The 57,671-nt window shown below is 38.2% G+C and carries 56 protein-coding genes, 1 tRNA gene and 5 pseudogenes (2 of these 62 only partly in view); 30 read left to right on the top strand and 32 right to left on the bottom strand.

Translation table 11 applies throughout. From position 1 onward, the window contains the following. The 8 genes from thrS to N4G44_RS09255 form a co-directional block, all read left to right on the top strand. Positions 1-978, top strand: partial view of a threonine--tRNA ligase gene (thrS, locus tag N4G44_RS09290; RefSeq protein ID WP_474926201.1) — the 3' portion only. 942 nt of this gene lie to the left of the window's left edge; the window shows 978 of its 1,920 coding nt (coding positions 943-1,920); its start codon lies off the left edge, out of view; the stop codon is at positions 976-978. Positions 979-1,168: 190 nt separating this feature from the next. Further along, complete coding sequence (gene infC, locus N4G44_RS09285; protein ID WP_172617123.1) at positions 1,169-1,669, top strand: translation initiation factor IF-3; 501 nt, start codon at positions 1,169-1,171, stop codon at positions 1,667-1,669. Between the two features lie 547 nt (positions 1,670-2,216). After that, the gene (locus N4G44_RS09280) at positions 2,217-2,786 is read left to right on the top strand and encodes a hypothetical protein (RefSeq protein ID WP_474926200.1); all 570 of its coding nucleotides are present in this window, start codon (positions 2,217-2,219) and stop codon (positions 2,784-2,786) included. A gap of 181 nt (positions 2,787-2,967) precedes the next feature. Beyond that, positions 2,968-3,165, top strand: a complete 198-nt coding sequence (gene rpmI, locus N4G44_RS09275) for a 50S ribosomal protein L35 (RefSeq protein ID WP_040995266.1) — start codon at positions 2,968-2,970, stop codon at positions 3,163-3,165. Positions 3,166-3,296: 131 nt separating this feature from the next. After that, positions 3,297-3,641 carry a 50S ribosomal protein L20 gene (gene rplT, locus N4G44_RS09270; RefSeq protein ID WP_040995267.1) on the top strand — a complete coding sequence of 115 codons (345 nt, stop codon included), beginning with the start codon at positions 3,297-3,299 and terminating at the stop codon, positions 3,639-3,641. Positions 3,642-3,871: 230 nt separating this feature from the next. Then, positions 3,872-5,047, top strand: coding sequence for a M28 family peptidase (locus N4G44_RS09265; protein ID WP_474926197.1), 1,176 nt, complete (start codon positions 3,872-3,874; stop codon positions 5,045-5,047). A gap of 26 nt (positions 5,048-5,073) precedes the next feature. Then, positions 5,074-6,258, top strand: a complete 1,185-nt coding sequence (locus N4G44_RS09260) for a M28 family peptidase (protein WP_474926195.1) — start codon at positions 5,074-5,076, stop codon at positions 6,256-6,258. 66 nt (positions 6,259-6,324) lie between these two features. Next, a complete protein-coding gene (locus N4G44_RS09255; protein ID WP_474926193.1) occupies positions 6,325-7,512 on the top strand; it encodes a M28 family peptidase in 1,188 nt (395 codons plus the stop codon). 78 nt (positions 7,513-7,590) lie between these two features. On the opposite strand, the gene hisIE is transcribed toward N4G44_RS09255, so the two are convergent. The 13 genes and pseudogenes from hisIE to N4G44_RS09190 all read right to left on the bottom strand — a co-directional run bounded on the left by hisIE (position 7,591) and on the right by N4G44_RS09190 (position 17,314). Beyond that, a complete protein-coding gene (gene hisIE, locus N4G44_RS09250) occupies positions 7,591-8,178 on the bottom strand; it encodes a bifunctional phosphoribosyl-AMP cyclohydrolase/phosphoribosyl-ATP diphosphatase HisIE (protein ID WP_474926190.1) in 588 nt (195 codons plus the stop codon). After that, the gene (hisF, locus tag N4G44_RS09245; protein ID WP_474928317.1) at positions 8,175-8,912 is read right to left on the bottom strand and encodes an imidazole glycerol phosphate synthase subunit HisF; all 738 of its coding nucleotides are present in this window, start codon (positions 8,910-8,912) and stop codon (positions 8,175-8,177) included. Before hisF ends, hisIE begins: the two co-directional genes overlap by 4 nt. Before the next feature lie 6 nt (positions 8,913-8,918). Continuing rightward, on the bottom strand, positions 8,919-9,641 hold the full coding sequence (gene hisA, locus N4G44_RS09240; protein ID WP_474926188.1) for a 1-(5-phosphoribosyl)-5-[(5-phosphoribosylamino)methylideneamino]imidazole-4-carboxamide isomerase: 723 nt from the start codon (positions 9,639-9,641) through the stop codon (positions 8,919-8,921). A 3-nt stretch (positions 9,642-9,644) separates the two neighbouring features. Further along, a complete protein-coding gene (gene hisH, locus N4G44_RS09235; protein WP_474926186.1) occupies positions 9,645-10,223 on the bottom strand; it encodes an imidazole glycerol phosphate synthase subunit HisH in 579 nt (192 codons plus the stop codon). A 1-nt stretch (position 10,224) separates the two neighbouring features. After that, a pseudogene (gene hisB, locus N4G44_RS09230) lies at positions 10,225-11,318 on the bottom strand (bifunctional histidinol-phosphatase/imidazoleglycerol-phosphate dehydratase HisB). Then, entirely contained in the window at positions 11,315-11,524 is a 210-nt protein-coding gene (locus N4G44_RS09225) for a hypothetical protein (RefSeq protein WP_474926185.1), read from the bottom strand. Before N4G44_RS09225 ends, hisB begins: the two are co-directional and overlap by 4 nt. Next, a complete protein-coding gene (locus N4G44_RS09220; protein ID WP_474926183.1) occupies positions 11,476-12,345 on the bottom strand; it encodes an aminotransferase class I/II-fold pyridoxal phosphate-dependent enzyme in 870 nt (289 codons plus the stop codon). The genes N4G44_RS09225 and N4G44_RS09220 overlap by 49 nt, the downstream gene beginning before the upstream one ends. A 4-nt stretch (positions 12,346-12,349) precedes the next feature. After that, a complete protein-coding gene (gene hisD / locus N4G44_RS09215; RefSeq protein WP_474926181.1) occupies positions 12,350-13,624 on the bottom strand; it encodes a histidinol dehydrogenase in 1,275 nt (424 codons plus the stop codon). A gap of 2 nt (positions 13,625-13,626) precedes the next feature. Then, positions 13,627-14,484: an ATP phosphoribosyltransferase gene (gene hisG / locus N4G44_RS09210; protein WP_474926180.1), complete on the bottom strand. Its 858-nt coding sequence runs from the start codon at positions 14,482-14,484 to the stop codon at positions 13,627-13,629. Positions 14,485-14,736: 252 nt separating this feature from the next. Then, a complete protein-coding gene (locus N4G44_RS09205) occupies positions 14,737-15,834 on the bottom strand; it encodes a glycosyltransferase family 4 protein (protein ID WP_474926179.1) in 1,098 nt (365 codons plus the stop codon). A 120-nt stretch (positions 15,835-15,954) separates the two neighbouring features. Then, complete coding sequence (locus N4G44_RS09200) at positions 15,955-16,767, bottom strand: 2,3,4,5-tetrahydropyridine-2,6-dicarboxylate N-succinyltransferase (RefSeq protein WP_040995292.1); 813 nt, start codon at positions 16,765-16,767, stop codon at positions 15,955-15,957. Between the two features lie 182 nt (positions 16,768-16,949). After that, positions 16,950-17,069, bottom strand: coding sequence for an NlpC/P60 family protein (locus N4G44_RS09195; RefSeq protein ID WP_474928316.1), 120 nt, complete (start codon positions 17,067-17,069; stop codon positions 16,950-16,952). A 14-nt stretch (positions 17,070-17,083) separates the two neighbouring features. Beyond that, positions 17,084-17,314, bottom strand: a complete 231-nt coding sequence (locus N4G44_RS09190) for a C40 family peptidase (RefSeq protein ID WP_474928315.1) — start codon at positions 17,312-17,314, stop codon at positions 17,084-17,086. 359 nt (positions 17,315-17,673) lie between these two features. On the opposite strand from N4G44_RS09190, the gene N4G44_RS09185 reads away from it, so the two are divergent. Then, positions 17,674-18,321, top strand: coding sequence for a hypothetical protein (locus N4G44_RS09185; RefSeq protein ID WP_474926176.1), 648 nt, complete (start codon positions 17,674-17,676; stop codon positions 18,319-18,321). On the opposite strand, the gene N4G44_RS09180 is transcribed toward N4G44_RS09185, so the two are convergent. Next, positions 18,318-18,728, bottom strand: a complete 411-nt coding sequence (locus tag N4G44_RS09180; protein WP_474926175.1) for a hypothetical protein — start codon at positions 18,726-18,728, stop codon at positions 18,318-18,320. The genes N4G44_RS09185 and N4G44_RS09180 overlap by 4 nt on opposite strands. 426 nt (positions 18,729-19,154) lie before the next feature. On the opposite strand from N4G44_RS09180, the gene N4G44_RS09175 reads away from it, so the two are divergent. Then, complete coding sequence (locus N4G44_RS09175) at positions 19,155-19,838, top strand: hypothetical protein (protein ID WP_474926174.1); 684 nt, start codon at positions 19,155-19,157, stop codon at positions 19,836-19,838. Between the two features lie 55 nt (positions 19,839-19,893). Here the strand turns inward: N4G44_RS09175 and N4G44_RS09170 are convergent, their stop codons facing one another. After that, entirely contained in the window at positions 19,894-20,694 is an 801-nt protein-coding gene (locus tag N4G44_RS09170) for an AraC family transcriptional regulator (RefSeq protein ID WP_474926171.1), read from the bottom strand. Between the two features lie 440 nt (positions 20,695-21,134). Here N4G44_RS09170 and N4G44_RS09165 point away from each other — a divergent pair, with 440 nt between their 5' ends. The 7 genes from N4G44_RS09165 to N4G44_RS09135 all read left to right on the top strand — a co-directional run bounded on the left by N4G44_RS09165 (position 21,135) and on the right by N4G44_RS09135 (position 27,442). Continuing rightward, positions 21,135-22,616 (top strand): TonB-dependent receptor, encoded by a 1,482-nt coding sequence (locus N4G44_RS09165; RefSeq protein ID WP_474926169.1) that lies wholly within the window; start codon positions 21,135-21,137, stop codon positions 22,614-22,616. A 10-nt stretch (positions 22,617-22,626) separates the two neighbouring features. Beyond that, a complete protein-coding gene (locus N4G44_RS09160; protein WP_474928314.1) occupies positions 22,627-23,061 on the top strand; it encodes a TonB-dependent receptor domain-containing protein in 435 nt (144 codons plus the stop codon). Between the two features lie 167 nt (positions 23,062-23,228). Then, positions 23,229-23,495 (top strand): hypothetical protein, encoded by a 267-nt coding sequence (locus tag N4G44_RS09155; protein WP_474926166.1) that lies wholly within the window; start codon positions 23,229-23,231, stop codon positions 23,493-23,495. A gap of 125 nt (positions 23,496-23,620) precedes the next feature. Continuing rightward, the gene (locus N4G44_RS09150) at positions 23,621-23,860 is read left to right on the top strand and encodes a hypothetical protein (RefSeq protein ID WP_474926164.1); all 240 of its coding nucleotides are present in this window, start codon (positions 23,621-23,623) and stop codon (positions 23,858-23,860) included. A gap of 66 nt (positions 23,861-23,926) precedes the next feature. Next, positions 23,927-25,243, top strand: coding sequence for a radical SAM protein (locus N4G44_RS09145; RefSeq protein ID WP_474926162.1), 1,317 nt, complete (start codon positions 23,927-23,929; stop codon positions 25,241-25,243). Beyond that, a complete protein-coding gene (locus tag N4G44_RS09140) occupies positions 25,230-25,352 on the top strand; it encodes a cysteine peptidase family C39 domain-containing protein (RefSeq protein ID WP_474926161.1) in 123 nt (40 codons plus the stop codon). The genes N4G44_RS09145 and N4G44_RS09140 overlap by 14 nt, the downstream gene beginning before the upstream one ends. Then, positions 25,295-27,442, top strand: a complete 2,148-nt coding sequence (locus N4G44_RS09135; RefSeq protein ID WP_474928313.1) for a peptidase domain-containing ABC transporter — start codon at positions 25,295-25,297, stop codon at positions 27,440-27,442. The genes N4G44_RS09140 and N4G44_RS09135 overlap by 58 nt, the downstream gene beginning before the upstream one ends. 66 nt (positions 27,443-27,508) lie before the next feature. On the opposite strand, the gene N4G44_RS09130 is transcribed toward N4G44_RS09135, so the two are convergent. The 11 genes and pseudogenes from N4G44_RS09130 to amaB form a co-directional block, all read right to left on the bottom strand. Further along, a tRNA-Ala gene (locus N4G44_RS09130) sits at positions 27,509-27,582 on the bottom strand. A gap of 168 nt (positions 27,583-27,750) precedes the next feature. Beyond that, complete coding sequence (locus tag N4G44_RS09125; protein ID WP_474926160.1) at positions 27,751-28,230, bottom strand: MarR family winged helix-turn-helix transcriptional regulator; 480 nt, start codon at positions 28,228-28,230, stop codon at positions 27,751-27,753. Further along, entirely contained in the window at positions 28,227-28,724 is a 498-nt protein-coding gene (locus tag N4G44_RS09120; protein WP_474926158.1) for a GNAT family N-acetyltransferase, read from the bottom strand. The genes N4G44_RS09125 and N4G44_RS09120 overlap by 4 nt, the downstream gene beginning before the upstream one ends. A 146-nt stretch (positions 28,725-28,870) precedes the next feature. Next, a complete protein-coding gene (locus N4G44_RS09115; protein WP_474926155.1) occupies positions 28,871-30,286 on the bottom strand; it encodes a TolC family protein in 1,416 nt (471 codons plus the stop codon). A gap of 96 nt (positions 30,287-30,382) precedes the next feature. After that, positions 30,383-33,528, bottom strand: a pseudogene (locus N4G44_RS09110) (efflux RND transporter permease subunit). A 1-nt stretch (position 33,529) separates the two neighbouring features. After that, a complete protein-coding gene (locus N4G44_RS09105; protein ID WP_474926153.1) occupies positions 33,530-34,714 on the bottom strand; it encodes an efflux RND transporter periplasmic adaptor subunit in 1,185 nt (394 codons plus the stop codon). A 66-nt stretch (positions 34,715-34,780) separates the two neighbouring features. Beyond that, on the bottom strand, positions 34,781-35,170 hold the full coding sequence (locus N4G44_RS09100; protein ID WP_474926152.1) for a transcriptional regulator: 390 nt from the start codon (positions 35,168-35,170) through the stop codon (positions 34,781-34,783). 116 nt (positions 35,171-35,286) lie between these two features. Next, positions 35,287-35,799 carry an N-acetyltransferase family protein gene (locus N4G44_RS09095; protein ID WP_474926150.1) on the bottom strand — a complete coding sequence of 171 codons (513 nt, stop codon included), beginning with the start codon at positions 35,797-35,799 and terminating at the stop codon, positions 35,287-35,289. A gap of 330 nt (positions 35,800-36,129) precedes the next feature. Continuing rightward, on the bottom strand, positions 36,130-36,360 hold the full coding sequence (locus tag N4G44_RS09090; RefSeq protein WP_040995314.1) for a DUF2007 domain-containing protein: 231 nt from the start codon (positions 36,358-36,360) through the stop codon (positions 36,130-36,132). A 62-nt stretch (positions 36,361-36,422) separates the two neighbouring features. Continuing rightward, complete coding sequence (lat, locus tag N4G44_RS09085; RefSeq protein ID WP_474926147.1) at positions 36,423-37,748, bottom strand: L-lysine 6-transaminase; 1,326 nt, start codon at positions 37,746-37,748, stop codon at positions 36,423-36,425. A gap of 103 nt (positions 37,749-37,851) precedes the next feature. Then, positions 37,852-39,402 carry an L-piperidine-6-carboxylate dehydrogenase gene (gene amaB, locus N4G44_RS09080; RefSeq protein ID WP_474926143.1) on the bottom strand — a complete coding sequence of 517 codons (1,551 nt, stop codon included), beginning with the start codon at positions 39,400-39,402 and terminating at the stop codon, positions 37,852-37,854. Positions 39,403-39,537: 135 nt separating this feature from the next. Here amaB and N4G44_RS09075 point away from each other — a divergent pair, with 135 nt between their 5' ends. Continuing rightward, the gene (locus N4G44_RS09075) at positions 39,538-39,690 is read left to right on the top strand and encodes a histidine kinase (RefSeq protein WP_040995320.1); all 153 of its coding nucleotides are present in this window, start codon (positions 39,538-39,540) and stop codon (positions 39,688-39,690) included. Between the two features lie 123 nt (positions 39,691-39,813). Here the strand turns inward: N4G44_RS09075 and N4G44_RS09070 are convergent, their stop codons facing one another. The 3 genes and pseudogenes from N4G44_RS09070 to N4G44_RS09060 all read right to left on the bottom strand — a co-directional run bounded on the left by N4G44_RS09070 (position 39,814) and on the right by N4G44_RS09060 (position 44,569). Further along, positions 39,814-40,011 carry a type II toxin-antitoxin system antitoxin gene (locus N4G44_RS09070; protein ID WP_474928312.1) on the bottom strand — a complete coding sequence of 66 codons (198 nt, stop codon included), beginning with the start codon at positions 40,009-40,011 and terminating at the stop codon, positions 39,814-39,816. Positions 40,012-40,108: 97 nt separating this feature from the next. After that, entirely contained in the window at positions 40,109-40,975 is an 867-nt protein-coding gene (locus tag N4G44_RS09065; RefSeq protein WP_474926141.1) for an SPFH domain-containing protein, read from the bottom strand. A 325-nt stretch (positions 40,976-41,300) separates the two neighbouring features. After that, positions 41,301-44,569, bottom strand: a pseudogene (locus N4G44_RS09060) (cytochrome c biogenesis protein). 534 nt (positions 44,570-45,103) lie between these two features. Between N4G44_RS09060 and N4G44_RS09055 the strand changes: the two are divergent. From N4G44_RS09055 to N4G44_RS09030, 6 genes are all read left to right on the top strand, one after another. Beyond that, complete coding sequence (locus tag N4G44_RS09055) at positions 45,104-47,653, top strand: FtsK/SpoIIIE family DNA translocase (protein ID WP_474926139.1); 2,550 nt, start codon at positions 45,104-45,106, stop codon at positions 47,651-47,653. A 65-nt stretch (positions 47,654-47,718) separates the two neighbouring features. Next, complete coding sequence (gene lolA1, locus N4G44_RS09050; RefSeq protein WP_474926137.1) at positions 47,719-48,366, top strand: outer membrane lipoprotein periplasmic chaperone LolA1; 648 nt, start codon at positions 47,719-47,721, stop codon at positions 48,364-48,366. A gap of 133 nt (positions 48,367-48,499) precedes the next feature. Beyond that, positions 48,500-49,954: an LptF/LptG family permease gene (locus tag N4G44_RS09045; protein ID WP_474926136.1), complete on the top strand. Its 1,455-nt coding sequence runs from the start codon at positions 48,500-48,502 to the stop codon at positions 49,952-49,954. 118 nt (positions 49,955-50,072) lie between these two features. Beyond that, positions 50,073-50,864 (top strand): hypothetical protein, encoded by a 792-nt coding sequence (locus N4G44_RS09040; RefSeq protein WP_474926133.1) that lies wholly within the window; start codon positions 50,073-50,075, stop codon positions 50,862-50,864. 68 nt (positions 50,865-50,932) lie between these two features. After that, positions 50,933-51,166, top strand: coding sequence for a hypothetical protein (locus tag N4G44_RS09035; protein WP_474926129.1), 234 nt, complete (start codon positions 50,933-50,935; stop codon positions 51,164-51,166). A gap of 16 nt (positions 51,167-51,182) precedes the next feature. Then, a complete protein-coding gene (locus tag N4G44_RS09030; protein ID WP_474926128.1) occupies positions 51,183-51,572 on the top strand; it encodes a hypothetical protein in 390 nt (129 codons plus the stop codon). Between the two features lie 49 nt (positions 51,573-51,621). Here N4G44_RS09030 and frr read toward each other — a convergent pair whose 3' ends face one another. Both frr and pyrH read right to left on the bottom strand, forming a co-directional pair. Beyond that, positions 51,622-52,176, bottom strand: a complete 555-nt coding sequence (frr, locus tag N4G44_RS09025) for a ribosome recycling factor (RefSeq protein ID WP_474926126.1) — start codon at positions 52,174-52,176, stop codon at positions 51,622-51,624. A gap of 127 nt (positions 52,177-52,303) precedes the next feature. Next, the gene (gene pyrH / locus N4G44_RS09020; protein WP_040999212.1) at positions 52,304-53,011 is read right to left on the bottom strand and encodes a UMP kinase; all 708 of its coding nucleotides are present in this window, start codon (positions 53,009-53,011) and stop codon (positions 52,304-52,306) included. Positions 53,012-53,177: 166 nt separating this feature from the next. Between pyrH and porQ the strand changes: the two genes are divergently transcribed. The 5 genes and pseudogenes from porQ (at position 53,178) to N4G44_RS08995 (ending at position 56,264) form a co-directional block, all read left to right on the top strand. Next, positions 53,178-54,170 (top strand): type IX secretion system protein PorQ, encoded by a 993-nt coding sequence (gene porQ / locus N4G44_RS09015; RefSeq protein WP_474926124.1) that lies wholly within the window; start codon positions 53,178-53,180, stop codon positions 54,168-54,170. Between the two features lie 84 nt (positions 54,171-54,254). Further along, positions 54,255-54,929, top strand: coding sequence for a (d)CMP kinase (gene cmk, locus N4G44_RS09010; protein ID WP_474926123.1), 675 nt, complete (start codon positions 54,255-54,257; stop codon positions 54,927-54,929). Between the two features lie 96 nt (positions 54,930-55,025). After that, positions 55,026-55,375: pseudogene (locus N4G44_RS09005) on the top strand (YtxH domain-containing protein). Between the two features lie 79 nt (positions 55,376-55,454). Beyond that, on the top strand, positions 55,455-55,763 hold the full coding sequence (locus N4G44_RS09000) for a phage holin family protein (protein ID WP_260544961.1): 309 nt from the start codon (positions 55,455-55,457) through the stop codon (positions 55,761-55,763). Positions 55,764-55,766: 3 nt separating this feature from the next. Continuing rightward, positions 55,767-56,264: a phosphoribosyl-ATP pyrophosphatase gene (locus N4G44_RS08995; protein WP_474926120.1), complete on the top strand. Its 498-nt coding sequence runs from the start codon at positions 55,767-55,769 to the stop codon at positions 56,262-56,264. 108 nt (positions 56,265-56,372) lie between these two features. Here the strand turns inward: N4G44_RS08995 and N4G44_RS08990 are convergent. Beyond that, positions 56,373-57,097, bottom strand: a pseudogene (locus N4G44_RS08990) (TrmH family RNA methyltransferase). On the opposite strand from N4G44_RS08990, the gene tamL reads away from it, so the two are divergent. Further along, positions 57,083-57,671 carry the beginning of a translocation and assembly module lipoprotein TamL gene (gene tamL, locus N4G44_RS08985; protein WP_474926118.1) on the top strand. It continues 2,015 nt past the right edge of the window, so 589 of the gene's 2,604 nt are visible here — the first part of the coding sequence; the start codon lies at positions 57,083-57,085; the stop codon falls past the right edge of the window. The pseudogene N4G44_RS08990 and the gene tamL sit on opposite strands and share 15 nt — an antisense overlap.

The following is a 57,671-nucleotide window of genomic DNA, read 5'->3' as shown; positions in this document are numbered from 1 at the left end:
AGCTTCCAGCCTATCAAAACTCCTAACGAAGGAGAAGAATTCATGCTGAAGCCTATGAACTGCCCTCACCACTGTGAAATCTACAAAACTTCACAATGGAGCTACAGGGACCTTCCGAAAAGATATGCAGAATTCGGAACAGTATACAGATATGAGCAAAGTGGAGAACTTCACGGACTGACAAGAGTACGTGGATTTACCCAGGATGATGCCCACCTTTTCTGTACTCCGGATCAGCTGATGGAAGAATTTAAAAAGACCATCGATTTGGTTCTGTATGTCTTTGGTTCACTTGGATTTGCAGATTTTACCGCTCAGATTTCTTTAAGAGACCCTGAAAATACTGAAAAATACATCGGTACCGACGAGAACTGGGAAAAAGCGGAAACTGCCATTGTTACTGCAGCTAAAGAAAAAGGTTTAAATACCATTACAGAATACGGAGAGGCTGCTTTTTATGGCCCGAAACTGGACTTCATGGTGAAAGATGCTTTAGGAAGAAAATGGCAGCTTGGAACAATCCAGGTAGACTATAATTTACCGGAAAGATTTGACCTTCACTACATCGGAAGCGATAATGAGAAGCACAGACCGGTAATGATCCACAGAGCACCATTTGGTTCTATGGAGCGTTTTATTGCGATCCTTTTAGAAAATACAGCAGGAGATTTCCCGCTATGGCTGAGCCCGGATCAGTTCATTATTTTACCGATCAGTGAAAAATATGTAGATTATTCAAAAAAAGTTTCACAATTTTTGGAAAATCACGATATTAGCGGTCTGATTGACGACAGGAATGAGAAGACAGGGAAAAAGATCCGTGATGCGGAATTGAAGAAAATCCCATTCATGCTGGTTGTAGGTGAAAATGAAGAGAAGGAAGGCACAATTTCTGTAAGAAGACGTGGTGAAGGAGACCTTGGTGTCATGAGCATGGAAGATTTTGTTGCTTATTTTAAAAAGGAGGCAGCGATATAAAATTTAATTAAAAGATTAAAAAATTTAATGATTAAAAGATTGATTTACCCTTAGTAATTTTTCAATATTTTAATTCTTTAATCTTTTAATTTAAAATAAATTAGTAATTAACCAATAAAATTATAATACAATAGCACAAAGATTTAACAACAGGGGCCCACAGAGACGTCCGGTACAGGAGGACTTACACTTGATCAACGATAAAATTCGTGTGAGAGAGCTTCGTTTGGTGGGCGATAACGTAGAGCCAGGAGTTTATCCTATTGACAAAGCAAGACAGCTTGCCACAGAGCAGGAGCTTGATCTGGTAGTAATCTCCGATAAGGCTGAGCCTTTCATTGCAAGAATATTAGACTATAAGAAGTTTTTATACGAGCAAAAGAAAAAGCAGAAGGAACTAAAAGCCAAGCAGGTAAAAGTGGTTGTAAAAGAGATCCGTTTCGGACCTCAGACTGATGACCACGATTATGAATTTAAGAAGAAGCATGCTGAAAAGTTTCTTGAAGAAGGTTCAAAATTGAAAACCTACGTATTTTTTAAAGGACGTTCAATTATCTTCAAAGACCAGGGAGAAATATTACTTCTGAAACTTGCCCAGGAACTGGAGCACGTTGGAAAAGTAGATCAGCTTCCAAAACTTGAAGGAAAAAGAATGATCATGATGATGAGTCCTAAAAAACCAGCTAAATAGTTTTAACAGACGCAACGTCTGTTTCCGATCATATAAACCTCAAAATATTTTGAGGTTTTTTTGTTTTTAATTATTAAGTAATTATAACAAATAGTGAAAGCAATCTGAAAGCAATCAATTATGATAGCCTGCTCCTCCGGATTTCATATTTTTCGCAGCCCTGAATAAATAAAAGAATACCCAATGCCAATGGTCTGAACCTTAAACAGATCAGCTTGCAGTTTTATGTTACCGGAAAATCAGTATCGCTATATTTAAAATTTCTGGTATCTCCTTCCCTTCTGCTTTTTCCGTACACCTTTTAAAGAGGCAATAACGATTAATCGATATCTTTCTGGATTTTTTCAGGCAGTAATTAATTTTCTTACCCTATCTCCGAATGACCATGCAAAAAACCATTGATTATTAATTATATAGTCACTTAAAAGTGTCTTAATGTTAATTGAAAGATACTATTAATAAAGGATTATTTACATTTATTTAATCTTCAAATAGTGAATTAATAGTATTAATTATTATATTTGCAGCGTTAAATATAAATATACCCATGAAATTTAAATTACTGACTTTATTAAGTCTTCCGATGCTTCTTGCATCTTGCGCTCAGGATGATACTCTTGATAATGTGAATACAAATGTGCCAAGCGAAAAGCACAGCATTGCAGGTAAAAAGAGTGAATCCCGTATTTTGGATCTTACACGTTATACCCTTTTAAAGGAAAGCGTCAACCATCCTCAGATATTAGAAGCCGGACAAGCGATCAATATGGAGTACGGTGGCAGCAATTACAAATTTATCATGCAGACTGACAATAATCTTGTTCTGTACAGAGAAAGACCGGGTCGAACTGATGTAATCTGGCATTCCAATACCTACAGAAGCTCGGGTACTCCAAAGCTTATTGTACAGAACGATGGAAACATGGTGATTTACAGAGATGGAAACGCTCTTTGGAGTTCCAATACTGCAGTTAACTATTATGTAGCCAATCCACACGTTAAACTTCAGCTTTATTCAAGAACAGGGGCTGCCATTCCTTCAGGATTCAGAATCAAAGTTATTTTAGGTGGAAATAACGAAGAAAGAAACGATATCATCGTGGAAGACTTCTTATAATAAAAAATACTTTTAGTCTTAGCCGTTTCATTCAGAGACGGCTTTTTGTATGTATATCCGACAAAATCACAGATAATGAAAGTTCGGATTGATTTTTTTGTATCTTTGCAAACTGTAATTCCTCTGTATTGCAGGAATCAAGGACAAGATATTGATAACAAAACAATAAAAAAGCAGAACAATGCCAAAATTAAAAACGAAATCAGGTGCTAAAAAGCGTTTTAAACTTACCGGAACTGGTAAGATTAAAAGAAAGAATGCTTTCAAAAGCCACATCTTAACTAAGAAAGAAACTAAGCAGAAGAGAAATCTTACGCAGACTTCTTACGTAGCTTCTGTGGATGAGAAAAGTGTTCTACGTCAATTAGCCATTAAGTAGTTTTTATAAATCTATATTCGGTTTATAAGAATTCAAACAAATTCAACAATTTAACCCTGAAACGGTGCCACTAAGTGAATTTTTCATATAAATTAGAAAATTCCGCCCTTTTCAAAAAAACAATTTAAATTATGCCAAGATCAGTAAATGCAGTAGCTTCAAGAGCTCGCAGAAAGAAAATTATGAAGCAAGCTAAAGGTTTTTTCGGTAGAAGAAAGAACGTTTGGACTGTAGCTAAAAACGCGGTAGAAAAAGCAATGCAATATGCTTACCGTGGAAGAAAAGAGAAAAAGAGAAATTTCAGATCACTTTGGATCACGCGTATCAACGCTGGTGCAAGAGAGCACGGAATGTCTTACTCTCAGTTTATGGGAGCTCTTAAAAAGAACAACGTAGAGCTTAACAGAAAAGTTTTAGCAGATTTAGCAATGAATCACCCTGAAGCTTTCAAAGCAGTTGTAGATCAAGTAAAATAATGTAGAATTTTTTGTTATCAATATAATCCCGGGCTTTGCCCGGGATTTTTGTTTTCCGGAATATATTTTTTTCATTAAAAATCACAAATGATAGATTTATTTTCTCACATTTAAGCTAATTAGAAAAAATGAAGCTTCGCTAAAGATTTTTTCCATTTTGCATAAAATAAAATTGATTTTTATTATCTACATTTGTTGGATTATTAAATCTATAAAAACTTTAGTTAAAAGTGAAAAAAATATCAACTATTTTACTCCTTTCTTTATCAGCTTACTACCTTCATGGTCAGAATTTTATACAGGCCTACCAAACCCGGGTGAATAAAATATCCCAGGCTAATATTACAGCCAATCTTCAGGACTTCGCGAATCTTGGTGTAAAAACTACCGGCACTATAGAAAATACCAACGCATTGGAATGGCTTAAGGCTAAATATCAATCTTATGGATATACTGCAGGCCAGATTACAGAAGATACTTTTACCTATGGAGGCAATACTTCCAAAAATTTAATCGTAACCAAAACAGGAACCGTATATCCAGATACCTATGTGATCATTTGCGGGCATTACGACACGATAGTAGGCCCCGGAGTCAGTGATAATGGCAGCGGAACCTCTATTTTGCTGGAGGCAGCCAGAATTTTAAAAGATGTTCCTACGGAATATTCCGTGAAGTTTATTCATTTTTCAGGAGAGGAACAAGGACTTGTGGGAAGCAACCATTATGTAAATAATGTTGTTTTCCAGAATAACGCACGCCAGTTGAATCTGAAAGTGGTTTTCAATATCGACCAGGTAGGAGGAAAACTGGGGAATGTAAACAATAATATCAAGTGCGAAAGCGATCAGAGCGGGCAAAGCGGGAACAACGCAGCTTCATTGGCGATGACCCAGCAGCTGGCTACCTGCACTACCCTATACTCTCCGCTTCAGACGACAATGTCCAATGCATTCAATTCGGATTATATGCCTTTTGAAAACAGAGGGGATATCATTACAGGATTTTACGAAACAGTCAGAAGCTATAATGAACATACGGTAAACGATACTTTTGCCAATGTAGATCCTGTATATGTATTTAATGTGGGAAAAGCTGCTTTAGGAGCCTTACAGCACTTTGCAGTAGCTTCAGCGGTTACTCTGGCCACGGATGATGTTCAGGTTGAAAATCTATTAGAAACGGTTAAAATTTACCCAAACCCAGCGCGTGATGTGCTTCACATTGAAATGCCGAAGGATCATAAAAACTTTAAGGTAGAAATCAGCGATATGAACGGCCGGCTGATTTTAAATGCAGATAACGAAAAGAAAATGAATACCTCAGGCCTGGCAAACGGAACGTATATGGTTACTGTAAAATCTGATACCGACAGCATCACCAGAAAAATCATTATTGAAAAATAGCCACACACCAAACCAAAATATTTAATATGAAAAAATTCACCACCTTTTTGTGCACTGCATTAGCGGTAGGAACCGTCAGTGCCCAGACCCTCGTTCAGGCTTATAAGAACAGGGCGGATCTGGTTTCACAAACCAACATTACCAACAATCTTCAGGAGTTTTCCAATTTAGGGGTAAAAACCACTGGATCCGTGAATAACGCCAATACTTTAACCTGGCTTAAAAACAAGTACACCTCTTACGGATATTCCGCAAGCCAGATCGTGGAAGATCCTTTCACTTTCGGAAGTACAAGTTCCAGGAACCTGGTGATTACAAAGACGGGAACTCTTTATCCTGATAAATATGTAATCATCTGCGGGCATTATGATACCATTACCGGTCCCGGAACCAATGATAATGGAAGCGGAACATCGGTTATCCTGGAAGTTGCCCGGATTTTAAAAGATGTTCCTACAGAGTATTCCATCAAGTTTATCCATTTTTCCGGAGAGGAACAAGGCCTGTACGGAAGCTCCCATTATGCAAATAATGTTGCCTACCAAAGCGGTGTAAAAAAACTGGACATCAAATTGGTTTTCAATCTTGATCAGGTTGGAGGCAAATCAGGTAATACTAATACCAAGATCATCTGTGAAAGAGATACCGGCGGACAGTCAGGAAATAATGCCTCATCCAATACCATTACCCAGCAGCTGGCAACATGTACTACATTGTACTCTCCTCTCCAGACCAGCATTTCCAATGCGTATTCTTCAGACTACATGCCTTTTGAACAGAAAGGATATGTGATCACGGGCTTTTATGAATATACCAGAAGCTACACTGAACATACGGTAAATGATACTTTTGCCAATGTAGATCCTGTTTATGTGTTTAAAGTAGGTAAAGCTGCCGTGGGAGCAATGCAGCATTTTGCCACAGCAGCCACCAATATTACAGCTATTTCTACCTCAAAAGAAGTGCCTGTAACAACTCTGGAGTCTGTAAAAGTCTACCCGAACCCTGCAAAAGACGTATTAACCGTTGAGCTGCCGGATCCGGCCATAAAGAACTTTACTGTTGAAATTACCAATTTAAAGGGACTTTCCGTATTGAAGGAAGAAAATCAGGCACGGATCAATGTGTCACAGCTTGAAAATGGAATTTATTTATGCACTGTAACAACAGAAAGCGCAAGTATTACCCGGAAAATAATTATTGAAAAATAATTTAAATCATTAATTATAAAGGTAAATATTACTCTTAAAACACACCACAATCATAAAATAATTAAAATGAAAAAAACAATCGTAATGCTGCCTGTCTGTTTTGCAGCACTCAGCGGTAAAGCCCAGACTTTTATCCAGGCTTACCAGGACAGAGCCAACCTGGTTTCCCAGACCAATATTACAACAAACTTACAGCAGTTTTCCAATCTGGGTATTAAAACGACCGGTTCCGTAAAGAATGCCGAGGCATTGGCATGGATCAAAAACAAGTATATTTCTTACGGATATTCTGCCAGCCAGATCGTAGAAGATCCTTTTACATTTGGAAGTACAAGCTCAAAAAATCTGGTGATTACCAAAACAGGAACAGTTTATCCTAATAAATATGTCATTATCTGCGGGCATTTTGACAGTATTTACGGTCCGGGAGTCAATGATAACGGAAGCGGGACTTCCATTATTTTAGAGGCCGCGAGAATTTTGAGAAATGTTCCTACGGAGTATTCCATTAAGTTTATCCATTTCTCCGGCGAGGAGCAGGGATTGAGAGGAAGTACCCATTACGTCAATAATGTGGCTTACCAGAACGGAACAAGGGTTTTGGACATCAAGCTGGTATTCAATCTTGACCAGGTAGGCGGTGTTATGGGCAATAACAACAATACAGTATACTGCGATCAGGATCAAGCTGGTCCCACAAGCAATAATGCTGCTTCGGCAGCGGTAACTCAGCAGCTGAGAAACTGTACTGCCCTGTACTCTCCTCTTCAAACCGCTGTAGATCCCGCAGAAGATACAGATTATATACCGTTTGAAAGAAAAGGTGAAGTGATTACAGGCTTTTTTGAAAGAATAAGAAGTACCTATCCGCATTCTGCTGATGATACTTTTGCCAATACTGACCCGGTTTATATTTATAAAATCGGCAAAGCAACGGTGGGAGCCCTGCAGCATTTTGCAGTAGCCACTTCTTCGAATTCTATCGTATTGGGAGCAAAAGAAACGGCTTCCAACCAGTCTCTCGAAGCGGTATCCGTTTATCCTAATCCTTCTAAAGATACCATCAATATTGAGCTTCCTGTCGGCACAAGAAAAGATTTCAGCTTTGAAATTACAGATCTCTCAGGAAAATCTCTTCTTAAAACGGCTAACGAAAAGGCTGTTAATGTATCAAAGCTGGCTGAAGGGGCCTACATTGGAATTATACAATCCGACGGTCAGAAAGCTGTACGAAAAATCCTGATTGAAAGATAGTCTGATCAATCTATTCAAATGATAAGAGGATGTTTCAAAAGTGAAACATCCTCTTTTTATTACATCATATGCCTTGAATCATTTGTCCCTGCTTAGAAGAACCTGCTCAATGTCTTCCATAGAAAAACCTTTTGCTTTAAGCAGAATCAGGAAATGATACATAAGATCGGCAGCTTCGTTTTTGAAGAGATCATCATTGCTGTCTTTAGCTTCAATAACAAGTTCTACAGCTTCCTCTCCTACTTTCTGGGCCATTTTATTGATTCCTCTCTGGTAAAGGGAATATGTATATGAATTTTCCGTTTTTTTATCAATTCTTTCGGAGATTTTTGACTCCAGCTCATAGATAAAACCTTTGCTTTCCTTTTCACCAAAGCAGCTGAAGCTTCCGGTGTGGCAGACTGTGTTTGTAGGAACAGCCTGAATTAAAACCGTATCCTGATCACAATCTATACTTATATTCTTTACAGTCAGGAAATTACCGGATTCTTCCCCTTTTGTCCAAAGCCTGTTTTTGGAACGGCTGAAAAAAGTGACGATACCATCCTTTTTTGTCTTTTCAAAAGCCTCCTCATTCATATACCCAAGCATGAGCACCTGCTGCGTTCTGCTGTCTTGGATGATCACCGGAACAAGGCCGTTATTTTTGTTAAAATCTATTTTCATCGTACGGGTATTTTTTGAGTTTTTAAATATTGTTTCAATTCCTGAACAGGTACTTCATTAAAATGGAAAATACTGGCTGCTAAAGCCCCTGTTGCTTTTGTTTCACTGAATACTTTAATAAAATCATCTGCGCTTCCTGCTCCTCCTGAAGCAATCACAGGGATAGAAACAGCTTCCGAAACCAGCTTCGTGATGCGTAGATCGAAGCCGTTTTTTGTTCCGTCACCATCCATTGAGGTCAGCAGAATCTCTCCTGCTCCCAATGATGAAGCTTCTTTTGCCCAGTCTACGGTATTCAGGTTCGTGGCAAGCTTTCCGCCTCTTACATAGACAAGGTCTGAACCGTCTGTAAAACGCGTGTCAATAGCAACCACAACACACTGGCTTCCAAATTCTTTGGCAAGGTCACCAATCAACTGTGGATTTTTAACCGCAGAAGAATTGATGCTAATCTTATCTGCACCGGCTTCCAGAAGCTTTCGGACATCTTCCACAGAGGAAATTCCACCGCCTACGGTAAACGGGATGCTGAGCTGCCTGGCTATTTCTTTTACAAGATCTGCAAAGGTCTTCCTGTTTTCCAATGTCGCCGTAATATCCAGAAAAACAAGTTCGTCAGCACCTTCATGTTCATATTTTACCGCAAGCTCTACCGGATCTCCGGCATTTCGTAATCCTTCGAAATTAACTCCTTTTACGGTAGTTCCGTCTTTAATATCCAGACATGGAATGATTCTTTTTTAAGCATTTTCAATAAATTTCTGAAGTTGTGATAAACTTATTTTTCCTTCATAAATGGCTTTTCCGATAATGGTTCCCGAACATCCGATCTCTTTCATCCTGTATACGTCTTCAATGCATGAAATACCACCGCTCGCCGTAAGCTTTACTGAAGTTTTATCCAGTATTTCTTTATACAGGTCTGTGGACGGACCTTCCAGCATTCCATCTTTGGAAATATCTGTGCATATGGTCTGGCTGATGCCTTTTTCCTGATACTGAAGAAGAAAATCTATAATATCCAGGCTGCTTTCTTCCAGCCATCCGGATGTTTTGATTTTCCTGTTTTCGCAGTCAGCTCCTAAAATAATCCTGTCATTTCCATATTTCTGAACCATTTCCAGGCAGAATTCCGGGTCCTGTACGGCAATGCTTCCCAAAGTGATCTGTTTTGCTCCCGAATTAAAGGCTATATCTATATCATTCCCTGTTTTTAAACCACCTCCGAAATCAATATGAAGGGAAGTTTCTCTGGCTATACTTTCAAGAACTTTCTGGTTCACAATATGTCTGGATTTGGCACCATCCAGGTCTACAAGGTGAAGAAACCGGATTCCGAAACTTTCGAATTCTTTAGCGATCTCCACAGGGTTTTCGCTGTATATTTTTTGGGTAGAATAATCTCCTTTTGACAGACGGACACATTTTCCGTCAATGATATCAATTGCTGGAATAATCTTCATCACCTATAGTTTTATAAAGTTTTCTAATATTTTACTACCCGTCAGTCCCGATTTTTCAGGGTGAAACTGTACAGCAAAGAAATTGTCTTTCTGAAGCGAAGCACTGAACGGAAGAATATAATCACATACGGACACCGTAGACTCTGCCAGACCACAATAATAACTGTGGACAAAGTAAACATCACTATTCTCCTCAATCCCTGAAAAAAGTGGGGATTTAAGGCCTGAAATGGTATTCCATCCCATATGCGGAACAAGGTCTTCCGGCGGAAACTGCCTAACATCTACATCAAAAATTCCCATTCCTTTTGTATTTCCTTCTTCATTATTACCACACATCAGCTGCATTCCGAGACAAATTCCTAAAACCGGCTGCTTCAGACTGGGGATTAGCGCATTAAGACCCTTTTCTTCAAGTACTTTCATCGTTGATGAAGCTTCTCCCACGCCCGGAAATATTACTTTATCAGCTTTTATAATCAGCTCGGGATCATCCGTAATGATGGAATTAATATTGAGCCGGGCCAAAGCATTCTGGACAGAACTTACATTTCCTCCGTTGTATTTTATCAATGCGATCATGTTATAAACTTCCTTTGGTTGATGGTAAATTAAAACTGCCGTCCGACTGGTTCACCGCCATTTTAACAGCTTTTGCAAATGCTTTGAAAACCGCTTCTATTTTGTGGTGTTCATTATCTCCTTCCGCTTTGATGTTCAGATTGGATTTTGATGAATCTGTAAATGATTTGAAAAAGTGAAAGAACATTTCTGTAGGAACATCCCCTATTTTTCTCTTTTGAAATCAACCTCCCAAACGATCCAAGGCCTTCCTCCGAAATCAATGGCAGCCTGGGCCAGACAATCGTCCATCGGAAGCAAAAAGCCATATCTTTCAATCCCTTTTTTATTTCCTAATGCTTTTGAAAAGGCTTCACCTAAAGCAATTCCGGTATCTTCAATGGTATGGTGCTCATCCACCTTCAGGTCTCCGTTTACTTTAATTTTAAGATCAAGGTTTCCGTGTCTTGCAATCTGATCCAGCATGTGATCGAAAAAATGAAGACCGGTAGAAATTTCTGCAGCTCCTTTACCGTTCAGGTCTATTTCAATGTCTATTTCTGTTTCGTTGGTTTTTCTGTAGACCTTTGCCTTTCTTGATTCCTGCTTTAAAAAGCGATAAATTTCAGACCAATTTGTTGTAGTAAGCGCTGCTTTCTCATTAAAGCTTTCATTGATAAAAATAGCTTTAGTTCCCAAATTTTCAGCGAGTTGAACGTCTGTATTCCGATCACCGATTACATATGAATTTTCAAGATCATAATTTCCATAGATGTATTTTGAAAGCATGCCGATTCCCGGTTTTCTGGTAGGTAGGTTTTCATGCTCAAAACTTTTGTCAATCAGGATATCACTGAAAATGATTCCTTCGTTTTCGAAAGTTTTCAGCATTTTCTCCTGGGGCTTTATAAAATCTTCATAAGGAAAACTATCCGTCCCCAAACCATCCTGATTGGTGACCATTACCAGCTCGTAATCCATTTCTCTGGCAATTTTGGAAAGGTTCTGGAAAACTCCCGGATAAAACTCAAGTTTTTCCAGCGAATCTACCTGAAAATCTAAGGGCGGTTCTATGATCAAGGTTCCGTCACGGTCTATAAAAAGTACTTTTTTCATGATGCAATTGCTTTTAAAACATTGATTAATTTTTCGTTTTCTTCACGGCTTCCTACATTGATCCTTATGCAATCCTGAATTGCAGGCGACCTTTGGCTGGTCAGAATTTCCTTATCCAGCATTTTCTGATACACCGTCCGGGCATTATTGACTTTGATCAGGAAGAAATTGGCATCGGTAGGAAATACCCTGATAATGCATTCCATTTTTTAAATTCTTCTTCCAGCCAGGCTCTTTCCTGCAAAATGCTGTCAACATTATCCTTTAGCCTATTTTTATCATCCAAAAGGGTTAGAATAAGCTCCTGGCTTAAAGAATTAACGTTGTAAGGAGCCTTCACCGTATTGATGAAACGGATGATCTCTTCAGAAGCATAAGCAGCACCAACCCTTGCTCCTGCCGTTCCCCAGGCTTTAGAAAAAGTCTGCAGCACAATCAGGTTAGGATACTTATCCAGAAGTTCAATTGCTGATCTATTTTCTGAAAATTCAATGTAAGCTTCATCTATGACAACAATTCCGTCAAAATTCCGGATGAAAAATTCTATATCCTGTACACTGTTCCCGGTCGGGTTATTAGGAGAACAAAGGAAAAAAACTTTGATGTCGCGTTCCTGAGTAATCTTTAAAAAGTCATCTTTTACAATTTCAAAGTTTTCATCCAGGTTTAATTTTACAACTTCATTTTCATTCACCGCCGCGTAAAAAGCGTACATGGCAAATGAAGGGTTCATCATCAGAATGGTGTCTTTTTTAGGCTCACAGAAGATTTTTATGATCAGATCAATCAATTCATCGCTGCCGTTTCCCAAAGCGATCTGTGAAGGAGTTACCTTTTTAAGGTCTGCAAGCTTGCTTTTAAGCTTTTTCTGAGTTGAATCCGGATATCTGTTGAATTCCCCGAACGGACATTCATTAGCATCCAGAAGAACCGGGGATTTAAACTCACTGTTATCTCTGAAGCTGGTGTAAGGCTGTAAACTGAGTATATTTTTTCTAACTAAAGTATTGAGGTTGAATTCTTTCATTATCTTATTTTAATCGTATGGACACTGCATTTTTGTGGGCAATAAGACCTTCTGCTTCTGCCATTACTTCTATTGTTTTTCCTATTTTTTTCAAACCTTCTTTAGAAAGGTGCTGAAAGGTAATTTTTTTAACAAAACTGTCGAGGGAAACGCCGCTGTAGTTCCTTGCATAAGCATTAGTCGGCAAAGTATGATTAGTCCCGCTGGCATAATCTCCGGCACTTTCGCAGGAATAATTTCCCAGAAAAACCGATCCGGCATTGCTGATCTGTGGAATGTACTGCTCAAAATCTTCCAGGGCAAGGATAAGGTGTTCCGGAGCATACAAATTGCTGAATTCCAAAGCTTCTTCTATTGAATTCATCAAAACAAAAACACTGTGATCAAGGGCCTGTGTAGCCATTTCGTTTCTCGGAAGCTTCTTCACCTGTTTTTCAACGGCTTCAATGGTTTCACTGAAAATCCTGAAATCTGTGGTAATAAAAACTACCTGGCTGTCGCTTCCGTGCTCTGCCTGTGAGAGAAGATCCGCTGCACAGAATTCAGGAACAGCCTGGCTGTCTGCAATAACAAGCACTTCACTTGGACCGGCAGGCATATCGATGGCAACGCCGTAACGCTGTGCATATTCTTTGGCGGCAACAACATACTGGTTACCGGGTCCAAAAATTTTATACACCTTTGGAATACTTTCTGTTCCAACGCTCATAGCTGCGACGGCCTGTGCACCTCCGGTTTTAAATACCTTTGTAATCCCGCAAAGGTTTGCTGTAAACAGAATTGCAGGATTAATATTACCGCTGCTGTCCGGTGGTGTACAAAGGATTATTTCCTGGCATCCTGCCAAATTTGCAGGCACAGCGAGCATCAGCACGGTAGAGAATAAAGGAGCAGTCCCACCCGGAATGTAGATCCCTACTTTTTCAACGGCACGGTTTTCTCTCCAGCAGGTTACTCCTTTTACAGTCTCTATTTTTTCTGTTTCTGCCAGTTGTGCACTGTGAAATTTAGCTATATTTTCTTTGGCCTGTTGAATGGCTTTCTTTAAATCTTCAGAAATTTTGTCTGCCGCATTCTCCAATTCTTCCTCAGAAACTACAATCTGCGGTGTTACCGCCTTATCAAATTTTTTGTTGAATTCTATAAGTGCACTGTCTCCCTGTTTTTCAACGGCATCAAATATATTCTTAATAAGTCCGGATATTTCTTTCTGCTCAATGACAGGGCGTTTTACGAGATCCGGCCATGCATTCCGTTCTGGATATCTGTATATTTTCATAATTAAATCACCATTTTATCGATTGGAATAATGAGTATGTCCTGCGCTCCGTTTTCTTTCAGTTCATCAATGACGTCCCAAAATCTTACTTCATCTATTACTGAATGAATGCTGCTCCATCCTTTTTCGGCCAAAGGAATAACGGTTGGACTTTTCAGTACCGGAAGCACTGAAGCAATGTCACTGATCTTTTCATCAGGAACATTCATCAGGATATATTTTGAGTTTTTCGCTTTTAAAACAGACTTGATTCTGAACAGAAATTTATCCAAAATAGCTTCCTTCTGAGCATCGAGCACGGATGTTTTTGCAAGAACAGCTTCTGATTTAAGAATGGTAACCGTTTCTCTCAACCCGTTTTTAAATAAGGTGCTTCCAGAGCTTACAATATCACAGATCCCGTCTGCAAGGCCAATATTCGGAGCAATTTCAACGGAACCGGAAATAATGTGGATATCGGAAACGATCCCTTTTTTATCAAGGAAATTTCTAAGGGTGTTGGGATAGGAAGTGGCAATCTTTTTACCCTGAAAGTAAGAAAGATCGTCGGTTTCCACTTCTTTGGGAACGGCTAGGGAAACCCGGCATTTTGAAAATCCAAGTTTCTCAACAATCCTGATGTTTTTCTGTTTTTCTTCTAAAAGGTTTTCTCCTACGATAGCAATATCTACCACTCCGTCTTCCAGATACTGCGGAATATCCGAGTTTCTGAGGTACATGATCTCCATCGGGAAGTTGTCTACGGAAACCTTGAGCTGGTCTTTACCGTTGTTGACGAAAATACCGCAGTCTTTGAGGAGCTGTAAGGAATCTTCGTAAAGCCTGCCGCTTTTCTGAATCGCAATTTTTAATTTACTCATTGTATTATTTTAAGATAAATCTGAGCAAATAAAAACTGATCTGTTGAAGATTCCGGGAAGAATTCAGGAAACAAAAAAACCGTCTATTTACTCAGACGGTTTTTAATTATTTTGATTTTAACACATGTTTATATCAATCAGTTCCGTCTTAGCAGAGATGATGATAGTAATGATGAAGTGTTAAAAAATTCGGTATCATTGTTTTGAATTGTGGTACAAATGTAGGGTTTATTTTTAAACTGCAAAGTTTTTTTACAGATTTTTTTTGTAGAGCTCCATTAATTGTGCTGCAATAGGTTCGTCATTAAATTTCTGAACAAACTCAAAACTCTTTTCTGCACGGCGTTTCCTTTCGGATTCATTTTCCCAGAGGAATTTTATTTTAGCTCCTATATCAACGTAATTGTTAGGATCAATATAAACAGAGTCTTTTCCACCCGCTTCCGGCAGGCAACTGGTATTGCTGGTGATCGTTGCTGTTTTTGAGAAAAGTGCTTCTATTACCGGGATTCCAAAGCCTTCGAAAAAGCTAGGATACACGAAAACATCTGCCAGCTTGTAGATCACAGCCAGCTCATCCATAGAAACTCCTTCAAGGAAAAGTACTTGCTTTTCCATTTTATTTTTTTTGATAAAAGCTTCTACTTTTTTGTAGTAATTGGTTTTTCTTCCTACCACCAATAAAGGAATTTCAGTTCCGCTGATGCCCTTAACTATATTTAAAAGGTTTTTCCTGGCTTCAATGGTTCCAACGTTTAGAATATAGCGTTCCGGAAGGTTAAATTTTTCTTTTACAGCCTGGATAACATCATCTGACTGCTGTTCTTTAAAAGCTTTGTGGCATCCCTGGTAAATGACCTCTATTTTATTTTCGGGAACTTTCAGATAAGTGATGATATCTTTTTTGGTCTGTTCCGAAATAGCAATGATTTTATCGGCAGAAATAGCTGCTTTTTTAAATTTCCACAAGTGAATCTTCCGGTCAAAGAAAGAATAATACTGCGGATATCTCATGAAGATCAGATCATGGATCGTCACAATCTTTCTGATAGGTTGTTTACCCCATTTCAAAGGCAGTTCACCGGAAAGGCCGTGAAATATCTGTGCCCCTTCCTTCTGTGCATCTTTTCCCATTTTAAGCTGCCGGGAAAGGCTTCCTTTTGAAGTTTGTACAAATTTCACATTGGGTTGCTCCAGAATTTCTCTGCCTCTTTCCGAACTGTTTTTATTCAGCAGTAGGTATTCGTTTTCAGGATAATACCGGGAAAGAATCCTGACAAGGTCCCTGGAATAATTGCCCAATCCGGACGTATTGTGAAAAAAACGTTTTGCATCGAAGGCAATTTTCATATCAGAGTTTTTAATAAGCTTAATGGTTTAAAGGTATAAATAAAATAAACCCTAAATGAATATTCAGGGTTTATTGTATAAATTTTAAAATGAAACTTTAAAATTTAAAGAAAACATAGCTTATACAGCTACATTATTCTCTCTTAAAGCATCATTAAGAGATGTTTTCTTATCTGTAGATTCTTTTCTCTGGCCAATAATCAATGCACATGGAACCTGATATTCTCCTGCAGGATACTGTTTTGTATAGCTTCCGGGGATTACCACTGAACGTGCAGGAACTCTTCCTTTGATCTCAACCGGCTGATCTCCCGTAACGTCGATAATTTTTGTAGAAGCAGTCAATACTACATTGGCACCCAAAACAGCTTCTTTTTCTACGTGAACACCTTCTACTACGATACATCTTGAACCGATGAAACAGTCATCCTCAATGATTACAGGAGCTGCCTGTAACGGCTCCAATACACCACCGATACCTACACCACCACTCAGGTGAACGTTTTTACCGATCTGTGCACAGCTTCCTACTGTAGCCCAGGTATCCACCATGGTTCCTGAATCCACATAAGCACCGATATTCACATAAGATGGCATCATAATCACTCCTGAAGCCACAAAAGATCCTTCTCTTGCGATGGCATGCGGTACAACTCTTACTCCTTTTTCAGCATAGTTTCTCTTCAAAGGAATTTTGTCATGAAATTCAAACGGACCTACTTCAATGGTTTCCATTTTCTGGATCGGGAAATACATTACTACAGCTTTCTTCACCCATTCATTCACCTGCCATCCGTTTTCCGTAGGCTCAGCAACACGAAGTTCTCCGGAGTCCAATAAAGAAATAACTTCTCTTATCGCCTTCTGGCTGTCTTCATTCTGTAATAAATCTCTATTATCCCAAATGTTTTCAATTGTTTGTTGTAACGACATGTTTCTTGTTTAAATTAATTTGAAAATTATTCGCGCCAAAGATACAAAAAAGTTCAGCAAAACAGTTTTATCCTGTATGCTTTTAATGTCGTAGGCTGTCCATGCATTTAAGGATTGCAGAACTAAAGAAAATTTTTACAGCCAATTTCCGGATGAAGAGAATAATAAGTTATTATAATAATTTACAGCACTCTCTGGGCATGAAGGTAAGCTTTGTTCCAGTATTTTTCGTTTAATGAAGAAATAATGACTCCTTTTGAAGTGGAAGCATGGATGAATTTTACTTCTCCATCTGCTCCGATATCATGAACGATTCCTACATGAGAAACCCTGCTTCCTCCGGCTGTGGCAAAAAGAGGAGATCGCCGGGCTTTACTTCCTTAATGTCAATTTTTTTACCGGCGTCGGCCTGATCTGCAGATCTGCGTGGAAGGGAAAAATCATTTTCTTCAAAAACTTTTACGGTAAAACCGGAACAGTCAAAACCTGATGAGCTGTTTCCCCCGAATTTATAGGGTGTTCCGAGATATTTCTCAGCATCTTTCAGAATATCACTGACTGACCTGGAAATATTTCCATCAAATTTAGAATCCAGTTTTCTGAGGTTTTCAGCTTTTGCAACGGTTTTGGTTGCAGTCTTTTTTTGGAAGATACATTTTTTGATGATCCGCAGGAAACTGCAATAACTGAGGCCATCATCAGAACGGAAAGCTGCTTTATCCTTAAGTTTTTTTCAAATAATCCCGGTATCATAGTCATCTGATTTTAAATGAAGTAACTAATTGTGTGACAAATATACATTTTATATTTTAATTATACTAAAACTATACTACAACTATATAATAAATATATGTTAAAATTAGGATTTCTTATATTTATTAGTATATTTGAATCCAATTTGGTGATATGGCAACGTATGAAAGTTTAATAAAGATCAAAGGCAGTGTAGGCGATCTGGTTTTTTACAGCCTGAACGGAAAGAATGTGGTTCGTAAAAAGAGCGGATTCAATAAAACTGCTTTCAAAAAAAGCCCTTCTTATGAAAAGGTAAGGCAGAACAGTTCTGAGTTTGGGCACTGTTCAAAAGCAGGAAAGACGATACGCGGCTGTATTGAAAATTATATCCGGGAAGCTGGCGAACCTCTACTCTACCAAAGGTTTGCAAAGCTGATGACCACTATCAAGGATTTTGACACTGTTTCAGAGAAGGGGAAAAGAACTGTACAAAACGGGCTTACTACTGAGGAAGGGATGCACCTTCTTAAAGAATTCAAATTTGGAGAAAAGGAAAATTTCAGTGCCGGAACTTATATTTCCGGAGAAAACGAAGATATTACCCTGAATCTGGATGACCGGCTTTCAGCGGATGAATTAATTGTAGTTCGTATACATGCTGATCTGGATGCATACACTGCTGAATTTTTTGAAGATAAAATTCCCATAAAAAATGAAAAAGAAATTCTTTTGAAAAAGCAATTTCAGGACGGTAAACCCCTGCTATACTTTTTAGTGCTTAAGAATAAGGAAAAGATTACCCACATGGGGTTTATTTAAAATAAGAAAGCCTGCAGATGAATCTGCAGGCTTTCTGTTTTATTTTTTATCTCCTGTCCAGGTGCCGTATCTTGCGGGGGTAGGAACAGCGTTTGACCAGTTTCCGTTTCCTTTTTATCTCTTGAAAGGGTGCCTTTGAATTCGCCATCATCAGGTAGTCCGACTACAGCGGTAAGATCTCCGGTTTCGGTTAAATTCCCGGAAATATTATAATTTTCATCATTGACTGTAGAGTGCATGGTACCTGTTACTTTACCGTCGCTGGCTACCACAAGATTCCAGGTTCCATCGTCGCTTCCTGTGTATTTGCCTGACCATGTTCCTATATAATCATAAATAGTATCGTCATCAGAGCTGCATCCGATAAATAAAAAAGCTGTTAAAAGAAGTAAAAAAAGTTTCTTCATAGTTTCTAATAGTTTATAAGCTAATCAAATTTTATTGTTGTTTATTCATCTCTACTTAAAAAATAGAAGACTGAATCATTTATTTTTTGCCTTGTTCCGTGCAAATCTACTAATTTTTTTCATTCAGATTATCTGAATTTTAATCAGGTGATTATATTTTTATGAATTAGTGCCTTATTTTGGCTAAAATACAATTATTTACTAAAGAGAAACAAGCAATTTTACTGTATTTCAGTAAAAGTATTTTACAAACCGCTTCATTTATATATTTTACAGATGTACTATGTTTATTTTTTCTTTGTTTAATGAAAATTCAGATAATCAAATCATTTAAATTGAATTTAAAATACAAATTATTTTCGCATTTATAAATATTTCTTACTTTAGTGAAAAATATAAAATTTTACTAAAACCTTAATTAATACCATGAAAACGAGACTATTTATTTCCCTTACAGTTATTTTATTCAATAACGCATATTCTCAGGTAGGGATTAACACTTCCACCCCATCCCATACTTTAGATGTGAACGGACCTGCCAGAGTAAGAGCATTGGCCAATACCGAAAGGAAAATTGTTGCCGCCGATGAGCAGGGAGTTTTGATCTTAATTTCACCTGAAGAAGTCTTTTCTCCCAAGGCATTGCTGAATACTTCCACATCAGCCGCGGAACAAAGGCTTACCGTTTACGAAGGAAAATGTTTCCAGCCCGCTGATAATGCGTCTTCCTGTACGGTGAACGTTAACCACTACAGTTCCTGTGCAGGCTTCACAAGGGCTGTAGATACCCAGATTGTGGTAGGCCAAACCATCAATACGGTGAACGGACAGTTTTTGGGAACCTGGTCTGCCCGTTTTATTGATAATAAAGGTTATGTGGGAGGAGCAACAGCTGCTGAACAGGTTGCTCCTGATTATCCGAGGATCTCCTATCCTGCTGCCAATACAGCCAATTATTTAGGCAGCGGATCTTTTTCCGGACAGTGTAATGCGGACCTGACAACAACCATCAACCAGGTGACCGGTGATATCAAAGTGGAATCTGTGAAAAGAAGTATGTTTGCCCATCTTGTTTACCTCTTGTCTATATCTCGTTCAAAGAGTAATTAAATAAATATTCATAAAATTAGCCACATGTAATTAATGTGGCTAATTGTCTTAAAGATTACCCTTTATCCAAATACAATCTGGTGATATTTTTAAATGGAAAATGATAGGTTCGGTGAAAAAATTTATACATATTACTATATTCAGCAAACCTATGCTTATAGACAATTTCTTTTATCATCAGCTTTGAAAACATGAGGTCTTCCACTACATCCATCATTTTCAGTTTAATTGTAAAATCATAGAAAGTAGTCCCGAAATACTGCCGGCAATCTTTTTGAAACTGCTGATAGCTTAAATTATTAATCTTACTCAGACTCCTTATATTAACAGACGGATCTGATTTAAATTTTAAAAGGATATTATCCAGGTAATTTAAATTGTGGGTACTGAAATTAATCTGCCTTGTATTAAGTGCAAATTCATATAAAAAGCTTTGTGCTGTTTTGGCTGAATGATCAACTAAACAAATCCCGAATATTGTGGAAATATCTGAAAAACTGCTGTAAAAATTCAAATGTAACGGAATAAAACTATATCCTGAACCTGAGCTTTTATCAAGCGCAGATGCTATTACTTCGTTCAGATAAGAAACAACTTTCTTATTTAACTGCACATTGCTTAATCCATTATCAGGATCATGCCTCTGTATTTTCCGTACAGAGTATAAAAAATCATGCGGCAAAACATCAAGAGCCTTGAATAGGGCAATATGGGTTTCTATAACCACATCAGTATAACCACTCACCTGTTTTTCAAGCAAGTGATCATGGTTTTTACTATTGGATAAAAATTCAGATAATAATTGTATTGCCTTATTGACTCTTCGCTCAATCAGAGAAAGGAGTTTGACATTCATAATTGTTTGTTTTCATAGTTAGGTTTAGTTTTAATGTATTAAATCACTTCATGGCGACTAATATATATTAAAAATATGTTAAAACATAATATATTTTGAAATAAAAACAATTAATATTTTGTTGTGATACTTAAATCAAAACCTGGCCAGGGATTAAAATATTTTTTCTCGCCTGCAATTGAACAAGTATTAAAAAAGTCATTTAAGATTTTATCAACATTTCCCTTTATTTTTTTCACAATAGAAGGAATTGTTAACTATTTTTTAGCATAATTTCACATGAAAGTGATATTATCAGTCTATAATCAAAAATAAAGCAAATATTTCAACATTTATAACTTATTGTATATTAAATAATTATACTATTGACCCTAAATAAATATTATTTTTTTTTGAATATCTAAAAAATATTATTTCCTTAGTCGGAGAAAAAACTAGAAATGACCAACTCAAAACTTCTGCTTACGGCACTTGCCTGTGGTATGTTATCCAACATGGTAGCTGCTCAACAATATACACTTAGCGGAAGTGTTGTCAATGGTCTGAATGGTGATCTCCGGGATACCAATCTGCAGGTTAAAAATAAACAGAGCCAGCTTGTTGTAAATGCTCAAACAGATCCCTCGGGTAAATTCAAAATACTTTTAAGTAAGGGAGCATATACGCTTCTGATTACTCAATTAGGAAAGAAATACTACGAAAAATCGATTGATCTAAACGGAGATGTTGATTTAGGAACGATTACCATCAGTAACAATATTTTGCTGGAAAGTGTGGTTATCAACGGGCAGAAACAGCTCATTGAAAGAAAAACAGACCGTTTGATATTCAATGTTGAGAAATCAGCATTTGCTGCCGGTGGAAACGGACTGGATGCCATTACGGTAACACCGGGACTTCTGGTAAGCAATGAAACCATAACGATGCTTGGAAAAAGCGGAATGGGATTTATGGTGGACGGCAGAATCATGAACATCAGCGGGGATGCCCTCATCAGTTATTTAAAAAGTATTCCGAGCAGCGATATCAAAAGCATTGAGGTCATCACCAATCCCCCATCCAAGTACAGTGCGGAAGGAAATAGCGGGCTGGTAAATATTGTTTTAAAAAAATCACGGGCAGATAATTGGTCATCTACGGTAATGACAAGTTACCAGCAAGGGAAATATGCCCAGCAGTCTTCTTCAGCCAATTTAAGCTATAAAAAGAAAAAGCTGTCTTTGTTTTCTAACCTGAATTACAGCTACGGAAAATATTACGGTATGGAAGAGCTGGAAATTAAGTATCCGGAAACCTACTGGCATTCCGATAAAGAGTATCAATATAAAATAAATACTTTGTCCGGACGTATTGCAGTTGATTATGATCTATCCAGAAAATTTCAGATCGGTGCAATGTATAATGGAAGCTTAAGCAAACCTATCACAGAAGATGATGATTTATCTCTGGAAAAGAATCCATCCTATGCCAACCAATATCATACAGTTGGCAGAACTGAAAGAAAAAGACAGCTGCACACCGTCAATTTTCATACAATTTATAAAATAGACAGTCTAGGGAAACAGCTTAATCTTGATTTTGATTTTTTCACGTACAGGGATAAAAGTGACAGAAATTTTGATGTATACGTGAATAATGCTGCCACTTTTGAGAGCCGGAATCAGAATAATGCAGTACAAAATATAAATAATTACTCTGTAAATCTGGATATGGAGCATCCTACGAAAGCAGTTAAATTAAACTACGGAGCACGGATGTCCTTTTCGAAGACGAACAATGATCTTTATTCGGATATACAGCAGGTAGGTTTTTTGCAGCAGGATCTTTTCACATACAGAGAAAATACGCAGGCCCTTTTTTCTCAGGTGAAAAGGAAATTGGCAAAAAAAGGAATGGTCGGCCAAATTAGGACTAAGGGTTGAAAATACACAACTGGAATCTGAGAATGTTTTCATGGGAAATAAAAATAATACCCATTATCTGAAGTTCTTTCCAACCGCATACATTCAGTATAAGCCTACTGAAAACAATACCATTTCGCTGGATTATGGCAAAAGGATTTCCAGACCGTCATTCACTAATCTGAATCCTTTCCGGATCTACAGCAGCCCGTTTAGCTATTGGGAGGGTAATCCGTCATTAACGCCGTCCTATACTCACAATATTGAACTGAACTATATCTATAAAGATTTCCTTCAAAGTGTTTTATACTGGGAAAAGATCGATGATATGTTTGGAGGGATTGTTTTACTGAACAACGATAATGTAACACAGCGGGTAACCCAGCTTAATTATGCGCAAGGGCAAACCTATGGCTTCCGGCAGACGTATGTTTATAAAAAAAGAAATGGCTGGAAAGCTATATAACAGGATATATTGGTTATCAGAAGTCAACATCAGAGATTTATCCTTTAACACCGAAGGAAATTGAAGGCTTTTTCAGCATGATTGCGGTCTCCGGGAATTTCCTGATCAATAGTACGATCAGCACGGGATTTAATTTATTGCACAGATTTCCTAATAAATCTATAGATATGGTTGAAAATAAAACCAATACCCTTTTAGATTTTTATTTTAAAGCCAAGCTATGGAATAAACTGGGACTTGTATTATCTGTTAATAATATACTTAAGGAATATCAATTTAATTCAGTATCCGAGCGGAGCGGCAACAGGACGTATACCAACGGATATTATGATTCCAGATATGTAAGGCTAACATTAAACTATTCTTTTGGAGGACAGATTAACGTTAATCAAAGAACTTACCGGAATCAGGAAGAAAGAAACAGAACCAACTGATTTGTTATTCATTGGTGTAATGGCCAGTACACTGAATGAATTATAGATATGCTTGCAAGCAAAGTCCAAAAAACGGTTAATGACTCTAAATATTTACCGCATACTAATTACAAATCTTTATTATCATGAAATCAACAAACGAAAACAAATTCGACATCTCAAAATTTACTCAAGAAAATGACACTGTAAAAGGAGGTTTTTCAAAGGCATTAGGAGGAACTAGCGCAGGTTTTGCCGGTGCAGCTGGCTCAAACATTGGGAACTGCCCTACAACAAACAGTGGAAACTGCGTAGCAGGTTGTGGTGGTACAACTCAGCCAACTCAACCTACTCATCCAACTACGTCTACAACTATACAGTCATAAAGTAATACTTTTCTGTAACTAAGGGGCAGAAATGCCCCTTAGTCTTTAACCAAAAACAAACTAACTATGAAATACAGCCAATTCAACTCAATTGTGCCTTTCAATAATCAGTATGCTCTGTTTAATTCCTTTGAAAAGAAAGTGATTATGCTGGAGCCTGAGCTAAAGGAACTTCTAGAAGCAGGAAAAAGAGATGGTATTGATGAACTTTCCGAAATTCATCCCGAGTTCTATGATTATCTGAAAGAAGAATATTTTCTTGTGGACGAAAACATTAATGAGGTTCAGAAGGTAAAAGATATATCCAAAAAAATAGACAACAATCCCAATATGTTCTTTTTGATTGTCAATCCTACGATGAATTGCAACTTCAAATGTTGGTACTGTTATGAAACCCATATTAAAAAATCAAGGTTAGAAGAAACCGTACTGGATTCCGTTAACAAATTCATTACTAAAACCGTTTCTCAAAAATCTATAAAAAGTTTCATATTATCCTTTTTTGGCGGCGAACCATTGCTGTATTTTAACAGAAATGTAACCCCAATGATCGATCACCTTGTTGAAGAATGCAAAAAATATGATACGGAATTTAATATTGCTTTCACAACCAACGGGTATTTACTGAATGATGAATTCATTAATTATTTTGTCGACAGAAATCTTGAAGCAGGTCTTCAGATTACCTTCGACGGATATGGAGAAGAACACGATAAAGTCCGTTTTGTCAATAAGACAAGAGGAAGCTATAATGAAATTGTAAGCAACATAAAGAATCTTTTGAAACATGATAACTTTTTTGTTCGCGCAAGAATTAATTACACCCACGAAAACATTCATAACTGTTTTAAAATCGTTGATGAATTTTCTTATTTAAGTGAAGAAGAGAAAAAGAAAAAACTGCTCTTTGACTTTCACAGGGTATGGCAGGACGATGAACCGGACGAAACCAACGTGGTGGCCGACGAGAATGCCGAAAAAATGAAAACCAAAGGATTCAATACAAAAGTGATGTATTCTATCAACAATGTTCAGGATCCTTGCTACGCCGATAAAAGAAACAGCGCAACCATTAATTATAATGGCGATTTATATAAATGTACGGCCAGAGATTTCCTCCCTAAAAACAGAGTCGGATACCTTACCCAGGACGGAGATCTGGTTTGGGAAAACAATCACCTTGAGCGCCGTATGGAAGCAAAATTCCAAAACAAACCTTGCCTGCAATGCAGATTATTACCCTTATGCAACGGCGGATGCAGCCAGCATGCAGTAGAGCATATTGAACTTGGTGATGAATATTGTATTTATAATGGTGATGATACTGAAAAAGATAAAGTAGTACTCAGCAAAATAGAAGAAATAGTGAATGCGTTGGCCTAGAAATAAATTTACATTTTACCACCAGCTGCAAAGTACAGATTGTGCTGCAGCCTGTCTCGCTATGATCCTCAGCTATCATGGCAAAAAAAATATTCCTTTGCTTTTGTAAAATCTTTATTTGAATTTACACGGGTTGGGGTTTCCGTAGATGACGTTGTAGCGGCATCAACGAAAGCCGGACTAAAATCTACCCCGGTACAAATCACCATTTCCGACTTAAAAGAAATTCCGTTGCCCGTAATCTTATTCTGGAAGCAGGATCACTTTGTAGTCCTGGAAAATATTGAAGAAAAAAACAATCAGAATACTTATTTTTTAGCTGATCCCGCCTACGGAAGAATTAAACTGGATGAAGACGGTTTCTCCAATGAATGGCGTGGAACAGGAGATAAAGGTATCCTTATTTATTCTGAAAAAGATCCCGAATGGGAAGCCACAAAACTGCCCACTGACAAACCTGAAAGCTTTTCAAAATCTGAATTTTTCGGAGAAGCTGTCAATTACATTAAAAGCCGGAAAGGAGGCTATCTTTTAGCCATTTTTCTAATCATTATCGGATTGCTGATCAACAGCAGCATTCCTTTTGTCTTTAAAAATATAATTGATGAAGGAATATTGCAGAAAAACTCCAACCTTATCCTTTTTTTGCTTGCCTCACAGCTCGTACTGTTTATTTCCAGCTTCATCAGTGATTTTTTCAGCAATTTATTACTTACCAAAATCAACTTTAATTTAAGTATTTCACTTAAAAGCAACCTTCTAAAAAAACTGATGAACCTGCCGATCCGTTACTTTGATACGAGGTTAAATACAGAAACCCTCCAAAGAATTAATGATCAGCAGAAAATTCAGAATTATGTCACATGGAAAGGGGTCGATTTTTTAATCAGCATACTGAACATCCTGCTGTTCGGAAGTATTTTATTCTATTTCAGCCGGTGGGTTTTTATTGTTTATCTCGTTCTCTCGGTGATGAGCGTTGCATGGATCTTTTTGTTTCTGAAGAAACGGGCCGTTCTTGAATATGCATTATTTCTGAGACAATCGGAGAACAATAACCATATTTATGAATTCATCATGAATATGCCTGAAATAAAGGTAAATAATGCCCAGACTTTTTCCATTAATAAAATACTTGCGATTCAGAAAAAACTCAACTCCATTGAACTGAATTCCTTATTTCTGAATATGTATCAGCTGGTAGGAGTAAATTTTTTATCCAAACTTAAAGAGATCACGGCTATTGGTATCTGTGCCATTTTAATCATGGACGGGAAAATGAGTTTAGGGGTTCTGATGAGTATTTCCTACGTTATCGGGCAGCTTTCGTCTCCCATCAACAGGTTGGTCAACCTTGTAAAAGATACCCAGGATGCCGAAATTGCCTCTAAAAGAATCGGCGAAATTTATAATGAGCAAGAGGAAAACCTGACAAGAACAATCAATCTCACATCGAAGGTCAATACGCTTTCCATTAATAATATTTCTTTTAAATATCCCGGAAATTTCAATCCTTTTGTTCTGAATGATATCAACTTCAAGATCCTTCCGAATAAAGTAACAGCCATAGTAGGTTCCAGTGGAAGCGGTAAAACCACCCTGCTTAAAATATTATTGGCCTATTACCCTGTCACTTCCGGCAAAATACTCCTTAATGGCATGGATCTAAACGATGTCTACGCAGATCAATGGCGTAACAAATGCGGTATTGTGCTTCAGGACGGTCATATTTTCAGTGGTACGCTTGCGGATAATATTGCGTTTACCGAAGGTAAAATTGATCATGATAAATTAATGGAGGCAGCAAGAATTGCATGTATCGATTCTTTTATTGAGTCACTTCCAATGGGTTATAATACCAAAGTCGGCAATATCGGAATTCAGTTAAGCGGCGGACAAAAACAACGTATTTTAATCGCCAGAGCAGTCTATAAGGATCCTGAATTCCTATTCCTGGACGAAGCAACTTCAGCTCTTGACGCCGAAAACGAAAAGCAGATCTATAACAATCTCCAGTCATTCTTTGAAGGCAGAACAGTTGTTGTGATTGCCCACCGTTTGTCAACCGTAAAAAATGCCGACCAGATCATTGTTCTGAAGCATGGAAAAATTGCAGAAATAGGAAATCACTATAAACTGGTGGATACAAAAAATGAATATTTTAACCTGGTAAGAAATCAGTTGGAGTTGGGGAATTAAAATTTATCTGCTATTAAAAAAATAAAAGCCTGCAATAATTAATATTACAGGCTTTGTTATTTCTTGTGGAGAATACGGGGATCGAACCCGTCACCTTTAGACTGCCAGTCTAACGCTCTAGCCAGATGAGCTAATTCCCCTACTTTTTTAAAGTGGTACAAAAGTAAGTATTTAAACTACATATCCAAATATTTTTTCACTTTTTTATCAGTTTTTTTACATTATTTGGGGTTGCCATCCTATATTAGAATTCATTCTAACAAAAAAACACAAATTCTATTTTAGAAAAACTCTGGCAATCAAACTATTCACTTTCTTTTTTTCATCTTCAATGCTCTCTGATAGAAAGACTGCTCAGCTATTTTTTCTTCTGCTTCATTAATTGCTGCCAGAAGATTATTCTTATTATCCGCTATTTCACCGAGTACTTTTGATACCAGTTCCCAAACGGGCTGCATCTTCTCAATCAGTGCAATACCTTTCGGAGATAGTACAATCAGTCTTCTGCGTTCATCCTGTTTGTCTTTTTTGGATTGAATAAGCTTTTGTTTCTCCAGTTCTTTCAGTAAGTTTATGGTAGATGGATGGGTATATCCTATTTCATTAGCAATTTCCACAACGCTCAGCATTTTTTTATGATGGAGGGTAAAGATTACAGGAAACCACTTGGGTTCAAAATCAATATCAAAAGATTGATAGATCATAGCCCCATCTTTTCTCAATTGTTCACTTAATCGCTGCAGCCTCGTAGATATGGCCAGGATGCCGGATTCATCTATTATATTCATACCTTTTGATTTACAATGAAATAGTAGAAAACATTATCGGCATTCATCAAAGGGAACCGGGCTGGCAGATCTTCCTTTTTTACCTGTAAAAAATGATTGCGTTCATAAAAACGCATGGCTGCCTTCAATATATTAACGGTTCCGAGATAAATCGCTTCTATTCCATTTTCACGACAGAAAGATATTAAAACTTCCAGAAGTTTCTGTGCAATATTAAGCTCTTTTCCCCTGAATTCTTTTTTTACAAACATTTTTCTCACCGCTCCTGCCTTTTCATCAAATTTTACCAACGCTATGGAGCCCACCAGCTCGCCGTCTATAAAAGCTCCCCAGAAATTCCCGCCGGGTTCCATATAAAAGCTTTCAATCTTTTTTAGATCCGGCTGATCTTCTATCGTAATGGGCACATTAAATTCTTTTTGCTGGATGGTAAGAATCAAGTCAATCAGCTGATCAGAATAAGTATTATCTAATGGTTTAATGATCATTTTCATATACATTTTATTTATATATCAAAACTACGTAGTTTACTACATATATACAAAATGTTTTTATTTTTTATAAAAAGTTTAACAGTATTATACAACAAAAAACGTATGCCATCTCTGACATACGTTTTTATTTTATTTGGGATGAATTTCTATTTCCATCCACCACCAAGAGCCTGGTAAAGCTCCACAGCAGCTTTCATTTTGCTGTATTCCGCATTGGAAATATTCAGTTCTGCATTTAATGAATTCACACTTGCATTCAATACTTCAAGATAGTTGGCCATACCGTAGTTAACAAGTTCCTGCGAGTACTCAACAGAATTCTTATAAGCATTAAGCTCTTTCTGTTTTAATTCGATAAAAGAATCCTGAACGGAAAATACACGGATCGCATCTGAAACCTCCTTCCCGGCCGTAAGCACCGTTTTTCTAAAGTTCAGATAAGCAGCTTCCTGATTGGCCAGACTTACTTCGTAATTGGTTCTGATCGCTCTTTTATTCAAAATGGGCTGAGCCAAACCTCCTACCACACTTGCAAACAATGAATTTACACTGAATAAATGGTCAATATCAAGGGACTGGATTCCTCCGCTTCCTGTGATTTTTAAAGTAGGATAAAACTGAGCTTTTGCAGCATTCGTCAGTTCAAAAGTATTCATTAGATTATATTCCGCTCTCATTACATCAGGTCGGTTGGCCAGTAACTGGGCAGGATATCCTAACTTTAAATCAACCGGAACCTTCTGGCTTCTCAATGTTGATCTTTCAATGGTATGGGAAGGCTCTCCCATCAGGAGACTCATTGTATTCTCCAACAGCTGGATCTGAGTATCCATATCGATCAGTAAAGACTTGGCATTGAAAACCAATGCCTCACTCTGCTGAACCGCAACTTCCGTTACTGTTCCCGCAACTTTTAAAGCTTTGGTTGTCTCCAGGTTTTTCTCACGAACTGCAATGGTTTCTGTAATGATCCTTTTCTGATCATCAAAAGTAAGCAATTGATAGTAAGCTGTGGCAATAGAAGCAACCAGATCACTTTTAACAGCTTTGTGCGCTGCTACAGTTCCTAAATAAGTAGCTAACTGAGCTTTTTCCTGAGCTTTCAGTTTACCCCAGAGATCAGCTTCCCAGCCTAAACTTGCCGTAATATCAAGCTGATTGATATACCTTCTCTCTCCAAATAACTGACCGGTCTGCGTATTTAAAGACTGAGTCTGGAAAGAATATCCCGGACCTACTGTTAATGTCGGTTCATAGGCACCCTTACTTTGCTTTAAGTAAGCTTCCGCAGAATTGATGCTTTGCAGGGCAATCCTTATATCTAAATTATTATCCAAAGCCTTTGAAATATGCTTCTGAAGTATAGGATCAGTAAATATTTCTTTCCATGAAACATTGGCAATCGTTGTACTGTCAGAAGGCAGCATATCTGTACGGAAAAGCTTTTCGTCTACAACGTTTTTTGGTCTTTCATACTCTTTTCTTGCCATACAGGAGGTAACGGCACCAAGAATTGCAACTGAAAAAGTTATTCCTTTTATGATGTTTAATAAACTCTTCATTATTTTTAATTAGAAGTTAGAAATTAGAAACCAGAGGTTAGAAGCTGAGCATTAGACTAATTTCTAAGCTCTAACTTCTAGCTTCTCTAATTAATTTTATTCTGCTAAATTGATATCTTCTTTCTTGATAGGTTTAATTTTTTCCTGAAGTGTTTCAAAAATCACATACAGTACAGGAATTACAAATAATCCTAAAATGGTTCCTATCAATAGCCCGATCGCTGCCCCTGTTGCAATAGACCTGTTCCCTACCGCACCGATTCCGCTTGCAAGAACCAACGGCAACAGACCGAAGATAAACGCAAAGGAAGTCATCAGAATTGGTCTTATCCTGGCCTTAGCTGCATTAATCGCTGACATCACAATGGTTTCCCCATGATGTCTTCGCTGGACGGCAAATTCAACGATAAGAATCGCATTTTTCGCAAGCAATCCAACGAGCATGATCAGGGCAATCTGGAAGTAAATGTTATTTTCCAGACCCATAATTTTCTGTCCGAAATAAGCTCCCATTACCCCGAGAGGAAGCGAAATAACTACGATCAGTGGAAGGATATAACTTTCATATTGGGCAGAAAGAATGAAGTAAACAAAGATCAAACTTAATCCGAAGATCAGAAGCGTCTGGGATCCTGAATTTAATTCTTCTCTGGTTAACCCGGTAAACTCAACTGCATAGTTTTGGTTCAGCGTTTCGTTGGCTACCTGCTGTACAGCGGTAATAGCATCTCCGGAACTGTATCCTGCAGAGTTTGCCCCTGTTACTTTCACAGAAGTAAACAGGTTATAACGGCTTACCGATTGAGGTCCGTATGCTTTTTTCAGGGTAACGAACTGCGAAATCGGAGACATTATTCCTGAACCGGTTCTTACATATAATTCATTCAGGTTTTCAATGTTTTTTCTGTTTTCAGGAAGCGCCTGAACCATTACTCTGAACTGTTTCCCATATTTGGTAAAGTCGGCGGTATAGATACCTCCGATGTACCCCTGCATGGTAGCCAGGATATCACTTACAGAAACTCCAAGCTGCTTGGTCAGAGGAACATTAATGTCCATCTGATACTGAGGATATTTTGTATTGAATGAAGTCTGGGCAAACTCAATTTCAGGTCTTTCCATCAGTTTCCCGATGAATTCATTGGTTTTATTGTCCAGATCAGCATATTCACCTCCCGATTTATCCAGAAGCACCATTTCAAAACCGGCACTGTTCCCGAAACCGGGTACACTTGGTGGCTGGAAGAATACCACTTTGGCATCAGGAACAGATCCTACGATTCCAAATAATTTTTTAGTGATGTCTTCAGAAGTCTGGCCGTCTTTTTTCTTTCTTCAAAAGGCTTCAGTTTAACAAAGGCAAGACCATTGTTACTTCCGTTTCCTGATAAGAATCCTCTACCGGTAGAAATCGTTACGTTCTGTACTCCCGGAACTTTTAAAGCTTTGGCCTGAAGTGTTTTTAAAGCATTATACGTTCTTTCCATAGAAGCCCCCGGAGGAAGCTGAACGTCTGTAAAGATAATTCCACGGTCTTCTGTAGGTACAAAACCTTTTTTCATGGTGCTGCTCGCCCAGAATAAAATACCTCCGGTCACTGCAAAGATGATCAGGGTTACCCATTTATGTCTCAGCAGAAATACAAATCCTCTTCCATAACGCTCTGTGGTTGTTTTGAAAGCAATATTGAATTTATAGAAGAATTTCTGAAGAAAATTAAGTTTGCTGTATTCTTTATGATGCTCTGCATGAGGTTTTAAAAATAATGAACATAAAACCGGGCTCAGCGTCAAGGCGTTGATTGCAGAAATGATAATCGCGATAATCAAAGTAATTCCAAACTGCTGGTAGAATACCCCTGTAGGACCTGTAATGAATGTTACTGGAATAAATACAGCTGCCATTACCAATGTAATAGAAATAATCGCTCCTGTGATCTCGTCCATTGCTTCTACGGTTGCTTTTTTAGCATCGGAAATACCGTGTTCCATCTTCGCATGGACAGCCTCGACGACGACAATGGCGTCATCCACCACAATACCAATCGCAAGTACCAACGCAAATAAGGTTAACAGGTTTAATGAATACCCGAATAGATTCAGGAAGAAGAAGGCTCCCACAATAGATACCGGAACCGCAATGGCCGGAATCAAGGTAGATCTGAAGTCCTGAAGGAATATATACACAACAATAAATACAAGAATGAAGGCTTCGATCAGGGTATGTACTACCTTGTCGATAGAAGCTTCAAGGAATTCATTTGTATCAAAGTTGAAGGTATATTTAATTCCCTGCGGAAAAGTTCCTTCCGCCGATTTCAGGTAAGTTTTAATATTTTTAATGATCTCCTGGGCATTGGATCCGGGAGTCTGGAAGATCCCCATACTGATGGACGGATTGTTTCCGTTTTCCCCGATTCCTGTGTAAGACTGGCCTGCCAGTTCTACTTTGGCAACATCTTTCAGCATTAAATTCTGTCCGTCACCAAGGGATTTGATGATGATATTATCATACTGCTCCTTATCGTTAAATTTACCTACATATTTGATGATATATTCAAAAGAGCTTCCGCTGTTTTGTCCGATAGAACCTGCGGCTGCCTCTCTACTCTGGTCGTTGATGGCATTGGTAACATCCGTAGGTGTTATGCTATAAGCTGCCATTTTTGCAGGATCCAGCCAGATTCTCATGGAATAGTTCTTGCCTCCGAAAACGTTGGCATCCCCTACACCATTGATCCTTTTAAGATTCGGAATAATATTGATATTCAGGAAGTTCTGAAGATATACATCATCCAGGTCCTTATTTTCAGAATAGAAAGACATGTACATCAGGGCACTTGTCTGCTGTTTCTGGGTAACTACCCCTGAACGGGTTACTTCGGAAGGAAGAAGCGGTGTTGCTCTTGTTACACGGTTCTGTACGTTTACCGCTGCAATATCCGGATCTATTCCCTGTTTGAAGAAAACCTGGATCTGGGCAGAACCGTCGTTCCCGGCACTGGAAGTGATATAATCCATCCCTTCTACCCCGTTAATTTGTTCTTCAAGAGGCACTACAACACTTTTCATCACCGTTTCCGCGTTGGCTCCGGTATAGTTTGCGGATACACTTACGGTAGGCGGCGCAATATCCGGATACTGGGTAACCGGCAGCGATATCAACCCCAATACCCCGAGAATAACAATCAGAATTGATATTACAGTGGATAAAACCGGTCGGTTTATAAAATTTTTAATCATTTTAGAATTTCGGTTTTATTGATTGAACAAGGCTATCCATTTTTACAGGTTTCTTTTTAACGGCTGTTCCCGGTTTTAATCCTCCAATACCTGCTGCAACAATAATTTCTCCTTTGTTGACACCGGATTTTATGAGGGCAAGATTATCTATTCTGTCAATTACATTCACTACCACATTTTTAGCAGTATCTTTTTCCACCTTATAAACGTAAACAATACCCTGCTGCTCATAAGTTGCACTTTCCGGCACAACCAATACATTATCGTAATGTTGTGGGAATCTTATCGTTCCGCTGTTACCGTTACTTAAGAGTTTCTGAGCGTTTGTAAAGGCTACTCTGAACTGTATGGTACCCGTTGTAGGGTCAATTTGTCCGGTAATGGCTTCAATTCTTCCTTTTTCGGGATAAAGGCTTCCATTAGCCAGCTGAAGTTCTACCATCGGAAGATTTTTGATCTTTTCAGGCATGGATGCTCCCGGAGATTTTTCAAGGAAATCAAAATATTCTTTTTCATTCATTGAGAAATAGGCGAAAATTTCAGAAGTATCAGAAATCGTCGTCAGTGCAGTCTGGTCAGTCGGACCTACCAGACTTCCTACTTTTAGTGGAAGTTTTCCGATTACCCCTGAAATAGGGGCACGGATGATAGAATATTCTATATTGGCTTCTACTCCTTTATAATTGGCAACGGCCTGTCTTTTTGCCGCGGTAGCCTGCTGCAGCTGAGCCTGGGCCTGGGCCAGGTTGGCCTGAGCCGTTTGCAGCTGTACATTACTGATGATATTTTTCTGAACAAGGGGTTTCAGCTTATTGACTTCCACTTGTGCCGCATTTACAGAGGCCTGTGCTGCTGCAATATTGGATTCTGCAGCCCCGATTCCGGCTTTGGAAGCAGCGGCATTTTCGGTCAGGATATTGGTTTCAAGGCGGAACAGTGGCTGTCCTTTGGTAACATACTGCCCTTCGTCTACGAGCACCTGGGTAATATACCCCTGTATTTTTGCCCGGACATCATTGTTCACCCTTCCCTGGATGGTAGCCGGGAAGGTCTGATAGCCCACTATATTTTTTGACTCCACAGATACTACAGGGTAAGGTTTAGGACCATCCTGTTTCGGAGCTTCTTTTTTGCAGGCTGTCAGTGAAAACGCTGCAATAGAAAGTATAACTAGCTTATTATTCATTTTAAAGTTTATTAAGAGATTCCTGAATATTTTCTATGTTTTTGTATAAAAGTGCTTTGTAAGCTTCTATTCGTTCGTTGTATTCATCGTCCTGATTTTTTTAAAGCTGTTCAGGTCATCGAGTAATTTGAGTTCGTCTTTCATTTTCTGAACTATTTTCTCAAATCTGATTTTCTTGTACTCGTCATTGATGAAAAAATACCGTTTCCGTTCATCCATTTTGTTGTGATCGATGATGAGCTGTGCATTCAACAGCAATGAAATACTTGTAGATACAGAGCTTTTACTCGCACAGAGCACTTCAACGAATTCATCAAAGGTAATTCCTACTTTTTCATAATCGAAAAGCAGGTAGGCATAAATCTTTGAAGCTAAAGGCGGTAGGTTGAAAACGGTGCCGTAAAATTTCACGGCATCCTGAAATATTTTTTCATCAATTTCTATACTTTGGTGCATAATATAAAAATTTTGACAAAAGTAGAAATTAGTTCAGAACTAAACGAACAAACATGATAGAGTTTATAAATACAGACTCTTTTAAAAATTCAATGATAGTTGATTTAACTTTTACCTCAAATTATAATCTTCTCAAAGGCCTTTCGCATTCCACCCGCCAAAAGTACTTCACCACAATAGGAATAACCTTTACTTTCAAGAATTTTCAACATGGCCAGATTATCATAATTGGTATCTACTTTTATGCTTTGAATTCCATGGGATTTGGTAAAATCTTCGATATGGTCAAAAAGTTTTTTTACCATTCCTTTTCCTGCAAATTTTTCGTCAACAGCTACTCTATGGACAACAACAAATTCTCCGTCGCTCAGCCAGGCTCCTTCGATGGTACTGTAAGCAGGTTCGTCATTTAAAATAAGGGCAACGTATACCGCAATTTCTCCATCAACAGTAAGAACATATCCAAATCCTTTTGCAATATCACTTTCCACGGTTCCCAAATTGGGATATCCATTCTGCCATTGGGTGCTTCCGTCCTGCTTTCTTCTTTCGATAGACTGCCGGATTATTCCCCAGATAATATCCCTGTCTTCAATTTCTGCTTTTCTTAGTTTTGTCTCTGAATTCATTGTTGTGTGGATTGTTAAATTAAAAGATTAAATAATTAAAAGATTTAAAAATTAGTGTGTGTAAATTTATTCTGTTTAGGTTTTGGCTAAAGCCGATTATAATGGATTATTTATTTAGGCGGGCTAAAGCCCACCTCTATTGAATATTTGAAAATTGGAATTTTAATTTCCAAAATCTTTAATCTTTAATCTTTAATCTTTAATCTTTAATCTTTAATCTTTAATCTTTAATCTTTTAATAACTTAATATTTAATTGAACCAAAAAACCGAAAACTAATTAAAATTAATTTTCGGTTCGAAGTAGTAAAATTTAAAATTATGAAATTGTTTTATTGATTTTCACTTTGTTGAAGATAAGCATCTATAATTTCAAATGCATTCTTCTCGTCTTCCAGTTTTACCATAACTTTCAGTGACGTTGCGGTAGGCGTTGTCGTAAAGGTAAGATAACTGTTTTCGACGCTGTTTGTAATTTGGGCATCATCCAATTTAGACTTTATTAGCTGGATTTCTGAAGGTTTATCACTTTCAAAAACCGATACTCTCGTACTTCTTTCCATGTTCTATATCGTTTGAGTATCTAAATGTACAATGTTTTTTTTAAAATTACAAATCTTTGGTTTTAAATTTTATTAATATTGTTTTCAATTTTATTCACAGCCAGATCAATTTCTTCTCTGCTAACATTCAGATGAGGTCTGAAACGAAGTGATTGGTCCCCGCACGAAAGAATGATAAGCCCATCTTTGAAAAGCTCGTTCATCAGGTGGTTTCTCTGTTCCGCTGAAGGAAGGTCGATGGCACACATCAGTCCTCTTCCTCTTGCATTTGAAATCTTCTCAGGATATTTCTGAGCCAGTTCTTTTAGTTTTTCCAACAGATAGTCGCCCACTACTCTTGCATTTTCAACCAGGTTTTCTTTTTCAATTACTTCCATTACCAGCTGGAAACGAAGCATATCGATAAAGTTTCCTCCAAAGGTAGAATTGATCCTTGAACTTTCTCTGAAAACGTTATTCGGGATCTGATCAAATTTTTCTTTATTAGCCAAAACTCCGCAAACCTGCGCTTTTTTACCGAAAGAAATAATATCCGGTTTTGCAGTAAAATGCTGGAATGCCCACATTTTTCCTGTAATGGCAATACCTGTCTGAACTTCGTCAAAGATCAGCAGGATCTCGTTCTGGTCGCACAGTTTTCTTAAGCCCATCAGGAATTCGTCTCTGAAATGGTTGTCGCCACCTTCAGCCTGGATGGGTTCGATAATGATACATGCCACTTTATCAGGATGCATCAGAATGGCTTCTTCTATCTGCAAAAGAGCCAGTCTTTCATTCTTTATAGTTTCTTCTAAATTCTCTTCTGTGATCGGGAATTTTAATTTTGGGTTTAAGATTCTCGGCCATTCAAACATTGGGAAGTACTGATATTTTCTAGGATCAGAAGTGTTGGTTAAGCTTAAAGTATAACCGCTTCTTCCATGGAACGCCTGTCTGAAATGGATACAAATGCCGGCTTCTGTCTGAAGTCCTTTTTCAAAATTCTTGCGTGTTTTCCAGTCAAAGCAGGCCTTCATTGCATTTTCAACGCCTAAAGTTCCCCCTTCAATAAAGAAAGCATACTGCAGTTCTTCAGGAATAACCACTCTTTCGAAAACTTCCAGGAAGTGGGCATATTCCTCTGAATACACATCCGCCAAAGTAGGTTTGTTCACAGCCATTTTCCCCAGCCATTCGGATCTTTCTACCAGATAAGGGTGATTATAGCCTATGGAAGCAGATGCAAACATAGAGAACATATCGAGATATTCTCTGTCTGTAAGCTTGTCATACAGCCATGATCCGTGGGATTTTTCAATATCCATCACAAAATCAAAGCCGTCTGCCAAAACGTGTCTTCCTACGGTTTCTTTTACTTTATTAACTTTTATATCAATTGTTTGTTCCATAATTAAAATAGTTGTGTGATTTAATAAATTGAATGGCTAAAAGCTTAAACATTCAGGTTATTAATTTTTGTTTTTTTGTTTTTGATTGGCTTAAACTAAATTCTTACAAATCAAATTTAATCCCTTGTGCTAAAGGAAGTTGAGTTGTATAATTTATAGTATTGGTTTGCCTTCTCATATAGTATTTCCAAACGTCTGAACCGGATTCTCTTCCGCCTCCCGTTTCTTTTTCGCCACCGAAAGCACCTCCGATTTCTGCGCCTGAAGTCCCGATGTTTACGTTTGCAATACCGCAGTCTGAACCTGCATGAGAAAGGAATAATTCTGCTTCCCTTAAGTTCTGGGTCATGATGGCAGAAGACAATCCCTGTGGAACATCGTTCTGGATCGCAATAGCTTCCTCCAATGTTTTATACTTGATTAAATAAAGAATAGGTGCGAAAGTTTCGTGCTGAACAATCTCGTAAGAGTTTTTCACTTCTGCGATACATGGTTTTACATAGCATCCGGACTCGTAATCCTTACCGCTTAAAACACCGCCTTCAACAATAAACTTACCTCCTTCTTTTTTACATTTTTTAATTGCTTCTTCGTATTGGTTGACAGCGTCTACGTCAATAAGCGGTCCTACATGGTTATTTTCATCCAATGGATTTCCGATTTTCAACTGGCCATAAGCTTTTACCAATCTGTTTTTTACTTCATCGTAAACGCTTTCATGAATGATCAGTCTTCTTGTGGATGTACATCTTTGCCCGGCTGTTCCTACCGCTCCGAAAACGGCTCCGATGATGGACATATCGATATCGGCATCTTTAGAAATAATGATAGCATTGTTTCCTCCCAATTCAAGGATAGATTTACCGAATCTTTCCGCTACTTTGGAAGATACCATTCTTCCCACTCTTGTAGATCCCGTGAAGGAAACCAGAGAAACTCTCTTATCATCAACCAGCTTCTGTCCGATCTCATGATCAGCAACCAATACGCTTGAAATACCTTCGGCAAGATTATTCTCCTTTAATACTTCAGCCATAATGTTCTGGCATGCGATGGCACATAAAGGTGTTTTTTCGGATGGCTTCCAGATGGTAACGTTTCCGCAGATCCATGCTAAAGCGGTATTCCATGCCCAAACGGCAACAGGGAAATTAAAAGCAGTAATAATTCCGACTACCCCAAGAGGATGGTACTGCTCATACATTCTGTGACCAGGTCTTTCCGAATGCATGGTATACCCGTGAAGCTGTCTTGAAACACCTACTGCGAAATCACAGATATCAATCATTTCCTGAACTTCTCCAAGGCCTTCCTGAAGAGATTTACCCATTTCATAAGAAACCAGTTTTCCAAGGTCATCTTTATAGGCTCTTAATTTCTGACCCAACTGTCTAACGATCTCCCCTCTTTTAGGAGCAGGGATAGATCTGAATTCCTGAAACGCCTTCTGAGCCGTCTCTATTACTTTGTCATAATCACTTTCTCCGGAAGTCTTTATTTTAGCGATTAACTTGCCATCTACAGGTGAAAAACTTTCTATCGTTTTCCCCGAAGCAAAATATTTTCCGCCCACTGAAGTCCCCTTATTTTCTTCTTTAATACCAAGGTTTTTAAGTGTTTTTTCGATTCCGAAATCCTTTACTTTTTTAGACATAAAATGTTTACTTTTCGTTTCCTCTAAAGATAGAAATATTATGCGAACCTCAAAATTTTAATTTTTAACATCCTTTTTATTTGGACTAATTATAAACATGTTTATCTTTGTAGAGTAATCTTTTGACATTGAGATATGGAAAATTCACAGGAAAACAACAATTCGAAGTTCAAGAAGTGGTTCAAGCGTGTAGGATGGGCAGGATTTGCTTTTTTCACGATCAAAGGCCTGATCTGGCTCGTCATATTCTACTTTGGAGCAGATACGCTTCAGAGTTGTATAAAATAAAAAAGCAGAGAAGTTTCTCTGCTTTTCTTTTTAATAAGGTTAATTGAATGGTACTGCCCTGTTACAGGCAGATAAAATGAAAATTTTGTTTAAATTATTCTGTCAACTGCTTTTTCATTCTTTTTATTCATCTTCGTCTTTCTTTTTCCTCCCTGAATTGATCAGGCTTTGGTGCAGCAGATACTCGATCTGTCCGTTCACACTCCTGAACTCGTCATTGGCCCACTTCTCCACCAGCTTATAGGTAGATTCGTCGATTCTTATGACGAAGGATTTCTTGCCTTTAGTTTCAGAGGATTTTGAAGCTTTTTCCGATTTCATTTTTTCTCTTTGCAGATTAGTAATACTCCTGGAATAGCAGACATAAAGGTCTACCGTAAAAATCCAAGCGTTCATTCTTCATTCTTGCTTTTGACTCTTAATTATAAAGAGTTCCTGCATTTAAAATGGGAGTAGCTGCTTTTTCACCGCAAAGTACCACCATTAAATTGCTTACCATCGCTGCTTTTCTTTCATCATCAAGCTCTACGATATTTTCTTCCGAAAGTTTTTTCAATGCCAGATCTACCATTCCTACAGCTCCTTCCACAATCTTGGTCCTTGCTGCAACAATAGCTGTTGCCTGCTGTCTCTGAAGCATAGCTCCTGCAATTTCCGAAGCATAAGCCAGGTGGGAAATTCTCGCTTCCTGAATCATAATTCCTGCTTTTGAAAGACGGTCGGTAAGCTCCTGCTCCAAAATAGAATTGATCTTATCACCTCCTTCTCTCAAAGTGATCGGTGCGTGGTCATCTTCTAAATTATCATACGGAAAACTCATAGCCAAATGACGTACTGCAGCTTCACTCTGCATTCTTACAAAATCTGAATAACGCTCCACATCAAAAGCAGCTTTGTAAGTATCCCCTACTTTCCATACTATTACCACTGCAATTTCAATCGGGTTTCCCATTTTGTCATTTACTTTAAGGGTCTGCCCCTGCAGGTTTTCCGAACGTAATGACATTTTCTGTGATGAATACAGAGGGTTGATGAAAAATAACCCGTTATCCTTCACCGTTCCCACATACTTTCCAAAAAAGTTCAATACTCTTGAGTGATTGGGCTGAATAATCATCAGGCCTTTCAGAAAGAAACAGAACAACAGAAAGCACAGCATTGCAAGAACAACGAATGTAAAACTTTGCTCCACTCCGGAAATAAAAAAATAAACGGCACCGGCAAATAAGATTAGGCAGAACACTAATGCCAGATAGCCCGACATGGGCTTTAAAACTTTTTCCATGATTGTAATTTTAATTTGATACTATTTTGATATCATAAAGGTATGAATAAGTTTTTGAATTTTGAACGATTCTTGAGAATTTTTTTCGGGGTGCGGGGATGCAAGATTCGGGTTTCGGGTTGCGAGTTTCATGATCCGGGGTGAAAAATATTAGATCAATTAAATTTCGATCCAGCTATTAGCCTTAATTGATATTATTTAATAACCCGAAACATTTATCTTTTATATACAAACCCGAACCCCGAAACTCGTAACCGAACCCCTCAACACGCACAAAAAAATCCCGGAATAAATTCCAGGATTTCAATTGTTATGTTTTTTTTATCTATTTCTTCGTTAAACCTTTAAACTTAAAGTAAGAAACAGCAGATAATAGCAGCATTGTACTCAGTCCGATGTATACCCATGCCGGAACCGGAACCGGATCTCCTGCTGCATAGGAATGAAGTCCGCTCAGGTAATAATTAACTCCAAAGTACGTCATTACCATTGAACAGAACGCAAACATCGTGGCAACGTGGAATGCCCATCTGCTTCTCAATCCCGGAACCAGTCTCATATGCAGTACGAAAGCATATACCATGATAGAGATGAACGCCCATGTTTCTTTAGGATCCCAACTCCAGTATCTTCCCCATGATTCGTTGGCCCAGATACCGCCTAAGAAGTTTCCTACCGTCAGGGCAAAAAGACCGATCGTGAGTGACATTTCAGACACAATTACCAACTCTTTTAATGTAGTATCGTGGTGAAGCTTATAAGTATCTTTATTGGAGATAATATAGAATACCAAAGAGATCACTGCAATAATCATGGACAAGGCAAAGAAACCGTAACTCGAGGTAATAATCGCCACGTGAACAATCAGCCAGTAAGATTTCAATACCGGAACAAGCGGTGTGATCTGTGGATCAAGTGCTGAACCTCCGTGGGCAAAGCCCATCATGATAACCGCCACCATAAAACCGGCTGCAGGAATAAGAGCATTTGCATTTCTGTAAAGAATCAATCCGGCTGTAATACCCACCCATGAGATAAAAATGATCGCCTCATATCCGTTACTCCAAGGAGCATGTCCTGAGATATACCATCTTGCCACAAGACCTAAGAAGTGACATAAATATCCCACTATGCCTATAGCAATAATTATTTTGATCGCTTTATTTAAAGTCTTATTGGACTTGAACAATTCTACAAATCCTAAGATCAGAAGAAGTCCTCCGATAATGGTATAGAAAATCAATAATTTGAAGTTGATGTTCACTTTATTCATGAAAACCTCAAGATCTACTTTAGATTTTGCAGGAACTACGGCTTTACCCCACTTCTGCTGGTATTCTGAAAGTTTTGCCAGTTCAGCATCGGCTTTACTCCAGTTTCCAGTTTTTTGTGCGGTAAGCGCTTCTGCAAAATATGGTCCCATTACCTGCTGAGATTCCATATCCGGTTCGAATTTCTGATCCAGCCAGGAATGCCATGTGTGGTTGGCATCGTTTTTCACAGGAACTATTCTCATAAACTGGCCGCTGAAAAACTCGTTGAAGATCTGTACTCTTTCGTTTACAGCAATTACTTCTTTATCATAATTGGTCTGTTCAGAAGGCTTTTTACGAAATGCCGTATTATAATCATGTTCCAGGATATAGGTCAGGTTACCGTTGGCATCTGCAGGGAAAAGGTTCATTAATGAAGTATAACCATCTTCATCAGCCTTTGTTTTATTTTTTAATTCATCGCCTCCTTTTGTTCCCACTTTAATGATTGGAACCATAGTCCAGCTTGGCGTATCTGTATTGATCGACAGGAACCATTGGTTAGCCGTAAGAGACTTTCCATCCGTTCCTTTAAACTCGTCTTTTTTGTATAATTTTCTTAAAATATCTAACGCTTCCGTGTTGATAGGAACAATTCTCCCTTCAAAATTCTGAACAAGAAGATATCCGAACTTATCTGCATGTTCTTTGCTGATTCTGTTTCTTGTAATGATTTCATCCGGAGAGATTGATCTCATTTTGGCCATTGGTGTTGCCAGCGAGTTCTGTTTTGGAGCAGCACCATCAAGCGGCTGGACAGAAGGTGCCGGAGCGTGAGAATGATTGTCTCCTTCTACATGGATATGTTCTCTGCTTCCGTCCGTTGTACCATGGGTTTCTATTTTCTGTGCATTTAAGCCTAAACTTAACAACACCAAAAGTACTGTGGCTGCTTTCTTTTTATTAACGTCAGTCAGCATTTTATTTAATTTCCAGAAGTGGGTTCCTTTCCAGAAGAAGATAACGAACATTCCTAAGAATAAAAGTGCGTACCCTATATAGGAAATAATTGTTCCCCAGAAATCATGGTTTACAGAAAGTACTGTTCCCATTCTGTCCGGATCAAAGCTCGACTGAAAGAAACGGTATCCTTTATGATTAAGAACGTGATTCATATAAATTTTATAAGGTGTTTCTTTTCCTTCATCGATAATCTTCACATGGCTTTCATAAGCACTTGGCGACGAACTTCCCGGATAGGTTTCCATTACGAAATCATCAAGCTTCAATGCAAAAGGCGTATTGTAAACTTTAGGTCCGAAACCTACCATGATATTCAGTCCGTCCATAGTGATCTGCTTGAATGCATTCGGATTGCCTTTTTCAACGGAAAGATCTACCATTTGCTTTGTTTTCGGGCCCTGAAGTTCTATTCTCAGTACATCCGGCACCATGGCATCTTTCTTTTTGTCACCTTCAAACGCCATCAGTCTTCCTTTTTTAAGACCTTCAGGAACAACCAGTTTCAATTCGTTGATGGTATATAAACTTCTTAATGCCAAAGGCTGGAATTCATCTTTCTTGGTACTTCCGGTAGCCTGTGTTGCCATCGTCATAAAGGCTGCATCAACCGGAGTTTTGATGAACAGTTGCCCGCCTTCTTTTTTAAATTCTACAGCTCCTTCAATCGCCCTGTTGAACGTTACCAGAGTTCCGTTGATCGATTTTGTTTCTCCCGGTTTGATATAGATATTTTGTCTTCCGGTATTTCCAGTAGACACCAGGTGAAGATATTCCGCACCATTGGGTTCAGCAATTAGGCTGTCTTTTTTCTCTGGATATAATCTTTGGCAAATACTTTTACTTCTTTTCCGTGGAAGTCATAAGTGGCATTAAAATCTTTATGCAACGGCGACATCAGATAAGGAACATCCTGATAATTAAGAACATCGCCTTTTTCTTCAATCTGAATTTTGAAGAAATTCTTATCCGTTACGATCTCGTTGGAAGTTTCACCTTCCCGGATATGCATTGTTCCTTCAAAGCTGATGTACCGGGTAATGGCTCCTCCTATAAAAATGAGGATAAAAGCAAGGTGAAATACCAGTACCGGCCATTTCTCTTTTTTCCACAGCCTGTACCTTGCGATATTTCCTACGAAGTTGAGAATAAGCAGAACCATGATGAGTTCAAACCATTTTGCTTCATAAATTAACGCTTTAGCTGTAGGAGTTCCGTAGTCGTTTTCTAAGAACGTTGCATAGGCCATCGCAGATGCATACACCAGTAACAGCACAGCCATTGTCCTGGTTGAGATAAGAATATCTTGGAGCTTCTTCATGATTTATTTTACTTGACATGCAAAAATAAGGATGATAAACTACAAAGACGCTAAAAAAAGCTGTTTTTTGTCACTTTGAAGGCGATTTTAGTTATTTTGAATCATTCTTAATAGTATAAAAACAATTAACAAAAATTCAAATTGTAATCCCCTAAAATTCCGGATATAATATTCCGACTGTTATGATTGAATGGTCTATTCCTCCCAGCTGATCAGAAGTAATCAACTTACTGACATTTCACAAATCTTCAAAGAAATTATGTTAAATGAATTTTAAAGAAGTATTCTGAGATACTTTTAAATATTTTTTCATCATTTTTTAATTTTTAAAGTTTTATGGAATAAAATTAGTTGCAAAATAATCCGGGTATCCGGATCAACTTAAAAGTGCCTGCCGCATGGCGTTTGAATGGAAAAAAATATCTTGAAAACGAAGTATAATTTTAAAAAAATAACCTTAAATTACGCTATCTTTTTGAATAAAAAAGATTCTATTAATGTTGAAAAAACATTAAATTTGCCCACATTGATATTATGGATAAAAAGACACAGACAAAACCAGCTGAATCGCCTGACAAAGGCAAAATCTTATCTAAGCCACGTATATTTTTCGGGCTTACCTTTATTCTTTTTTCTGTCGTTCTGGCATTTTCTTTCATCTCTTATCTGATGAACTGGAAGGCGGACCAGAGCCAGGCAGGAACAATGACAGATAAAACTATAAAATCTTCAAATATATTTGGAAAGGTTGGCGACTGGCTGGGAAATATTTTTATATTCGAAAGCATAGGAATCGCATCGTTCATTATTGCATTCCTGTTTTTGGTTGTGGGAACCCTTATCCTTAAAAAGAAAACTTTTAAGCCCTGGAAAACCATCGGCCATTCTTTGTTTTTCATCTGCTGGCTGCCTATTTTTATGGGAGCAGTAACGAAAGGCCAGGGGGTTTTGGGAGGGGTATATGGATACCAGATCATGGATTACCTGAATGCTATCATTGGGCCTGTAGGTCTTTGGGTGGTATTGGCTGCAAGTATTCTTTTATATTTCATTCTTGAATTCAATCTCAGACCGAGCTCTATTAAATCCAAACTTGACAAGATCAATGACAATACAATCGGCAGAGTAAAATCCATGATGCCAAGCTCAGAGGAAAACTTTGAAGCCGATACGGAACTTGAGGAAGCTGCTGAAGAAGCAGGCCTGAATGTTACCGTTACAGATCTTTCAGAAAAACCAAAATCTAAACAACAGGAACCGGTAAATGTACCCAAAGGATTTCCTGAAGTTCAGCCTACAGCAGACATAGAAACTATTGTTACCCCCAATCATACTTCTTTTGAAGAGGAGGAAAAACCGGTCAGCCTAAACCTGAATACAAAGCCGGTGGTTCCTACTTCAACTCCGGAGCAGGCATTTGACATGGCACCTGTCAGCCCGGCAATTTCCCCTGTTCCTCCGGTAACACCTTCTACTACTCAGGATAATATTAAATTCAATGTAGAAGTAGCCCCGGTAATAGATGTTCTGGACGATTCAGACAAAAAATCCCAGGAGCTTGTAGAAAAGCACGGACTGTATGATCATAAACTTGACCTGGCAGGTTTCCAGATGCCAACCGTGGAATTGCTTAAAGACTATGGCAGCGAGGAAATTTCCATTAATAAGGAAGAATTAGAAGAAAATAAAAATAAGATTGTAGGACTTTTAAAAAACTTCAACGTTGGGATCTCCGAGATCAAAGCTACGATCGGTCCTACCGTTACTTTATATGAAATCGTTCCGGAAGCCGGGATCAGAGTTTCTGCCATTAAAAAACTTCAGGATGATATTGCCTTGAATCTTTCAGCCCTTGGGATCAGGATCATTGCACCAATGCCTGGAAAAGGAACCATCGGGATTGAAGTTCCGAGAAAAAATCCTACCATGGTTTCTATGCGTTCAGTAATCGCTTCACACAAGTTCCAGAATACGGATATGGACCTTCCTGTTGTATTCGGGAAAACAATTTCCAATGAAGTATTCATGGCCGACCTTGCTAAAATGCCTCACTTACTGATGGCGGGTGCTACCGGTCAGGGTAAATCCGTAGGGATTAACGCCATTCTGACTTCTCTTCTTTATAAAAAACACCCGAGCGAACTGAAATTCGTGATGGTAGACCCTAAAAAGGTAGAGCTTTCATTATATTCAAAAATCGAAAGACATTATCTGGCTAAACTTCCGGATGCTGATGAAGCCATCATTACAGATACGAATAAAGTGATCAACACCCTGAACTCTCTTTGTATAGAGATGGATACCAGATATGACCTGCTTAAAAACGCATTCTGTAAAAATCTAAAGGAATACAACAAGAAGTTTTCAGAAAGAAAACTGAATCCTGAAAACGGACACCGTTTTCTTCCTTATATCGTATTGGTGGTAGACGAATTTGCCGACCTTATCATGACAGCAGGAAAAGAAGTGGAACTTCCGATTGCCAGACTTGCACAGCTTGCAAGAGCCGTGGGAATTCACCTGATCGTTGCCACACAGAGACCTTCTGTAAATGTAATTACGGGTATGATTAAAGCTAACTTCCCTGCAAGAGCTGCATTCAGAGTAATTTCAAGTGTGGATTCCAGAACGATCCTCGACTCTCCGGGGGCAGACCAGCTGATCGGAAAGGGAGATATGCTTTATTTTAACGGAAATGAGATCTTAAGACTTCAGTGTGCTTTCGTAGATACACCGGAAGTGGAAAGACTCGCTGAATATATTGGAGAGCAGAAAGGTTATTCTTCTGCATTCCTGCTTCCGGAATTCGTTTCTGAAGATTCTGCAAGCACAGTAGGCGCTTTCGATCCGAATGAAAAAGATGCCTTATTTGAGGAAGCCGCCAGAATCATTGTTTCTACCCAGCAGGGATCTACTTCTATGCTTCAGAGACAGCTTAAATTAGGCTACAACCGCGCAGGAAGAATTATGGACCAGCTTGAAGCCACCGGTATTGTGGGAGGATTCAACGGGGCAAAAGCGAGAGAGGTCATTATCAGTGATCTTCATTCTTTGGAACAGTTTTTGGAAGATTTGCGTAATTAAAGGAAAAGTGCTTTATAAAATAAACCTTGAAGCACTGGAATGTTTAAAGTTTATTAAATAAGAAAATGAAAAATAGTATTTCAAAAATTATAATCGGAAGTTTCGTAATTGGTGCTGTAGGATTTGCAGATGCACAAAAAATTGATGCAAAAGCTAAAAAGATCCTTGATGATATTACTGCCAACTACAATTCTAAAAAGAATTCTTACTTCAAATTTTCCTTCGGAACCGGAGTGAACGGGCAGGTGACCAAAACAGAACCTGGAATCTATTACTCTGCCGGAGATAAATATAAGCTGAAGATCATGGATACGGAACAGATCTTTGACGGAAACAAAATCTACAATATCAATGCAGATGATATGGAAGTAACCATTGCAAAACCGAACGGAAGCAGCAGCATGTTCTCCCCTATCAACTATCTTAGCACGTACAGAAACGACTATAACGTTACCTACAATGGTAAAAAGAATGTGAATGGAGTAAACGCTGACTTCATTAAACTGACTCCTATCAAATCCAATGGAATCCAGTATGTATACCTTTTTGTAGATTCTGCCAGAAAACAGATGGTAAAGCTTGAACAGCACGGAAGCAACAAAGATGTTGCCGTCATTGCCATTAAAGAATATAAGGAAAACCAAACCCTGGATCCTAATATGTTTGTTTTTGATAAGAATAAATTCAAGAATTACATCATCACCGAATTGTAATAAGCAAAATGGCAAAATAGCTAAAGGGCAAATTTGCAAATAAGCCTCTTCGCCTTTCCGCCATTTTACCATAAAATAAAAAAATTATACGAGCCACAAGTAAACTTTGTGGCTTTTTGATTAATTTTGGCGCATGTTAAAAATACTAGACCGATATATCATAAAAACCTTCTTTGGACCGTTTTTCTTTATATTCAGCGTTTTGTTTTTCATTTTTATTGTAAACATTATCTGGGTTCAGCTGGGGCAGTTCATGGGAAAAGGATTAAGCTACTGGCAGATCCTCAAACTTCTCTTCTATCTCGGAGTGAGTGTTATCAGCCTTGTGCTTCCGCTTACCATCCTTTTGGCGAGCATTATGTCCTTCGGTGAATTTGGAGAACGGTACGAACTTGCCGCCATGAAGGCCGCCGGAATTTCCCTGACCAGGGTAATGGCTCCTTTGATGGGCGTGGCAACAGTACTGGCAGTCCTGCTTTTTCTTTTCTCCAATAATATCATCCCCGATTTTCAGAAAAAGGCCAAGAATATGCTTTTCAATATTGCGCAGACCAAGCCTGCCCTGAATTTCACACCCGGCCAGTTTATAGACCAGCTTCCGGGATATATGGTGAAATTTGACAAGATTTATGGTGAAAACGGGGAGAATATTGAAGGGGTTTTTGTTCACAGAAAAGCAAGCACCTACGAAAACCAGCAGTCTATTGTGGCCGAAAAAGGGAAATTTGTTCCCGCAGCCAATAAAAACTTTCTGAAGCTGGAGCTTTATAACGGCTATATTTTTGAAGATAATTTTGCCGGGAAAGGTGAAAATGTAAGACTGAAGCAGCCGGATCAGGCCATTAAATTTGATACTTTAGTATCGCATTTTGATATCAGTGAAGTGATTAATAAGGCTATTGAAAAGGAACAGATCACAGATGACTACCGTTTTCAGACCTATGGCCAGCTTAATGAAACGGTTGCTAAAACTAAAAAAGAGAATGCCGCCTATTTTGAAAACATCAGCTCTGATGTTCTGAGCCAGACCAATTCGGTGATCAGCTATATGGACAAAACAAAATCCAAAGTGATGGCTAAACAACAGGTCAAGCTTGATACTGTAAAACAAGATAAAAAGCTTGAAATGATCTATAATGCCTACAACAGATTGGACAATCTGAAAACTACGGCATCAGGAAAGAAAAACGAATACGGCTCCAATATAAAATACTTCAGTAAGGTTGTTATTTACCAGCAGAGAATTATTTCCTACTCTGTAACGTGTATTATCTTCTTTCTGATCGGGGCCAGTTTAGGTTCCATTATCCGAAAAGGAGGTATGGGGCTTCCCGTGATTATTGCCATCGTGATTTTCATTATTTTCTACGTGATGAATCTTGGTGTTGAGAATATTTCATGGGGAGGAGGAATGAGTCCTTATCTGGCAGCATGGCTTCCCAATCTTATCCTTTTACCTTTCGGAGTATGGATGACCTATAAAGCTCTTACCGATTCACAGCTGTTTGATGCTGAAAAGTACAAAGCATTGTTCAAACCTATTACCAGGAGGTTCTCCAAAAACAAAGAACATAAGAGATATCAATAAAAAATATACAAGCCCGGAAGTTCCGGGTCTTTTTTATTTAGGGTTGTGGTATCATATTTCACTTGAAGTAAAGGATAAAAAGCTATATTTACAAAAAATGTTAAAAACTATAATAATTATGAAGAAAGCATTACTATTGGGAATGTTTACATTGGTTTCTTTCAATGCCTATGCACAGGAAGACAATACGGATTACGAATTGAGGACGGATGAAAAATACGGCTACATCATTGACAAATCAGGAAAAAAGACGGAAGGAATCGTAAGACTGAACGGGGATGCCATGAACCCGTGGAATAATCAGAAAAAAGTAAAGTTTATTGCTGTTTCAGATATTGACAAGTCGAAGAAGAAGCAGAAATTCAAAACCCTGGATTCAGACGATATCAAAGAATATGTCGCTTTTGATGAAAACAACAATGAAAGGCATTTTGAAATGATCAAGTACACCAATACCAAAGAAGGCTTCAATACAGCAACAGGAGGTTTAAGCGGTAATATCAAAGCCTTCAACAACCTTACAAAAAGTACCCAGTTTGCGGAAGTGGTAAAGGATGGTAAAATCAAGGTCTATAAATTATACGGTTACCCTACTACATTCTCTGCCGGAGGTCAGATCGCTGTAGCAGAAAAGGAAACCGAAAGAATGAGAAATTCACCTTCCTATATCTACTCCAAAAAAGGAGGTAAGATAGAGGAACTTACTTTAGCCAAAGCTAAAATGATCATTGCAGACTGCAGCTATGCAAAAGGTAAATTGACAAGCGGTTCTTACGCTTCCCTTAAAAACGATGAAAAGAAAAGGTCCGGCCTCGGGAAACTGATCAAAAGCCAGATTGACGACGTGATGTCCAATGTCCCGGAAATTGTAGAAGAAGTAATTACCGATTACAACGAAAACTGTAAATAAGAATAACAGAAGGCTTTCAACAGAGAGCCTTTTTTTGTATTTTTATAAATCACCAAACCCATTACTGTATGAAAATCCTATTCATTGCAGCCAGTCTGCTCCTTCTCTATTCGTGTAAAAAGAATGAAGATAAAGCAACCCATAAAGAACCGGCTTCCAAAGACAGCATCATCGTAAAAAATAAACCGATCAGTACAGCGACAACTGAGCCTATAGAGGAAATAAAAAAGAATACGGAAACCTCCAGGGTCTGCTGGAATCAAAAAATTCAGCTCCAAAGGTTTCACCTACAATTGCAATGAAGAGCCTTCCGGAGAAGTGAAATTTTATTCGGATAAGGATGAGATTAAGATTATAGAACATTTTTATGCAGAGCACAGCCATTTCTCAGCCTCCGAAAAATATTTTATTAAAAACGGAAAACCTTTTTTTATCTTCAGGCAGGAAACAGTTTGGAATTTTGATGGCGGAACTCCGGAAAAGCCAATCACCAAAGATGATATTACAGAAACGCGTATCTATCTGCAAAATGATAAAATACTGAAATGTCTTGAGAAAAAATACAGCATAAGATCAGATAATAAAGAAAAAATTTCCCCCGACACCATTCCCGGCAAAGAAACCCAATGCAACACTGATGAAGTGATGAAAACTTATCAGTCTTTGCTAAGGAACAAAGATAAAAAGGGTGAAATAAAATGTCTGTAAAAACAAAAGAGGCATCCTGCGAAGCCTCTTTTTTATTTTTAATCTGAAATTATACCTTCATAATTTCAGCCTCTTTCGTCTTAAGGTGATCCTCACAAAGCTTCACATATTTATCTGTAAGTCCCTGGATTTCTTCTTCCACTCCTTTTACAACGTCTTCAGAAATACCATCCAGTTTTTTAAGCTCTTTCAAACCGTCCTGTCTTGCATTTCTTATCGTTACTTTTGTGCCCTCAGTTTCTACTTTAGCCTGTTTTGCCAGTTCCCTTCTTCTTTCCTCTGTTAAAGGCGGAACATTAAGAATGATATTTTCCCCGTTATTAGAAGGTGCAAAGCCCAGATTTGAATTGATGATCGCTTTCTCAATAGCACCAATAGCAGTTCTGTCCCAAGGCTGAATAGAAATAGTCATTGCATCCGGTACAGAAACGTTCGCAACCTGGTTGATAGGCGTTGGAGCCCCGTAATATTCTACCATTACATCCTGAACCATCGACGTAGAGGCACGTCCTGCTCTAATTCTTTGAAATGCATGATCCAGGTGTTTCACAGCTGCGTCCATGTCCTGCTTTACAGATTCTAATATAAGATCTAATTCTTCCATTATATAGTTAAAATTTGATAAATTACACATTAATTATAAGTGTGATGATTGATGAATAATCAGTAATGAATAATAAGCAATGGGTAATATTTCCGTTACCTGTAACCTATCATCTGCTCCCTGCTGCCTATAAATCAACTAAAGTCCCTACATTTTCTCCGTCTACAATCTTTTCTAAATTCCCGTCCTTGTTCATATCGAATACAATAATAGGCAATTTATTTTCATGGCTTAAAGTAAATGCAGTCATATCCATTACTTTTAAGTTTTTAGCATACACTTCATCGAATGAAAGTGAATTGTATTTTACAGCATCTGCATTTTTCTCAGGATCACTGTCGTAGATTCCGTCTACTCTAGTTCCTTTTAAGATCACATCAGCACCAATTTCGATTGCTCTCAGAGTTGCTGCTGTATCCGTTGTAAAGTAAGGATTTCCTGTTCCTGCACCGAAGATTACGACTCTTCCCTTTTCAAGGTGTCTTACTGCTCTTCTTTTGATGAAAGGTTCAGCTACTTTGTCCATTTCGATGGCAGACTGAAGTCTTGTTTTGATTCCTGCATCTTCAAGAGCTCCCTGAAGAGCCATCCCGTTGATTACAGTGGCAAGCATTCCCATATAGTCTCCCTGCACCCTGTCCATTCCTTTGGCAGCCCCTGCTACTCCACGGAAAATGTTTCCTCCTCCAATAACGATCGCTACCTCACAGCCTTTTTCCACTACTTTTTTGATCTCAGCTGCATATTCCTGCAGTCTTTCATTGTCTATACCGTATTGTCTGTTCCCCATTAAGGCCTCACCACTCAGTTTCAGAAGGATTCTTTTATATTTCATCTTTAATTTTTAATAAATTTTCCCGGGCTGATTTTCTCCGGAATTTGATTTTGCAAATATAATCATTAAAAATATTGAATAAAGAAAAATATTTACGCAGAAATAATGTCAGAAATATTTTGATAAGTACGAAAAAGGATTATTTTTGCATTAATTATAAATTGAATTGAAGAAAATTGTCATTTTTTCATTATTTCTGTCAGGAATTGTTTCTTATGCGCAAACAGGAACAAATGTTTATCCTTTCTTAAACATTCCTGTATCTGCCAGACAGGCTGCCCTAGGTGGCGATGCAATTTCCGTCAGAGACCATGATGTTTCCTTTGCTATTGCAAACCCGGCCCTTTTAAATAGAGATTCAGACAAACAGCTTTCCGTGAATGCCGCAGCTTACCTTGCCGATTCCAAATACGGAACTGTAGCTTATGCCAGAGATTTTGACAACGGACATATGGCCACCATCAATGCCAGGTATATGAGCTACGGAAGCATTCCCAGAACCGATGAAAGCGGTTATGAAAACGGTGAATTCAAAGCTTCGGATGTAGCCATCGGCGCAGGCTATGCCTACCAGTTTGAAGAAGACTGGACCATTGGAGGCGGCATTAATTTCATCACTTCAAAAATTGACAACTATACCTCTTCTGCGATCTCCGGAACTGCAGGAGTTGCTTACCATAATAAAAAGAACAAAGAAGTTCTCTCATTGGTGGCGAGAAATTTCGGTTTTCAGCTGAAATCCTTCAACGGAACCAGAGAAAATCTTCCGTTCAGGGTAGATCTGGGATATACAAGAATCCTGAAAGCTATTCCCCTTGCTGTTACCATTACAGCCCACGATCTTCAGCAGTTTGACATTTCTTCGGAATATAATGTAAACGGCCAGGAAGTAGGATTCGGTAGAAAGCTGGCGGACCACTTTTCCATCGGAGCAGAACTTTTCCCTGAAAAAAGCTTCAATATCAGGCTGGGTTATAATGCCAAAAGAGGAAACGAACTTGCGGTAGCCGATCAGAGAAACTTTTCCGGGCTTTCCGGAGGATTTGGAATTAAGCTGAGAAGATTCCGTATAGATTATGCCCACATCCGGTACCATAACTCTTCCAATGTGAACCAGATAGGGGTTTCCATGGACCTTAGCAGCCACGCAGGAGAATAACTCCATCCCAAAAGAATCTTCATAATAATAAAGATTTTTTCTGCGTTGTCTTGATTTTTTAAAAAAATTCTTGAAATTTGCGGTATGAAAAAACCTGTAATAGCTATCGATGGGTACTCGTCTACCGGAAAAAGTTCAATCTCTAAGGTCATTGCCAGTAAATTGGGGATCATACACCTTGATACCGGTGCGCTTTACAGAGGAATTACATGGTTTGCCCTGCAGAACTGCCTGAATGAAGATGGTTCCATCAACCTTCAAGAGCTATTCTCCTCTTTAGACCAGATCGAGCTTGAATTCAGAAACCAGGACAGTGAGCTGATTCTTTATCTTAATCATATTGATATTTCCAAGCAGATCCGGACGACTGAAGTTTCCGACAATGTAAGTATTGTCGCAAAACAGAAAGAAGTAAGGGATTTCCTTCTTCAGTCCCAGCGCTCACTGGCAGAAAAAGGCGGCATTATTATGGACGGACGTGACATAGGGACAGTAGTTCTGCCAAATGCAGACTACAAATTTTTCCTGACAGCCAGCATCGACGAAAGAACCAACAGAAGATATTTCGAACTGGCAGGAATGGGCATCCAGGCAGAAAGAGAACAGGTAAAACAAAACCTTATAGACCGCGACAAGATCGACAGTGAAAGGGAAATTGCCCCTTTAAAGCAGGCTGAAGACGCTATCGTTATTGACAATACTTCGCTTACAAAAGAGCAAACCATAGACCTGATTTTATCTTATATCAAGAAGATTTAACAATTTTTAATAGGCATAATGCCTCCTTTGGTATACAAATTGTAGATTTTAACACAAGTAAAAACTAATATTTATTAACTATTAAAAAAGCTTAAAATGTCGAAAAACGGAAAAAATACAGCAGGTATATTGGCAGGACTTCTTGCAGGTGCTGCAGCAGGTGTAATCTTAGGAATGCTTTATGCCCCTGAAGAAGGTAAAGAAACCAGAAAAAAATCAAGGATAAAGCAGGAGACCTAAAAGACCAGGCTAAAAACAAGTATGGTGAAGTTTCTGAAAAAGTAAAAGACCAGTACAGCAATATTTCTTCTACTTTCAAAGAAACAGCCAATAATGTAGCTCATACGGTGAAAGACGGATATGACAAATACAAAGACCAGATAGTTTCCAAAACTGCAGACGTAGTAAAGGATGTAGAAACGGAACTGAATGATCTTAAAAAATAAATAGTTTATTTTTTGAGTAAATTATAGGAAGGAACTTTTTGCGCGAAAGTTCCTTTTTTTGTAACTTTAAAAAAAAACAATGATAGAGACTATTAAAGAATATGCATCAAAGAGAATAGACCTTCTGAAAATTGAAGCTACTGAAAAATCATCTCTTTCTGCAGGGCTCATTACCTACTTTGTAGTGCTGCTAGTTGCTTTTACTTTTTTTATTATCCTTTTCAATTTTGGAATAGCATTTCTTATCGGCAAGGCGCTGGATAATACCTCGTACGGCTTCCTTATTGTTGCCGGCTTTTACGTAGTGGTAATGGCATTTATCGTTGCCTTCAAAAATAAGATTGTCAATATGGTAGCAGATCAGGTTATTAAATTTTTAAATCATTAAGCTATGGGCAGAAAATACGACAGCATCGAAGAGTTAAGAAGAAAGAAAAAGCTGCTTAAAGGCGAAATTGAAGACCTGGAAAACCTTCTTACTTTTAAAAACACAAAAGAAAGCCTGAGTGCCTTCACAAATGGTCTCACCGACCAGTATCTGCAGGAAAAAGTAGATGACGACGGTGATGAAAAAGTAGTTCTCCGAAAAGATGTTATTGCCAGACAGCTTACCTCCGAGGTAAAAGATATGTTCATCAACAAACAAACGGCTGTGGGAATTGCAAGTACTGCATTAGGCGGGAATGTCACGGACGGCCTTATAAAGCTTGGAATCACAGCTTTGGTAGGCAACTATGCCAAAAAGAATATGAAAAGTTCTAACTGGAAGAAAAAACTTCTGGGTGCAGCCATGATCTACCTCGCTCCTATTGCCCTTAAATATGTGAGAAAGAAACTCGAAGTATACCAGAAAAACAAAAGTGTTTCCAGCCTCGAGCAGCTTATATAAATATTTTACAGACGTCAGATATTAGATGTCAGATTTCAGATGTATTAGTTCGGTGATTAATTTTCGCAAACATTTAAGTCTGAAATCTGATGTCTGAGATCTAAAAATCTACTTAGAAAATAATTGCCCAAGAATAATTCCTGCAGCCATAGAAACATTCAGGCTTTCTGTTGACTGGGATTTTCCGAACCTTGGGATCGTGATGCATTTCTGAAGCATCTTTTCTGTTTCCGGTCTCATTCCGTTGCCTTCGTTACCAAGGATAAGATTAAGTTTTCCGGGTTTTTCAAAAGTATAAATATTTTCTCCTTCCATATCCGTTCCGATATTGACGTTCCCTGTTTTTGACAGATATTCCACAAGGTCTGTATAAATGATATTGACCCGTGTAAAAGAACCCATTGTAGCCTGAATCACTTTAGGATTATAAACGTCTACAGTATCTTCACTGCAGATAATCTGTTCTATTCCAAACCAGTCGGCTAAACGGATGATCGTACCGAGGTTGCCAGGATCCTGGATTCCGTCAAGAACCAGCTGAATATCTTTCTCCTCTTTTTTTCTTCTTCAGGAAGGTAACAAACTGCTACAGAATCTTTAGGTGTTTTAAGGAAACTGATTTTTTTCAGCTCATTTTCAGTGATCTGGATAACGGTTGAATCTGTCCGGTCCAATTTTTGCGGATCGGTAGAAAATATTTCTTTAACTTTAAATTTAGATTCAGAAAGTTCACAAATGATTTTATTACCTTCAACCAAAAACAAATTGTATTTTTGTCTGAACTTCTTTTTATCTAAAGACTGTAAAATTTTTATTGTATGAGCTGTAAGCATTATAAGAATTCTCCTCAAAAATATTATAAAATTATCTCATTTGCAACATTTGTTGGTCTCCTTTATGCCTGCAGTACAACTAAAAAAGTTCCGGAGGGTGAATATCTGCTTACTAAAAACAACTTTAAGTTTGAAGATAAGAAAGAATCCTTCGATGAAGAACTGAAAGATTACGTACAGCAGAAACCCAATAAAAAGCAGCTTCTTTTCGTGCCTTTGAGTTTAGGATTTTATAATATGGCCAATCCTAAATATGATACCTTACTCAACGAATACATGACCTACCCGAGTGAAATGAGAAATCAGAAATTAAGAGATTCTCTTTTCCTCAAATATAATATGAAAAGCAGCGTAGGAAAAACACTTTTCATGGACCGTTTACTGCACAGCTGGGGAACTCCGCCAGTGATCCTGGACCAGACGAGAAGTGAAAAAAGCGCCGAATCTATCGAAAAAAGACTTGTTTACCGGGGTTTTTGGGATGCCAAGGTTGATTTCAAACATGCTATTGATTCTGCATCCAAAAAAGCAGCCGTTAATTACTTCATCAGGCACAATGATCCTACTTACATTA

The organism is Chryseobacterium sp. GTID13 (assembly GCF_056172655.1).
This window is presented reverse-complemented; position numbering and strand designations above follow the sequence as displayed.

Coding starts and splice junctions, on each gene's coding strand:
- hisG (WP_474926180.1), bottom strand. CDS start 14,484: ATGAGTAAATTAAAAATTGCGATTCAGAAAAGCGGCAGGCTTTACGAA.
- frr (WP_474926126.1), bottom strand. CDS start 52,176: ATGGAAGAATTAGATCTTATATTAGAATCTGTAAAGCAGGACATGGAC.
- N4G44_RS09255 (WP_474926193.1), top strand. CDS start 6,325: ATGAAAAAAACAATCGTAATGCTGCCTGTCTGTTTTGCAGCACTCAGC.
- N4G44_RS09180 (WP_474926175.1), bottom strand. CDS start 18,728: ATGAAGAAACTTTTTTTACTTCTTTTAACAGCTTTTTTATTTATCGGA.
- hisH (WP_474926186.1), bottom strand. CDS start 10,223: ATGATCGCATTGATAAAATACAACGGAGGAAATGTAAGTTCTGTCCAG.
- hisD (WP_474926181.1), bottom strand. CDS start 13,624: ATGAAAATATACAGATATCCAGAACGGAATGCATGGCCGGATCTCGTA.
- N4G44_RS09225 (WP_474926185.1), bottom strand. CDS start 11,524: ATGGAATGCATTATCAGGGTATTTCCTACCGATGCCAATTTCTTCCTG.
- N4G44_RS09125 (WP_474926160.1), bottom strand. CDS start 28,230: ATGAATATAATAGATGAATCCGGCATCCTGGCCATATCTACGAGGCTG.
- N4G44_RS09150 (WP_474926164.1), top strand. CDS start 23,621: ATGAAATCAACAAACGAAAACAAATTCGACATCTCAAAATTTACTCAA.
- N4G44_RS09115 (WP_474926155.1), bottom strand. CDS start 30,286: ATGAAGAGTTTATTAAACATCATAAAAGGAATAACTTTTTCAGTTGCA.
- hisA (WP_474926188.1), bottom strand. CDS start 9,641: ATGAAGATTATTCCAGCAATTGATATCATTGACGGAAAATGTGTCCGT.
- N4G44_RS09280 (WP_474926200.1), top strand. CDS start 2,217: ATGAAATTTAAATTACTGACTTTATTAAGTCTTCCGATGCTTCTTGCA.
- N4G44_RS09175 (WP_474926174.1), top strand. CDS start 19,155: ATGAAAACGAGACTATTTATTTCCCTTACAGTTATTTTATTCAATAAC.
- N4G44_RS09220 (WP_474926183.1), bottom strand. CDS start 12,345: ATGAAAGAATTCAACCTCAATACTTTAGTTAGAAAAAATATACTCAGT.
- cmk (WP_474926123.1), top strand. CDS start 54,255: ATGAAAAAACCTGTAATAGCTATCGATGGGTACTCGTCTACCGGAAAA.
- pyrH (WP_040999212.1), bottom strand. CDS start 53,011: ATGAAATATAAAAGAATCCTTCTGAAACTGAGTGGTGAGGCCTTAATG.
- N4G44_RS09100 (WP_474926152.1), bottom strand. CDS start 35,170: ATGCACCAAAGTATAGAAATTGATGAAAAAATATTTCAGGATGCCGTG.
- N4G44_RS09075 (WP_040995320.1), top strand. CDS start 39,538: ATGGAAAATTCACAGGAAAACAACAATTCGAAGTTCAAGAAGTGGTTC.
- N4G44_RS08995 (WP_474926120.1), top strand. CDS start 55,767: ATGGGCAGAAAATACGACAGCATCGAAGAGTTAAGAAGAAAGAAAAAG.
- rplT (WP_040995267.1), top strand. CDS start 3,297: ATGCCAAGATCAGTAAATGCAGTAGCTTCAAGAGCTCGCAGAAAGAAA.
- N4G44_RS09205 (WP_474926179.1), bottom strand. CDS start 15,834: ATGAAAATTGCCTTCGATGCAAAACGTTTTTTTCACAATACGTCCGGA.
- N4G44_RS09000 (WP_260544961.1), top strand. CDS start 55,455: ATGATAGAGACTATTAAAGAATATGCATCAAAGAGAATAGACCTTCTG.
- N4G44_RS09065 (WP_474926141.1), bottom strand. CDS start 40,975: ATGGAAAAAGTTTTAAAGCCCATGTCGGGCTATCTGGCATTAGTGTTC.
- N4G44_RS09145 (WP_474926162.1), top strand. CDS start 23,927: ATGAAATACAGCCAATTCAACTCAATTGTGCCTTTCAATAATCAGTAT.
- lat (WP_474926147.1), bottom strand. CDS start 37,748: ATGGAACAAACAATTGATATAAAAGTTAATAAAGTAAAAGAAACCGTA.
- N4G44_RS09170 (WP_474926171.1), bottom strand. CDS start 20,694: ATGAATGTCAAACTCCTTTCTCTGATTGAGCGAAGAGTCAATAAGGCA.
- N4G44_RS09090 (WP_040995314.1), bottom strand. CDS start 36,360: ATGGAAAGAAGTACGAGAGTATCGGTTTTTGAAAGTGATAAACCTTCA.
- N4G44_RS09165 (WP_474926169.1), top strand. CDS start 21,135: ATGACCAACTCAAAACTTCTGCTTACGGCACTTGCCTGTGGTATGTTA.
- N4G44_RS09105 (WP_474926153.1), bottom strand. CDS start 34,714: ATGAATAATAAGCTAGTTATACTTTCTATTGCAGCGTTTTCACTGACA.
- N4G44_RS09095 (WP_474926150.1), bottom strand. CDS start 35,799: ATGAATTCAGAGACAAAACTAAGAAAAGCAGAAATTGAAGACAGGGAT.
- N4G44_RS09045 (WP_474926136.1), top strand. CDS start 48,500: ATGTTAAAAATACTAGACCGATATATCATAAAAACCTTCTTTGGACCG.
- lolA1 (WP_474926137.1), top strand. CDS start 47,719: ATGAAAAATAGTATTTCAAAAATTATAATCGGAAGTTTCGTAATTGGT.
- N4G44_RS09200 (WP_040995292.1), bottom strand. CDS start 16,767: ATGTCGTTACAACAAACAATTGAAAACATTTGGGATAATAGAGATTTA.
- amaB (WP_474926143.1), bottom strand. CDS start 39,402: ATGTCTAAAAAAGTAAAGGATTTCGGAATCGAAAAAACACTTAAAAAC.
- N4G44_RS09120 (WP_474926158.1), bottom strand. CDS start 28,724: ATGAAAATGATCATTAAACCATTAGATAATACTTATTCTGATCAGCTG.
- N4G44_RS09035 (WP_474926129.1), top strand. CDS start 50,933: ATGAAAATCCTATTCATTGCAGCCAGTCTGCTCCTTCTCTATTCGTGT.
- rpmI (WP_040995266.1), top strand. CDS start 2,968: ATGCCAAAATTAAAAACGAAATCAGGTGCTAAAAAGCGTTTTAAACTT.
- N4G44_RS09055 (WP_474926139.1), top strand. CDS start 45,104: ATGGATAAAAAGACACAGACAAAACCAGCTGAATCGCCTGACAAAGGC.
- N4G44_RS09040 (WP_474926133.1), top strand. CDS start 50,073: ATGAAGAAAGCATTACTATTGGGAATGTTTACATTGGTTTCTTTCAAT.
- N4G44_RS09260 (WP_474926195.1), top strand. CDS start 5,074: ATGAAAAAATTCACCACCTTTTTGTGCACTGCATTAGCGGTAGGAACC.
- hisIE (WP_474926190.1), bottom strand. CDS start 8,178: ATGAAAATAGATTTTAACAAAAATAACGGCCTTGTTCCGGTGATCATC.
- N4G44_RS09140 (WP_474926161.1), top strand. CDS start 25,230: ATGCGTTGGCCTAGAAATAAATTTACATTTTACCACCAGCTGCAAAGT.
- N4G44_RS09185 (WP_474926176.1), top strand. CDS start 17,674: ATGGCAACGTATGAAAGTTTAATAAAGATCAAAGGCAGTGTAGGCGAT.
- N4G44_RS09155 (WP_474926166.1), top strand. CDS start 23,229: ATGGTTGAAAATAAAACCAATACCCTTTTAGATTTTTATTTTAAAGCC.
- N4G44_RS09070 (WP_474928312.1), bottom strand. CDS start 40,011: ATGAAATCGGAAAAAGCTTCAAAATCCTCTGAAACTAAAGGCAAGAAA.